60 protein-coding genes and 2 pseudogenes (1 of these 62 only partly in view) are annotated in these 56,661 nt (G+C 56.0%); 41 read left to right on the plus strand and 21 right to left on the minus strand.

Going from position 1 to position 56,661, the window contains the following annotated elements; translation table 11 throughout:
* Positions 1-393: 393 nt before the first annotated feature.
* From QP109_RS06175 to QP109_RS06190, 4 genes and pseudogenes are all read left to right on the plus strand, one after another.
* A pseudogene (locus tag QP109_RS06175) lies at positions 394-483 on the plus strand (HNH endonuclease); the annotation flags it as partial.
* 315 nt (positions 484-798) lie between these two features.
* Positions 799-1,482 carry a hypothetical protein gene (locus QP109_RS06180; protein ID WP_101628310.1) on the plus strand — a complete coding sequence of 228 codons (684 nt, stop codon included), beginning with the start codon at positions 799-801 and terminating at the stop codon, positions 1,480-1,482.
* A gap of 16 nt (positions 1,483-1,498) precedes the next feature.
* Positions 1,499-1,861 (plus strand): hypothetical protein, encoded by a 363-nt coding sequence (locus QP109_RS06185; protein ID WP_101628311.1) that lies wholly within the window; start codon positions 1,499-1,501, stop codon positions 1,859-1,861.
* Between the two features lie 30 nt (positions 1,862-1,891).
* Positions 1,892-2,792, plus strand: a pseudogene (locus QP109_RS06190) (terminase TerL endonuclease subunit); the annotation flags it as partial.
* Here the strand turns inward: QP109_RS06190 and QP109_RS06195 are convergent.
* A complete protein-coding gene (locus QP109_RS06195) occupies positions 2,762-3,481 on the minus strand; it encodes a DUF1643 domain-containing protein (RefSeq protein WP_101628312.1) in 720 nt (239 codons plus the stop codon). The pseudogene QP109_RS06190 and the gene QP109_RS06195 overlap by 31 nt on opposite strands.
* A 38-nt stretch (positions 3,482-3,519) precedes the next feature.
* Here QP109_RS06195 and QP109_RS06200 point away from each other — a divergent pair, with 38 nt between their 5' ends.
* Positions 3,520-4,122 carry a phage portal protein gene (locus tag QP109_RS06200; RefSeq protein WP_101628313.1) on the plus strand — a complete coding sequence of 201 codons (603 nt, stop codon included), beginning with the start codon at positions 3,520-3,522 and terminating at the stop codon, positions 4,120-4,122.
* 535 nt (positions 4,123-4,657) lie between these two features.
* Here QP109_RS06200 and QP109_RS06205 read toward each other — a convergent pair.
* From QP109_RS06205 to QP109_RS06215, 3 genes are all read right to left on the minus strand, one after another.
* Positions 4,658-5,044 carry a septum formation family protein gene (locus QP109_RS06205; protein ID WP_285024046.1) on the minus strand — a complete coding sequence of 129 codons (387 nt, stop codon included), beginning with the start codon at positions 5,042-5,044 and terminating at the stop codon, positions 4,658-4,660.
* 80 nt (positions 5,045-5,124) lie between these two features.
* Positions 5,125-6,186, minus strand: coding sequence for an inorganic phosphate transporter (locus tag QP109_RS06210; protein WP_285024002.1), 1,062 nt, complete (start codon positions 6,184-6,186; stop codon positions 5,125-5,127).
* 3 nt (positions 6,187-6,189) lie between these two features.
* Positions 6,190-6,822, minus strand: a complete 633-nt coding sequence (locus tag QP109_RS06215; protein ID WP_101628316.1) for a DUF47 domain-containing protein — start codon at positions 6,820-6,822, stop codon at positions 6,190-6,192.
* A 240-nt stretch (positions 6,823-7,062) separates the two neighbouring features.
* Between QP109_RS06215 and QP109_RS06220 the strand changes: the two genes are divergently transcribed.
* The 13 genes from QP109_RS06220 (at position 7,063) to QP109_RS06280 (ending at position 21,614) form a co-directional block, all read left to right on the plus strand.
* Positions 7,063-8,898: a phosphoenolpyruvate carboxykinase (GTP) gene (locus QP109_RS06220; RefSeq protein WP_285024003.1), complete on the plus strand. Its 1,836-nt coding sequence runs from the start codon at positions 7,063-7,065 to the stop codon at positions 8,896-8,898.
* Positions 8,899-9,054: 156 nt separating this feature from the next.
* Positions 9,055-10,032: an AAA family ATPase gene (locus QP109_RS06225; protein WP_502929283.1), complete on the plus strand. Its 978-nt coding sequence runs from the start codon at positions 9,055-9,057 to the stop codon at positions 10,030-10,032.
* 50 nt (positions 10,033-10,082) lie between these two features.
* Positions 10,083-10,976 carry a DUF58 domain-containing protein gene (locus QP109_RS06230; RefSeq protein ID WP_285024005.1) on the plus strand — a complete coding sequence of 298 codons (894 nt, stop codon included), beginning with the start codon at positions 10,083-10,085 and terminating at the stop codon, positions 10,974-10,976.
* Positions 10,966-11,436 carry a hypothetical protein gene (locus QP109_RS06235; RefSeq protein ID WP_285024006.1) on the plus strand — a complete coding sequence of 157 codons (471 nt, stop codon included), beginning with the start codon at positions 10,966-10,968 and terminating at the stop codon, positions 11,434-11,436. The genes QP109_RS06230 and QP109_RS06235 overlap by 11 nt, the downstream gene beginning before the upstream one ends.
* Positions 11,433-12,449, plus strand: coding sequence for a vWA domain-containing protein (locus QP109_RS06240; RefSeq protein ID WP_285024007.1), 1,017 nt, complete (start codon positions 11,433-11,435; stop codon positions 12,447-12,449). The genes QP109_RS06235 and QP109_RS06240 overlap by 4 nt, the downstream gene beginning before the upstream one ends.
* A gap of 1 nt (position 12,450) precedes the next feature.
* Positions 12,451-13,527 carry a vWA domain-containing protein gene (locus QP109_RS06245; protein WP_285024008.1) on the plus strand — a complete coding sequence of 359 codons (1,077 nt, stop codon included), beginning with the start codon at positions 12,451-12,453 and terminating at the stop codon, positions 13,525-13,527.
* Positions 13,517-14,614, plus strand: coding sequence for a hypothetical protein (locus QP109_RS06250; protein ID WP_285024009.1), 1,098 nt, complete (start codon positions 13,517-13,519; stop codon positions 14,612-14,614). The genes QP109_RS06245 and QP109_RS06250 overlap by 11 nt, the downstream gene beginning before the upstream one ends.
* A gap of 123 nt (positions 14,615-14,737) precedes the next feature.
* Positions 14,738-16,069: a phosphoribosylamine--glycine ligase gene (purD, locus tag QP109_RS06255; RefSeq protein WP_285024010.1), complete on the plus strand. Its 1,332-nt coding sequence runs from the start codon at positions 14,738-14,740 to the stop codon at positions 16,067-16,069.
* A gap of 25 nt (positions 16,070-16,094) precedes the next feature.
* Complete coding sequence (locus QP109_RS06260; RefSeq protein ID WP_101628325.1) at positions 16,095-17,006, plus strand: phosphoribosylaminoimidazolesuccinocarboxamide synthase; 912 nt, start codon at positions 16,095-16,097, stop codon at positions 17,004-17,006.
* Between the two features lie 74 nt (positions 17,007-17,080).
* Entirely contained in the window at positions 17,081-17,347 is a 267-nt protein-coding gene (purS, locus tag QP109_RS06265) for a phosphoribosylformylglycinamidine synthase subunit PurS (RefSeq protein WP_006680298.1), read from the plus strand.
* The gene (gene purQ / locus QP109_RS06270; RefSeq protein WP_101628326.1) at positions 17,344-18,051 is read left to right on the plus strand and encodes a phosphoribosylformylglycinamidine synthase subunit PurQ; all 708 of its coding nucleotides are present in this window, start codon (positions 17,344-17,346) and stop codon (positions 18,049-18,051) included. Before purS ends, purQ begins: the two co-directional genes overlap by 4 nt.
* 103 nt (positions 18,052-18,154) lie before the next feature.
* Positions 18,155-20,527, plus strand: coding sequence for a phosphoribosylformylglycinamidine synthase subunit PurL (gene purL / locus QP109_RS06275; protein WP_285024011.1), 2,373 nt, complete (start codon positions 18,155-18,157; stop codon positions 20,525-20,527).
* Positions 20,528-20,810: 283 nt separating this feature from the next.
* Positions 20,811-21,614 carry a CDP-alcohol phosphatidyltransferase family protein gene (locus QP109_RS06280; protein WP_285024012.1) on the plus strand — a complete coding sequence of 268 codons (804 nt, stop codon included), beginning with the start codon at positions 20,811-20,813 and terminating at the stop codon, positions 21,612-21,614.
* Positions 21,615-21,646: 32 nt separating this feature from the next.
* On the opposite strand, the gene QP109_RS06285 is transcribed toward QP109_RS06280, so the two are convergent.
* Positions 21,647-22,651, minus strand: a complete 1,005-nt coding sequence (locus QP109_RS06285; RefSeq protein WP_285024013.1) for a hypothetical protein — start codon at positions 22,649-22,651, stop codon at positions 21,647-21,649.
* Positions 22,652-22,812: 161 nt separating this feature from the next.
* On the opposite strand from QP109_RS06285, the gene QP109_RS06290 reads away from it, so the two are divergent.
* Positions 22,813-23,196 carry a sterol carrier family protein gene (locus QP109_RS06290; RefSeq protein WP_285024014.1) on the plus strand — a complete coding sequence of 128 codons (384 nt, stop codon included), beginning with the start codon at positions 22,813-22,815 and terminating at the stop codon, positions 23,194-23,196.
* A 100-nt stretch (positions 23,197-23,296) separates the two neighbouring features.
* On the opposite strand, the gene QP109_RS06295 is transcribed toward QP109_RS06290, so the two are convergent.
* The gene (locus QP109_RS06295) at positions 23,297-23,554 is read right to left on the minus strand and encodes a DUF4235 domain-containing protein (protein WP_101628330.1); all 258 of its coding nucleotides are present in this window, start codon (positions 23,552-23,554) and stop codon (positions 23,297-23,299) included.
* 151 nt (positions 23,555-23,705) lie between these two features.
* On the opposite strand from QP109_RS06295, the gene QP109_RS06300 reads away from it, so the two are divergent.
* Positions 23,706-24,884 carry a type 2 periplasmic-binding domain-containing protein gene (locus QP109_RS06300; RefSeq protein ID WP_285024015.1) on the plus strand — a complete coding sequence of 393 codons (1,179 nt, stop codon included), beginning with the start codon at positions 23,706-23,708 and terminating at the stop codon, positions 24,882-24,884.
* A 3-nt stretch (positions 24,885-24,887) separates the two neighbouring features.
* Here the strand turns inward: QP109_RS06300 and QP109_RS06305 are convergent, their stop codons facing one another.
* A complete protein-coding gene (locus tag QP109_RS06305; protein ID WP_285024016.1) occupies positions 24,888-26,207 on the minus strand; it encodes a DUF4921 family protein in 1,320 nt (439 codons plus the stop codon).
* Positions 26,208-26,473: 266 nt separating this feature from the next.
* A complete protein-coding gene (locus QP109_RS06310) occupies positions 26,474-26,884 on the minus strand; it encodes an ACT domain-containing protein (RefSeq protein ID WP_101628333.1) in 411 nt (136 codons plus the stop codon).
* 47 nt (positions 26,885-26,931) lie between these two features.
* Here QP109_RS06310 and QP109_RS06315 point away from each other — a divergent pair, with 47 nt between their 5' ends.
* A complete protein-coding gene (locus tag QP109_RS06315) occupies positions 26,932-27,054 on the plus strand; it encodes a hypothetical protein (protein WP_279352833.1) in 123 nt (40 codons plus the stop codon).
* Between the two features lie 9 nt (positions 27,055-27,063).
* On the opposite strand, the gene QP109_RS06320 is transcribed toward QP109_RS06315, so the two are convergent.
* Both QP109_RS06320 and QP109_RS06325 read right to left on the minus strand, forming a co-directional pair.
* Complete coding sequence (locus QP109_RS06320) at positions 27,064-27,909, minus strand: aldo/keto reductase (protein ID WP_285024018.1); 846 nt, start codon at positions 27,907-27,909, stop codon at positions 27,064-27,066.
* 114 nt (positions 27,910-28,023) lie between these two features.
* Complete coding sequence (locus QP109_RS06325) at positions 28,024-28,164, minus strand: hypothetical protein (RefSeq protein ID WP_285024019.1); 141 nt, start codon at positions 28,162-28,164, stop codon at positions 28,024-28,026.
* 128 nt (positions 28,165-28,292) lie between these two features.
* On the opposite strand from QP109_RS06325, the gene QP109_RS06330 reads away from it, so the two are divergent.
* The 4 genes from QP109_RS06330 (at position 28,293) to QP109_RS06345 (ending at position 33,099) form a co-directional block, all read left to right on the plus strand.
* A complete protein-coding gene (locus QP109_RS06330; RefSeq protein ID WP_285024020.1) occupies positions 28,293-28,949 on the plus strand; it encodes a hypothetical protein in 657 nt (218 codons plus the stop codon).
* A gap of 123 nt (positions 28,950-29,072) precedes the next feature.
* A complete protein-coding gene (locus tag QP109_RS06335; protein WP_285024021.1) occupies positions 29,073-29,669 on the plus strand; it encodes a PadR family transcriptional regulator in 597 nt (198 codons plus the stop codon).
* On the plus strand, positions 29,666-30,379 hold the full coding sequence (locus QP109_RS06340) for an ABC transporter ATP-binding protein (protein WP_270772321.1): 714 nt from the start codon (positions 29,666-29,668) through the stop codon (positions 30,377-30,379). Before QP109_RS06335 ends, QP109_RS06340 begins: the two co-directional genes overlap by 4 nt.
* Positions 30,380-30,447: 68 nt before the next feature.
* Complete coding sequence (locus QP109_RS06345; protein ID WP_285024022.1) at positions 30,448-33,099, plus strand: FtsX-like permease family protein; 2,652 nt, start codon at positions 30,448-30,450, stop codon at positions 33,097-33,099.
* A 76-nt stretch (positions 33,100-33,175) separates the two neighbouring features.
* Here QP109_RS06345 and QP109_RS06350 read toward each other — a convergent pair whose 3' ends face one another.
* Positions 33,176-33,679 carry an RNA-binding S4 domain-containing protein gene (locus QP109_RS06350; protein WP_285024023.1) on the minus strand — a complete coding sequence of 168 codons (504 nt, stop codon included), beginning with the start codon at positions 33,677-33,679 and terminating at the stop codon, positions 33,176-33,178.
* Between the two features lie 40 nt (positions 33,680-33,719).
* On the opposite strand from QP109_RS06350, the gene QP109_RS06355 reads away from it, so the two are divergent.
* Positions 33,720-33,908 (plus strand): hypothetical protein, encoded by a 189-nt coding sequence (locus QP109_RS06355; protein ID WP_285024024.1) that lies wholly within the window; start codon positions 33,720-33,722, stop codon positions 33,906-33,908.
* A 153-nt stretch (positions 33,909-34,061) separates the two neighbouring features.
* Positions 34,062-35,630: an aspartate:alanine exchanger family transporter gene (locus QP109_RS06360; protein WP_285024025.1), complete on the plus strand. Its 1,569-nt coding sequence runs from the start codon at positions 34,062-34,064 to the stop codon at positions 35,628-35,630.
* A 271-nt stretch (positions 35,631-35,901) separates the two neighbouring features.
* Here QP109_RS06360 and QP109_RS06365 read toward each other — a convergent pair whose 3' ends face one another.
* On the minus strand, positions 35,902-37,203 hold the full coding sequence (locus QP109_RS06365) for a M18 family aminopeptidase (protein ID WP_285024026.1): 1,302 nt from the start codon (positions 37,201-37,203) through the stop codon (positions 35,902-35,904).
* Positions 37,204-37,244: 41 nt separating this feature from the next.
* On the opposite strand from QP109_RS06365, the gene QP109_RS06370 reads away from it, so the two are divergent.
* The gene (locus QP109_RS06370; protein WP_350224218.1) at positions 37,245-38,084 is read left to right on the plus strand and encodes an aldo/keto reductase; all 840 of its coding nucleotides are present in this window, start codon (positions 37,245-37,247) and stop codon (positions 38,082-38,084) included.
* A 36-nt stretch (positions 38,085-38,120) separates the two neighbouring features.
* Positions 38,121-38,357 carry a hypothetical protein gene (locus tag QP109_RS06375; protein ID WP_101628344.1) on the plus strand — a complete coding sequence of 79 codons (237 nt, stop codon included), beginning with the start codon at positions 38,121-38,123 and terminating at the stop codon, positions 38,355-38,357.
* A gap of 196 nt (positions 38,358-38,553) precedes the next feature.
* Here QP109_RS06375 and QP109_RS06380 read toward each other — a convergent pair whose 3' ends face one another.
* The 3 genes from QP109_RS06380 to QP109_RS06390 all read right to left on the minus strand — a co-directional run bounded on the left by QP109_RS06380 (position 38,554) and on the right by QP109_RS06390 (position 40,487).
* Positions 38,554-39,006, minus strand: coding sequence for a GNAT family N-acetyltransferase (locus tag QP109_RS06380; RefSeq protein ID WP_101628345.1), 453 nt, complete (start codon positions 39,004-39,006; stop codon positions 38,554-38,556).
* A 450-nt stretch (positions 39,007-39,456) separates the two neighbouring features.
* Positions 39,457-39,627, minus strand: a complete 171-nt coding sequence (locus tag QP109_RS06385; RefSeq protein ID WP_165778232.1) for a hypothetical protein — start codon at positions 39,625-39,627, stop codon at positions 39,457-39,459.
* 371 nt (positions 39,628-39,998) lie between these two features.
* Positions 39,999-40,487, minus strand: coding sequence for a 2-thiouracil desulfurase family protein (locus QP109_RS06390; protein WP_101628346.1), 489 nt, complete (start codon positions 40,485-40,487; stop codon positions 39,999-40,001).
* Between the two features lie 551 nt (positions 40,488-41,038).
* Between QP109_RS06390 and hemH the strand changes: the two genes are divergently transcribed.
* Together hemH and QP109_RS06400 are read left to right on the plus strand one after the other, a co-directional pair.
* Entirely contained in the window at positions 41,039-42,031 is a 993-nt protein-coding gene (gene hemH, locus QP109_RS06395; protein ID WP_101628348.1) for a ferrochelatase, read from the plus strand.
* 68 nt (positions 42,032-42,099) lie between these two features.
* A complete protein-coding gene (locus tag QP109_RS06400) occupies positions 42,100-42,489 on the plus strand; it encodes a DNA cytosine methyltransferase (RefSeq protein WP_285024028.1) in 390 nt (129 codons plus the stop codon).
* A gap of 131 nt (positions 42,490-42,620) precedes the next feature.
* Here the strand turns inward: QP109_RS06400 and QP109_RS06405 are convergent, their stop codons facing one another.
* From QP109_RS06405 to QP109_RS06430, 6 genes are all read right to left on the minus strand, one after another.
* A complete protein-coding gene (locus QP109_RS06405) occupies positions 42,621-43,229 on the minus strand; it encodes a DUF6037 family protein (RefSeq protein ID WP_285024029.1) in 609 nt (202 codons plus the stop codon).
* Positions 43,230-43,243: 14 nt separating this feature from the next.
* Entirely contained in the window at positions 43,244-43,612 is a 369-nt protein-coding gene (locus tag QP109_RS06410; RefSeq protein WP_101628350.1) for a recombinase family protein, read from the minus strand.
* Between the two features lie 428 nt (positions 43,613-44,040).
* Positions 44,041-44,364, minus strand: a complete 324-nt coding sequence (locus tag QP109_RS06415) for a type II toxin-antitoxin system RelE/ParE family toxin (protein WP_101628351.1) — start codon at positions 44,362-44,364, stop codon at positions 44,041-44,043.
* Positions 44,364-44,750 (minus strand): type II toxin-antitoxin system RelB/DinJ family antitoxin, encoded by a 387-nt coding sequence (locus QP109_RS06420; protein ID WP_243381261.1) that lies wholly within the window; start codon positions 44,748-44,750, stop codon positions 44,364-44,366. The genes QP109_RS06415 and QP109_RS06420 overlap by 1 nt, the downstream gene beginning before the upstream one ends.
* Before the next feature lie 493 nt (positions 44,751-45,243).
* Positions 45,244-46,158, minus strand: a complete 915-nt coding sequence (locus tag QP109_RS06425) for a hypothetical protein (protein ID WP_285024030.1) — start codon at positions 46,156-46,158, stop codon at positions 45,244-45,246.
* Positions 46,159-46,326: 168 nt separating this feature from the next.
* Complete coding sequence (locus tag QP109_RS06430; protein ID WP_285024047.1) at positions 46,327-47,490, minus strand: methyltransferase domain-containing protein; 1,164 nt, start codon at positions 47,488-47,490, stop codon at positions 46,327-46,329.
* Positions 47,491-47,943: 453 nt separating this feature from the next.
* Here QP109_RS06430 and dnaK point away from each other — a divergent pair, with 453 nt between their 5' ends.
* From dnaK to QP109_RS06480, 10 genes are all read left to right on the plus strand, one after another.
* Positions 47,944-49,803 (plus strand): molecular chaperone DnaK, encoded by a 1,860-nt coding sequence (dnaK, locus tag QP109_RS06435; protein WP_101628353.1) that lies wholly within the window; start codon positions 47,944-47,946, stop codon positions 49,801-49,803.
* Complete coding sequence (locus tag QP109_RS06440) at positions 49,800-50,486, plus strand: nucleotide exchange factor GrpE (RefSeq protein WP_285024031.1); 687 nt, start codon at positions 49,800-49,802, stop codon at positions 50,484-50,486. Before dnaK ends, QP109_RS06440 begins: the two co-directional genes overlap by 4 nt.
* A 51-nt stretch (positions 50,487-50,537) precedes the next feature.
* Positions 50,538-51,551 (plus strand): DnaJ C-terminal domain-containing protein, encoded by a 1,014-nt coding sequence (locus QP109_RS06445; protein WP_285024032.1) that lies wholly within the window; start codon positions 50,538-50,540, stop codon positions 51,549-51,551.
* Between the two features lie 3 nt (positions 51,552-51,554).
* Positions 51,555-52,103, plus strand: coding sequence for a heat shock protein transcriptional repressor HspR (locus QP109_RS06450; protein ID WP_285024033.1), 549 nt, complete (start codon positions 51,555-51,557; stop codon positions 52,101-52,103).
* Positions 52,104-52,205: 102 nt separating this feature from the next.
* Entirely contained in the window at positions 52,206-53,546 is a 1,341-nt protein-coding gene (locus QP109_RS06455) for a Mur ligase family protein (protein WP_285024034.1), read from the plus strand.
* A gap of 11 nt (positions 53,547-53,557) precedes the next feature.
* Positions 53,558-54,295: a type 1 glutamine amidotransferase gene (locus tag QP109_RS06460; RefSeq protein WP_101628491.1), complete on the plus strand. Its 738-nt coding sequence runs from the start codon at positions 53,558-53,560 to the stop codon at positions 54,293-54,295.
* A gap of 120 nt (positions 54,296-54,415) precedes the next feature.
* Positions 54,416-55,306, plus strand: a complete 891-nt coding sequence (locus QP109_RS06465; protein ID WP_285024035.1) for a hypothetical protein — start codon at positions 54,416-54,418, stop codon at positions 55,304-55,306.
* Positions 55,307-55,426: 120 nt separating this feature from the next.
* On the plus strand, positions 55,427-55,597 hold the full coding sequence (locus QP109_RS06470; RefSeq protein WP_165778241.1) for a hypothetical protein: 171 nt from the start codon (positions 55,427-55,429) through the stop codon (positions 55,595-55,597).
* 212 nt (positions 55,598-55,809) lie between these two features.
* Positions 55,810-56,262, plus strand: a complete 453-nt coding sequence (locus QP109_RS06475) for a type III secretion system chaperone family protein (protein WP_101628489.1) — start codon at positions 55,810-55,812, stop codon at positions 56,260-56,262.
* Positions 56,259-56,661, plus strand: partial view of a YbjN domain-containing protein gene (locus tag QP109_RS06480; RefSeq protein ID WP_101628488.1) — the 5' portion only. The gene runs 278 nt beyond the window's last position; 403 of the gene's 681 nt are visible here — the first part of the coding sequence; its start codon is at positions 56,259-56,261; its stop codon lies beyond the right edge, outside the window. The genes QP109_RS06475 and QP109_RS06480 overlap by 4 nt, the downstream gene beginning before the upstream one ends.

Below are 56,661 nucleotides of genomic sequence, written 5' to 3' on the forward strand. Positions count from 1 at the left end.
GTGCGACGGTTTTGCGTGTTTAAGCCCGGTTGCGTCGCGTGGGGTGTAGTTGGTGCGGTCGTGGGGTTGGTTTTTGTTCCCCCGACTGCACCTGGTGCGACGGTTTTGCGTGTTTAAGCCCGGATGCGTCGCGTGGGGTGCAGGTAGTGACGCTCACCAACTGGCTTCGCTTCCTTATCGACGAGGCCGCTTCCTCCGCAATCCGATAATCGCATCTGATGGCGGAGTGAACAGCTAATGATCGGGTTAATACCCTAAATGTGTGTACGGGCTCGGCGTGTCGTGGCTGGTTTATCGTCCTGCCCAGCCTTTGCGGATGTGTAGAGAGCCGTCTTGGTAGGCCGGGTTGTAGTCGATAGCGGTGGTGTCGCCGATCAGACCGATTGGGTCGTTGGTGGTAGCCACGACTTTTCTAACCTGCGCAGCCTGTGTAAACCCTGCCACTCCAGGCAGAGCGCATTAGACGGTGACAGATGGAGGTAAGCGCCAAGGGGCTACAGTTATTAGTTCGGCGATCTTTTCGTGCTCGAATGGAGAGCTACCTCACCAGTGTTTGTTAACATTGGAAGTAGTCAGATACCTGAGACCTCCACCTGAGGAGTGTCATTATGAGAGCTTCACTTACTAAGAGTCTTGGCATTGCGGTAGTTGTAGCTAGTAGCCTTGTATTAAGTCTGCCGGGGTCGTCAGTAGCTCAAGCCTCACCAAAAAAACGACTCTTCTCCCGCCTCGACGTGTGTAACGCCTTTAGGCTCTTCGCAGTCCCAATCACACGGAGAGTACGCTGAAATCCTCAATGTGAAGCTTGAAGAGAATCGTGTCGTTACCGCATCAAACGATCAACCGCTGTCTGTTCCCCAGAAGGTCGAGGTCATTAACGGAGTGGCAGAGCATTCTTTCCCCTCAGACTTCGGATATTCATACGCGACAACAAATGACGGCGAATCACTTTTCATATCAAATGCCGCGCATGAGCTCGTTGGTCTCATTGATTCCGTATCCGCAGTTGACACGGATGGTGCGACTTGGGCTGCAACAATGAGTGTCTCCAATAACGTAGTTACCTTCTCTAGCGAGGAAAGCGGGATTCGTTATTACCGAATCGAGTACGTGGGTGCTACTGCGGCAGATGCAGACGAAAACGACTTCGGGTATCGAGCATCCCTCATCGGAGTTCCGCGAAACTATGTTTACAATCCCGAGCTTGGCTCTCTGCACGATTACTGCACTAAATCGTCCGATGAATTCCCTAATCCTTTTGGCAAGAACGCGGATTTTAGAGGGCCATGTGCACTCCATGACATGTGCTACGAGCGTAAAGGTTGCGCCTCAAGATCATGTGATGCGTCGTTGAAGAGTAATTTGAAGAACAATTGTCGCGCAACGTACTCGAATGGCCCCACTCTCGCATCATGTTTAGCAACCGCTGAAGTGTATTGGGGTGTCGTCCGCGGTGCTCATATGTTCAGTTCGTGCGAATAGCGAGTACGGGTGCGTAATGAGGTATATTCCACTCGCTACAACTGCGACAGGGATCCTGGGTGGTGTCCTGCTGTCGTGGTTTGCGTTGAGCGTTGATGCACCTTTGAATGCGGTCGACTACCTGGCGGTCTTGCCGCTAGCGTTCTATCTTTTGCTCGCTGTTGTTGGTATCGCGTGTGCTTTTAAAGTGTCAGGTGTGCGTGTCGAGAGTTTCCTCTACTCGATTTTTATGACACTTAACCTCGCCGGCATCGGCTCGTTCTACATCTTTACTGACCCCACAACGATTAACGTTTTTGGATTCCTAGCTATTGTGGTTGGACTTCTTGGCGCGCTAGTGCCTGCAGTGTTCATATTCTGTAGCACTGAGACAAACTAAGCTACAGGCTTTTAGGATACGGAGTTGACGACGTTCTACCCGGTGATCTACGGAGCCGACCCCGAGGATGACTGGCTAGACGATGCGGTGTGGCGCAAAGCCAACCCAAGCCTGGACATCACCGTCCCGATTGAGAAGGTGCGTGCGGTCGCGCACTCAGCCCGTATCAACCCTGCCGAAGAAAACAGCTTCCGCCAGTTGCGGCTCAACCAGTGGGTCAAGCAATCAATCCGGTGGATGCCGATGCATCTGTGGGACAAAGGCAGTACTCCCATCGACCTCGCCTTGCTTGAGGGCAGGGTGTGTTACGCAGGCCTAGACCTGGCCACTACCACCGACATCACCGCCCTCGTACTCGTCTTCCCACCCCGAAACGAGGCCGAGCCCTATGTGGTGGTGCCGTATTTCTGGATCCTCGAAGACAATATCGAGCTGCGGGTGAACCTGGACCACGTCCCGTATGACCAGTGGGAGCGCGAAGGCTTGCTGAACACCACCGACGGCAACGTCGTCCACTATGGCGCCATCGAGGCATTCATTGAAGAACTCGGCACCCGCTACGACATCAGAGAGATCGCCTACGAGCGGTGGGGCGCGGTGCAGATGAGCCAAAACCTCCAGGACTCCGGCTTCACCGTCGTCTCCTTCGGCCGGGGCTTCACGGACATGAGCCTAGCAAGCAAGGAGTTCATGAAACTCGCCCTCGAAGGCCGCCTGCACCACGGGGGGCAACAAAGTGCTCGCCTGGATGGTGGACAACATCCACATCCGCACCACCCCTGCCGGGAACATCAAACCCGACAAGCAGAAATCAACCGAGAAGATCGACGCCGTCGTGGCCACCATCATGGCCCTGGACCGGGCCATCAGATGCGCCGGCCACGACACCACCGCCTCCGTCTACGACGAGCGAGGACTACTCGTCTTGTGATCGTACTTGCGGCGCAGTGCTTGGAGGTTTCCAAGCACTGGACGAAATGCCTCACCCAAAGGACCAACCTGCGGCCACATACGGGGATGATAAGGGACCCTATCGCCCCTACCTACCGCCATGATCCGTGAGTCCGGCTCCTCAATCTTCTCGAGCACGGGCAGGAGCTTGCAGAATCCGCGCCAGCGCCAGTCGGAGGCATTCAAGTCCACTCCGAACGCCGGGATGACGATGTAGTCCTGCGATTCTGCCAGCATCTTGCGCAGGATTTCGACGTTTATATCCAGGATCTCGTCGTGGTATTCCTGCAGCATCGTCCATTTTTGCTCTGCGCGGTCCGGCTGCTTGTCAACGATCGGCACGAGGTTGACAAAACTCAATCTGGTCGGAGTGCCGAAGGATTTGGGGTATTCATGATTGATTCGGCAGTTCACTAAGTACGCGCAAGTTTTATCGCCGCATTCGGACTTTCCTGCGAAAACACGAGCCTCGGCTGGGTTCATGCCGATGAAGATCAGATGGGTCCCATACTGCTGATTATCTGCGGCGCTCGAAGGAAATGTCCGGGTCAGAAACCAGCGGAATTCAACTTTAGGAAACTCCTTTACGGGGGAATGGCGAAGGCAGCTCTCACCCAACTCGAAGGCTTGCCATATTTGGTCGATTCGAGGAAGGCCTGATTCAGTCATGACTGGTCACTCCAAGAGGTAATGATCGGGAGGGGAAAATGAGCCTAACATCCTGGCTGCGCGGCATTGGCGCCCGCCACACTGCCAACCACCGGCTGTCGAATCAATACTCGTTCCTGTTCGGTCCGACATCAAGTGGTCGTGCGGTGACGGAGCAGTCGGCGATGCAGATGACGGCCGTCTACTCGTGCGTGCGGATCCTGGCCGAGGCGGTCGCCGGCCTGCCGTTGCACGTGTACCGCCAGGATGCGTGCGGGTCGAAGGTCAAGGCAGTGGATCACCCGCTGTACCGGTTGCTGCATGATGAGCCGAACCCGGAGATGACCTCCTTCGTATTCTGCGAGACCCTCATGACCCACCTTTTGCTGTGGGATAACGCGTATGCACAGGTGATCCGCAACGGCCTGGGCGAGGTCATCGGCCTGTATCCGCTCATGCCGAATCGAATGAGCGTGGGCCGCGACAGCGCGGGCAGACTCTATTGCGAGTATCAGCGCACCTCCGACGAACCACCCTCCGCCCGATACGAGCGGGTGGTGCTCTCGCCGGCGGAGGTGCTGCACATTCCAGGCCTCGGGTTTGACGGGCTGGTCGGGTATTCGCCGATTGCGATGGCGAAGAACGCGATCGGCATGAAGTAGGAACAAAACCCAGGACGTTTCACTTGGAAATGTTCGATGGGTTTGCCGGTTAGCTGGGAGTAGGTGGTTTTGAGCGCGGTGGCCTTGGCGTTTTTAGCTGTTATCTGCGCGTCAATGGCGTGTTTTTCTGCGAGTGTTTTCTGGTATTTCGTGAGGCGTCTTGGGTGTAGGTGGTGGCGCGTGTCGGCGGGTTTTGTGCACCGGCTGCACCTGGTGCGACGGTTTTGCGTGTTTAAGCCTGGATGTGTCGCGTGGGGTGTAGTTGGTGCGGTCGTGGGGTTGGTTTTTGTGCACCAGCTGCACTTGGTGCGACAGTTTTGCGTGTTTAAGCCCGGATGTGTCGCGTGGGGTGTAGGTAGTGACGCTCACCAACTGGCTTCGCTTCCTCATCGACGAGGCCGCCTCCTCCGCAATCCGATTAATCGCATCTGATGGCGGAGTGAACCGCTAATGATCCGGTAAAAATACAAGGGTGGGGGCGTCTCTACGAGACGCCCCCACCCCGTATGCAGCTTCAAAGCCGAAGAAGCGAGCCCTACAAGTTCGAATCCTTCACAGACTGCGTGAGCTTCTGATCGCCCTGGGCATACACAACGCACGCAATATGACGATCTCCGTCCTTCCACGACTGTTCAGTCGGAACAAGCCACGACACATCCAACGATGACGTCACATAGTCTGACCCAACATAGTCGGTAAAAGAGGAAACGCACGCCTCTTCAGCCTGTGAGTTCAGTTCAGAATCGCCAGGGAACGCATCGTCAGCACCGTTTGGGCTTGTCTTAACAATGGCTGAAACCTCGCCCCGATGTTCCTCGGAACAGGACGTGTGATCGATCGTCACCGCCGTCTTAGTGTTCGGCAGCTGAATACAATCGCCGACCTTTAAATCAAGGACAGACGAACTCGAACACCCTGCCATTAGCGCAACGGCTGAAATAGCGAACGCGCCCGAGCCGGTGGCGCGGGCCGTTCGGCCTCGTAAATTGGTGAACACTATCGTCACATTCCAACAAGCGCGTGAACGATGAAGTACACGATCGCCGCAACCGCAGCAGCAGCTGGAAGGGTCAAGAACCAACCGACCACGATGTTGCCAGCAACACCCCAGCGGACAGCCGAGAAACGCTTCGTCGCACCCACGCCAAGGATTGCCGACGTAATCGTGTGCGTCGTAGAGATCGGAGCGTGAAGAACGAATGCGGACAGGTACAGAACGATGGCGGACACACCCTCGGCGACGAAGCCACGAGCCGGATCCAGATCGATGATCTTACGGCCGAGCGTACGCATAATGCGCCAGCCACCGGCATACGTGCCCATCGAAATCGCACCTGCGGCAGCAAGCTTGACCCACAGCGGAATCGTGATGTCACCCGTCACCGGGTCAATCACGTTGTGCGTCTCGCCGTAGCCGCCGGCGATCAGCGCCATCACAATGACGCCCATCGTTTTCTGAGCGTCCTGCAGGCCGTGGCCAAGGGCCATTGCTGCAGCTGACAGAGTCTGAAGAATACGGAAGCGACGCATCGTGCGGTGATAGGGCAGATTTTGCAACAGTCTCATCAGGCCCTTCATGAGGAAGAAGCCCAGAAGGAAGCCGATCACCGGGGACGCGAACATCGGGATGATGACGTGCTGAAGAATTCCAATCCACTTCACCTGGGTCGCTGAAGCAAGGCCAGCGCCCACCAAACCACCAATCAAGGCGTGTGATGAGGACGATGGAAGCCCAAACCACCATGTGATCAGATTCCACACAACCGCACCGACCAGAGCGCCCAGCACAATCGCCAAGCCCTCTCTCTGTTGAAGAACGTCGGACGAATTCGTGTAGTGCGAGATATCGATGATGCCCTCACCGATAGTTTTTGCGACCTCCGTGCCCAAAAGTGCGCCAATAATGTTCATGACAGCAGCCATGAGGAGAGCGGCTCGCGGGGTCAGTGCCCTGGTGGACACGGAAGTTGCGATTGCATTCGCTGCATCGTGGAAGCCGTTGGTGTAGTCAAAACCAAGAGCAATGATCACGACCAGCGAGACCAGGACCAGATTAAGATCCACGGGTCAGGACTCCTTCACCGCAATCGTTTCAACGCAGTTTGCGAGGTCTTCGAATGCGTCGGATGCCTCTTCTAGGACCTCAACAAGGTCCTTCAGCTTGATGATCGTCACCGGATCAAGGCCGGAATCGAAGATCGAAGTGAGAGCACGACGGTAGGTCGTGTCACCTTCGTTCTCAAGGCGGTTCAGCTCAACCCAGAAGTCGCGCATGTCCAGTGGGGACTTGAGGCCGGGGATCTGCTCTGCCGTCAGCGCTGCGCAGCGAGTCAAGATATCGACCTGCTCGTGTAGAAGCGAGTGTATGTAGTCCGGTAGGTCGTTCAGACCGTACATGACGTAGAGGTCGCCGGCCTCGTCGATCAGGTCCATGCAGTCGTCGAGGCACGAGGCCAAGGCGCCAAGGTCTTCACGATCGAAGGGGGTGATGAAAGTCTGGTTGATGAGGTTCAAAATGTGGTGATTAATCTCATCGCCGGAGTGTTCGACCTCGTGCAGTTGATCGCGCATTGCGACCTGTTCCTGCGGTGAGGAGTCAAGGATTGACGAAAGAATCGTCGTGCCGGAAACAAGGTTCGCGGCCTGCTGTGAATACAGGTCGAAGAAGGACGGGCCGTCAGCGGCCTTGCGAAGTCCCACGATTTTTCCTCCTGAGGATTGGGGATGCGTTCCAAAACGCACTTACAGATTAAGGCACTCGAGGCGTTCAGATGAATGAAGGAAGACGAATGGATACCGACGCGCCACGTTTGTGAAGTGTTGCACACATGCTCACGGGACTTATCGCCCGCGCATTTTCCTCCACTATCTGGGATTATGGAACACGTAGAACAGGGGCGCACCCGTCGCCCCGGAATACCGAAAGCCGCAGGAGGCAAAATGTCCGTGACTGAACAGGATGTGCGAGCAGCAGCTCCGTCCAACGCTCCAGAAGACGTTCTCGCATGGGTTGCTAAGATCGCCGCGCTGACGACGCCTGACGCCATCGAGTTCGCCGATGGTTCGCAGGAAGAGTGGGATCGCCTGACCTCTCTCATGGTTGAGACTGGCATGTTCACCAAGCTCAACGAAGAGAAGCGCCCGAACTCCTTCCTTGCTCGCTCCAAGCCCTCTGACGTTGCACGTGTCGAGTCCCGTACGTTCATCTGCTCCGAAAAGGAAGAGGACGCCGGCCCGACCAACCACTGGGCAGACCCGACCGAAATGAAGGCCATCCTCAAGGAGAAGTTCACCGGCTCCATGAAGGGCCGCACGATGTACGTGATCCCCTTCTCCATGGGCCCGCTGGGCGGTCCGATCTCGCAGCTCGGCATCGAGATCACCGACTCCCCCTACGTTGTCTGCAACATGCGCATCATGACCCGCATGGGCACGGCTGCAATGGACCTCATCGCTGAAGGTGCAACCTGGGTTCCCGCCGTTCACTCCGTGGGCGTTCCGCTCGAAGAGGGCCAGGCTGATGACAACTGGCCGTGCAATGACGAAAAGTACATCACCCACTTCCCCGAGACCAACGAAATCTGGTCCTTCGGCTCCGGCTATGGTGGCAACGCCTTGCTCGGCAAGAAGTGCTTTGCTCTCCGTATCGCTTCGACCATGGCTCGCCGCGATGGCTGGATGGCAGAACACATGCTCATCCTGCGCCTGACCCGCACCGAGACCGGCCAGCAGTTCCACGTCACAGCTGCGTTCCCATCAGCATGTGGCAAGACCAACCTCGCTATGCTCCAGCCGACCATCCCGGGTTACACCGTTGAGACCGTCGGTGACGACATCGCGTGGATGCGCCCGGGTCCGGATGGTCGCCTGTACGCAATCAACCCGGAAGCCGGCTTCTTCGGCGTTGCACCGGGCACCTCGTACGACACCAACCCGATGGCTATGGACACCATGCGCGCCAACTCCATCTTCACCAACGTCGCACTGACCGACGATGGCGATGTGTGGTGGGAAGGCATCGACGGCGAGGTCCCGGCACACCTGATCGACTGGCACGGCAACGACTGGACCCCCGAGTCCGGCGAGAAGGCTGCTCACCCGAACAGCCGCTTCACCGTCCCGGCATCGCAGTGCCCGATCATCTGCTCCGACTGGGAAGCACCTCAGGGTGTTGCCATTGATGCCATCCTCTTCGGTGGCCGTCGCGCCACCAACGTCCCGCTCGTTGCAGAACAGTACGAAGCAGCACACGGCGTCTTCATCGGCGCATCCGTTGCTTCCGAGGTCACCGCAGCAGCAACCGACGTCAAGGCCGGCTCGCTCCGTCACGACCCGTTCGCAATGCTCCCCTTCTGTGGCTACCACATGGCTGACTACTGGGGTCACTGGCTCGAGATGCAGGCAGAGCTTGGCGACAAGTTCCCGAAGGTCTACCAGGTGAACTGGTTCCGCAAGGACGAGAACGGCAAGTTCATGTGGCCGGGCTACGGTGACAATTCGCGCGTCCTCGACTGGATCGTCCGTCGTGCCGCTGGCGAGGTTGAGGCAATCGACGGTGTCACCGGTCGTTACCCGAAGTTCGAGGACTTCAACCTTGATGGTCTCGACATTGACGAGTCCGTGTGGGCCAAGCTCTTCGCGATCGATCTCGACGCATGGGCCGCTGAGATGGACGACACCGAGGAATACTTCAAGCAGTTCGGCGACAAGCTCCCCAAGGAGATCACCGAGCAACTCGCGAAGTTCCGTGAGCGTATCGCAGCAGCCCGCGCCTGATTTCAGGTAGCGCTCTAGCACACGCGATCTATACCGGTGGTCGGACCCGATGGGTCCGGCCACCGGGCTTTTATATGCAAACCGTGTTCTCGGTGGCCTGCGATAAAATTTCGGCAATACACACAATTGAGGGGGAGGCCACTGGTGGCACCAACTATTTCCGCTGAAGAGATTGAAAAGGCCGGGGAGCTTTTAGGGCGAGTCTCCGACATCTTCTCTTCGAAAGTTGTCGGCCAGCACGACCTCAAGCGTGCACTGATGGTGGGACTGCTGACTCGTGGTCACATCCTGATTGAGTCCGTACCCGGCCTAGCGAAAACGACTGCCGCCCAAACGCTTGCTTCTGCTGTCTCCGGTTCGTTCCGCCGAATCCAGTGCACACCGGACCTGATGCCTAACGACATCGTCGGTATGCAGATCTGGAACCAGGCAACCGCAGAAATGACCACTCAGCTTGGTCCTGTCCACGCAAACTTCGTGTTGATGGACGAAATCAACCGTTCCAGCGCGAAAACCCAGTCCGCGATGCTTGAAGCAATGGCGGAATATCAGACAACGATTGGTGGCGTGAACTATCCGCTTCCTCAGCCGTTCATGGTGATGGCCACCCAGAACCCGATCGAGGAAGAAGGCACGTACGTTCTTCCCGAGGCTCAGATGGACCGCTTCCTTTTGAAGCAGGTCATTACATACCCCCAGCCACGCGAAGAATTTGAGATCCTGACCCGCATTGAGTCTGGTCAGATGGCGAAACCCGCCACGGGTGACCCGATTTCGATTGAGGAGCTGGTGGGATTGCAAGACACCGTTCAGAAGGTGTTCATTCATGACACGTTGAAGGGCTACATCGTAGACCTGATGAACACGACCCGCGGTTCCGGGCCCGTTCCGTTGCCAGCGTGGGCAAATCATGTGCGTGTGGGTGCGTCTCCGCGTGGTGGTATTGCGCTGATGCGTGCCGCTCAGGCTATTGCGCTCCTTGAAGGTCGTCATTTTGTTGTTCCCGACGATGTGAAGGTCATGCGTTATGCGGTGCTCCGCCACCGCATTATCCGCACGTTCGATGCGTTGGCTGACAATGTGTCGGTTGAAGGCCTGATTGATGCTGTCTTCAACGCTGTCCCCGTTCCGTGAGCCCCGCTTCACATTATTTCGGTCGAATTCTAGGAAGCTGATACGCCGTCATGCCCGTTCGTAGTCGCGAGATCCACGCGTTGTCGTCGCGTGCGCGCTTGCCGATCATGCGCAAACTGCTGTCCATCATGGATGGGCAGCATTCCGGCGTGCGTCCGGGCCGCGGCTGGGATTTCCTTGATCTTGCCGAATATCATGCGGGCGATGACGTCCAGGATATTGATTGGGCTGCGACCGCTCGTACAGGGCAGGCGATTATTCGTCGCTATGAGTCGACGGCTAACCTGCAGGTTGTCATGCTGGTCGATACGGGACGTTCGATGGGGGCGCTTGCTCCATCAGGTGAGCCGAAGATTGATGTTGCCACCAGGGCCTGTGAGGCGATCGCATGGTTGGCGGTAGCGCGTGGCGATCAGTTGGGTGCGATTTCAGGGGATAGTGAGAAGATCACTATTTCCCCGGCGCGTTCAGGTAATGCCTATGCGGAGATGCTTCTGCGACGGATCAGGGCGACGATCACGCTTGAAACACCCGCGTCGAATGTGACGGCGCTTCTTGAGCGAGCGCTTGTTGCGATTCGTCGTAGGTCCCTGATTGTTCTGGCAACGGATTCGGTCCAGCCGGAGCCAGGCTCGCAGGCGGATGCAGTTTTAGCGAAGCTGACGCGCAAACATGCGGTGATCGTGGTGTCTGTAGATGATATGAATCCGACGGACTTGCCGAAGGGGACTCGCATTATCGATGTCGATCAGGGGCCGTTGCCGGATTTCCTGTTGGGTGACAAGCAGTTGGCCGACCAGGCGAAGTTGATCGTGTCGGCTAGGCGTCAAGAGGTCGCATCCCTACTGGATCATCGCGGTGTGATCCGAGTGTCGGTTTCGGGCTCGAAGGACGTGCCACGTGCTCTGATGAGCGCCCTCGAAAGGGGGACTCGTGTCAGGTAACATTCTGGACGGTGTTCGCGAGCCGGTCGTGTATCCCGAGTGGATGTGGGTTGCCGGTCTCATTCTGTTCCTCATCATCGTCGCGTGGATTGTGGTGTGCCTAGTCCGCTGGTGGAAGTCGGATGCGAATCGTCCGCGGGGCCTGCGTGATCTGAGCGCCGAGCAACGTCGCGCATATCGTGACAATCTTGTGCAGATTGAAGCGAATTTCTCCGCCGGAGAATGGAACGAATCCGAGGTTCACTTGGCGGTTGCGGGCTTGATGCGCGCGCTGGGGACCGAGCGGACGGGTCGCAATCTTGAGTCCGCGACGGTCGCTGAGATTCGCGCGCTTGTACCGATGTGGCCGGCGTACGTGCATCTGATGGAGCGTTGCGTCGAACCCTCGTTCTCCGGCCAACCGACGCGCGAGTGGGTGTCGACGCTTCTTGAGTCAGCGTTGAAGGTGATCGATCAGTGAGGTTCGCCTTTTTCGTTATTCTCGTTATCGGAGCCGCCCTGGTCGCGTTGGTCGTTGGGTGGAGGCGCGCGGCCTCATCCTCTATCGCGAATGATTCACGAGGCTGGGTGGCGCATTCCGGCTATATCTCTACGTTGCCCGGCTTTAAACGCCTGGTCAGGCGTAGTCGCATCATGCTTGCGGGCGCGATTGTCTTTTTGAGCTTGGGCGTTGTCGGCGTGGCATTCAGTGCCGGGGCACCCATCGATCGCGTGATCCAGGATGAGAAGACGGCGTCACGTGACATTGTTTTGTGCCTGGATACGTCCGGGTCGATGATCCCCTACGATGGGAATATCGGCGATGCTTTTTCGCGGATTGTTCAGCATTTTGCGGGCGAAAGAATCAGCTTGAACCTGTGGAATTCTCGCACTTTGGTGAAGTTCCCGCTGACGAATGACTACGACCTTGCGGTGTCTGAGCTCGACGAGATGAGCCGGATCATGAAGGAAGGCTACCTGGGTGAAAGCGCCGACGGCGTGTATGCCACGCAGGAGCTGATTGACTACACGTCAGCGACCGTTGACGAAGAAGAAGCCGCGTCGCTTGCGGGTGACGGCTTGGCGTCGTGTGTGCTGAGTTTTGACCACTCCGGCGAAGACCGTTCACGTCTGATTCTTTTTGCCACGGATAACGAGATCAACGGTCCGCAGATTTACACGCTTGCTCAGGCGTTTGATTTTGCTCATCAGCAGAACGTTCAGGTGACCACCCTGTATCCCGGCGATGGTGACCTGCTGACTACCGAGGGCGAAGAACTGAAAGAGCTGACCGAAGACAACGGCGGTGTCTTCTATGACGCCTCCGACGCTGCGAGCGTCCAAGGGATTATCCAAGAAATCGAATCTCTGCAGCGCATCGAATTGTCCGAGCACGCGAAGGTTCTTGAGATCGATAAGCCGGCTGGCGTCCTCAGCCTTGCCGCTGTTGGCATTATCGGGTTCCTTGGTCTGCTTGCAATCGGGAGGCTCTGACATGTTCTTCCGTCCCGTGTTTTCTTTGACAGCTTTCATTCTTGTGGCGATTGTTGGATTCTCGCTGGTCCTGCTTGGGTTGAAGCGAGGCACGCGCACATCGAAACGTGAAGCCGCCAGACGTGCCATGATCGTTGCTCTGTTGGTTTTTATGATGGCGGGCCCCTCCATTCCTGGCAAGGCAAGTGACGTTGGTTCGGCGGCCGAAGCGTGGATTGTCATCGACCGGACAGGATCAATGGCGGGTGAAGACTGGGATGGCGATCGGCCTCGAATCGAGGGTGCCAAACAGGACGTTCAGACCATCCTTGATGCAATGCCGGGTGCTCGCATCACGATCATGGTCTGGGATTCGAATGTCAGCACGGTTCTCCCTCTGACGACGGATCGGGATGCTGCCGACAGCTATCTGACGAACCTGCGTCAGGAGCTTTCTGACTCGTCCCACGGGTCGACGCCGAATCGTCCGGCTTCAGCTCTTTTCAGTGCGCTGCATGACGCTGAGGAACAAGATCCGGATGCAATCCGTGGGCTTTTCGTCTTCTCTGACGGGGAAAGCTCGAACGAAGACGTTTGGAGTCCCATCGACGACATGAGTACGTCTTCGTGGGGGTTGATGAGCCGATACGTCGACGGTGGTGCGATCATCGGGTACGGCACGAAAGAGGGCGGGCCGATGAAGGTGCGTCGCCTGACTGGTGACGCGCAGAAGCGGGGATACACCGAAGACTCTCAGTCGGGCGATCAAGCAAGTGAAGTGGTCGAAGACGAGTACATTCGCGATGGTTCCGAGCCGGATTCTCCGATCGCGATTACGCGCATTGACGAGGACGCCTTGAAAGACATTGCCGAGCAAACGGGGCTGACGTACATCCACTCGCCGGCAACTGCCGAGATCAAACAGGTTGCGTCGACTCTGGATGAAAACTCGCAGGTAGTGGCCACTCAGCGAGCCCAAGTGAAGGCGGCACGCTACCTGATTTGGCCGTTTGCCCTGTTCTTGGGTGGAATGCTCGCGTGGGAAACCGCGATCGTTGCAGGTAAAGCCCGAAACATGAGGAGGGCTCGTGCCATCTAAAAAGAACACCCGTAAAGCGAATAAGTATGAGGTCGCGCTTCCCTTTGGTGGGCGTACTGCCGGTGATCCTGAACGCCAGCCTGTTCCGGCAAAGCGGGAGCGAACAAAGGAAGACCTGCGCAGACTCCTTTGGTCTACTCCCCTCATTGTCGTTGCTAGCCTGATTGCGTTGTTCCTTGTGGGACTTCCCGTCTGGTCTCATCACACGCGAGGCCAGTGGCAGGCGGGCGAGTACACCCAAGCAACGGGCGAGTATTCAACGCAACGTACGTTGACGACCTACGGGCCAGAGTCATGGGTGGCGCATTACAACGTGGGCACGTCTCTTCTGAAAGACGGCAAAGCAGGCAAGGCGCTCAACGAATTGCAGATTGCTCTTGAAGGCGTCCCGAAGGCTACACAGGACGAAGAGGGGCACATTCAAGTCTTCTCTTACGAGTGTCAGGTGCGTATTAACACTGCTCTTGCGTTCGAGGTATTGGGCGATCAGGCGATGGAATCAGGCAACGGCGATGAAGCGGATCAGAATTACCAGCAGGCGGATGAAACGCTTGTCGCGTGCACGCTTGATTCCCGGCCACAAGACCCGTCGGACCCCCAGGATCAGTCCTCCGGTGGCCAAGGCGGTCAGGGCGGCGATCAAGGTCAGTCTGGCGATTCCGAGCAATCGAGTTCGTCGCAGTCCGGTTTGTCTTCGGACAACGAGGCCGACCGGCAGGGCGAAGACTCTGAGCCTGACCAGGGGTCGAGTGACGGATCTGCTAATCAGGAAGAATCTTCCCAATCTGAGCAGGCAAGTAAGGCTCGCGAGCGCTTGAAGAATAAGCGTCAGCACGCACAAGGTAAGCCAGATAAGTCGAATAATTCGCAGAGGAGCGACTCTTCGGGCCAGAGGTCTTCCGGTGGCGGTCAAGAACAGAGCCAGCAGGGTGATTCGTCGGACCAGGAGGGCGATGAAGAAACGAAGCCAAAGACCGCGGAAGAGCAACGTCGTCGAGAAATTGAACGTCGATTGCGTCGTAGCACTGACGTTGATGAGGATTCGTCTGCGACCACTCGGACCGGCGATTCGAATGGCGCATGGTAGGTCGGATCCGGCCTCGTCAATCACGAAACTGGGTGGCGCGGAAGGTGAATTCGTGGCACGTCCCATGTCGGACGGAAATGGACGCGTGTCGCGCCAGCTCACAATCATCGATAGGCTAAAGCCATGAAGGTCCTCTTGGTGGGAAATGGGGGGCGCGAGGTCGCCCTTGCCCGAAACCTGGTACGTACTGCATCTTCATCTGATCCGGTTGAACTGATTGTTCAGGCGGGTAACCCGGGGCTTGAGCCACTGGGGAAATCACTTGTATTTAATCCGCTGAATACGGATGATGTCGCTGTGCGCGCAAAGGCTCTCGGAGTGGACCTGGTTGTTGTTGGACCTGAGGCTCCTCTTGTCGCCGGCGTCGCTGACGCCGTTCGCGCTGAAGGGATACCGGTTTTTGGCCCGTCGAAGGCTGCTGCTCAACTTGAAGCATCCAAGGCATTCGCTAAAGAGATCATGGAAGCAGCTGGTGTTCCGACCGCTCGCGCTTTCACCTGCCGTACTACCGAAGAGGTCGAGACTGCGTTCAGCGAATTTGGCGCTCCCTACGTGGTGAAGGATGATGCGCTTGCCGCTGGTAAGGGTGTTGTGGTGACTGATGATCGCAATGTGGCGCTTGCTCACGCAACCACCTGCCTGAACCGTGAAGATGGCGTTGTCCTGGTTGAGGAATACCTGGATGGCCCCGAGGTTTCTCTGTTCTGTGTCAGCGATGGCACTACTGTTGTTCCGCTGGTTCCCGCTCAGGACTTCAAGCGTGTTGGCGACGGAAACTCCGGTCCGAATACGGGTGGTATGGGTGCGTACACTCCGCTTCCGTGGCTGGATGATTCGGTTGTCGACGAGGTCGTGAAGACTGTTGCTCAGCCGACCGTTGACGAGATGGGTCGTCGCGGAACCCCGTTCGTGGGCCTGCTTTACTGCGGTCTGGCAATGACGTCGAAAGGTATTCGCGTCGTCGAATTCAACGTTCGCTTCGGTGATCCTGAGACGCAGGTTGTTCTTGAACGTCTCGATTCGTCACTTGCTGACCTGCTCTACGCTGCGGCGAGGGGAACGCTTGCTCATTTGCCTGCTCCCACTTGGTCGTCGGATGCGGTGGTCACGGTTGTGATGGCGTCGAGTGGCTACCCGGACACGCCCGATACCGGACATGAAATCACAGGCATTGAGGACGCGGAAGCTGTCGACGGCGTGCATGTTATTCATGCGGGTACTCGTTTTGAGATCACATCTTCGATGGACGAGGTTGCACTGGGGTGTTGCGGGTTCGAACCCGACGAAATGCTGGTGAATTCCGGTGGGCGTGTGCTGGATGTCGTGGGACGCGGTGCAACCGTTGAAGAAGCCAGAGCCAAGGCCTACGAGGGCGTCGATTGGATCAGCTTCGCTGGTGAGCATCACCGTAAAGACATTGCAACCTGGCCGGCCGAGCTAGACGCTAAGAACTGAACTGAATAGAGACGGAGGACGCGTAATGACTGCTATGGAACTTCCAGGATGGAAACATGTGTCCTCCGGCAAGGTGCGTGACATCTACGCGCCCGCCGATCAGGAAACACCTGACCGTCTTCTTCTGGTGACGTCGGACCGCATCAGCGCCTACGACTACATTCTGCCGTCGGAAATCCCCGGCAAGGGCAAGGTGCTGAACCAGCTTGCTCTCTGGTGGATGGAACAGCTACGCGACGTGGTTGAAAACCATGTCATCACTGCTGAAACTGATGCTACAGATCCTTTGAGTGTTCCGGCTCCCCTCGTCGGTCGATCAGTGGTTGCCAAGGCTCTGAATATGATTCCGATCGAGTGCGTCGTTCGCGGATACCTGACGGGTTCCGGCTTGGTCGAATACAAAGAGTCGGGCACCGTCTGCGATATCGCTCTTCCCGAGGGTCTTGTTGAAGCCTCGCGCCTCGAAACTCCGATCTTTACTCCCGCTGCCAAGGCGGAACTGGGCGATCACGACGAGAACATTTCCTTCGGACGCGCAGCTGAAATGGTCGGCGAAGAACTCGCGTCTCGCCTGCGCGACGTTTCTATCGCCCTGTATGACGGTGCTCGCGAAATTGCTGCCGAGCGCGGTGTCATCATCGCCGACACCAAGTTTGAATTCGGGCTGGATCACGCAACAGGCAACCTGGTCCTGGGCGACGAAATCCTGACCCCCGATTCCTCGCGATTCTGGCCCGCCGACCAGTGGCAGCCCGGCCAGATCACCCCGAGCTTCGATAAACAGTACGTTCGCGACTGGCTGACCAGCGCCGAATCCGGATGGGACAAGAAGTCGGGAGAAAACCCGCCCGTCCTGCCGGAATCCGTTGTGACTGCAACTCGCGACCGTTACATCGAAGCGTTTGTTCGCCTGACCGGCGAAGAACCGACACTATAACCATCACCACCAATAAGCGGGTCAAACCCGTCACCCAACACGCGGAAATTCCGCACGCACAATAGGAGGACGCCGTGGGGCGAATCATCGTGGAAGTGATGCCGAAGCCGGAAATCTTGGATCCCCAGGGTAAGGCAGTGGGATCTGCACTTCCGAGGCTTGGAATCACAAGCTTTGCTTCTGTTCGCCAGGGCAAGTGCTTCCACCTGACGGTTGACGGCCCGGTCACCGAGGAACTTCTCGCGGATGCCCGCAAGGCCGCTGAAGAGGTTCTGTCGAATCCGATTATCGAAGATGTTGTCCGCGTCGAGGCGCTGGATGAAGGCGAGGCCACCAAGTGACTCGCATTGGTGTTGTTACCTTCCCGGGCACCTTGGATGACCGGGATGCTGTGCGCGCCGTCCGCCTTGCCGGTGGCGAGCCCGTCGCTCTTTGGCACAAGGATGCCGACCTGCACAGCGTTGACGCGGTCGTCATCCCCGGTGGCTTCTCCTACGGCGACTACCTGCGGTGTGGCGCAATTGCTGCGACTGCTCCCGTGATGGGTGAAATTGTCGAGGCAGCCGGTAAGGGTATGCCCGTTCTTGGCATCTGCAATGGCTTCCAGGTTCTCTGCGAAGCGCACCTGCTTCCCGGCGCTCTGATCCGTAACGATCATCAGAAGTTCTTCTGCCGCGACCAGGAACTGCGCGTCGAAAACGCCGATACCGCGTGGACACGTGCATTCACCGCTGGCGAGCACTTCACCGTTCCGCTGAAGAACGGTGAAGGCAACTTTCAAGCCTCCCCGGCTGAACTGGAGCGCCTCGAAGGTGAAGGCCACATCGTCTTCCGCTACATCGGCCTGAACCCGAACGGTTCCGCGAACGATATTGCTGGCGTGACAAACGCTGCGGGCAATGTCGTTGGTCTGATGCCGCACCCCGAACACGCGACCGAAGCGGGCTTTGGTCCGCTGGCCACGAAGGACGGCGTGCACGTCGGCCACGGTGGTACCGAAGGTCTGAAGATCTTCCAGTCCGCCCTGATGGGCTTGGTGGGGTAATCCGACGTGTGGCCTCGTGAATAGATACGAGGCCGCGCCCGCTGAATTTTTCACGAAACGTTCATAGACGCGAACCGAAACGTGCGTAACGAATGGAGCAGTTATGACCGCGAAGGTCGAAGCAGAGAATCCTCGGGAATTGCCGGATACGACAGAAGATGCGGCCGCAACCCCCACGAAAGATATGCCCTGGAAAGAACTGGGCCTGAAGGAAGACGAATACGCCAAGATCTGCGAGATCCTGGGTCGTCGTCCCACGAACGCTGAGCTGGCGATGTACTCCGTCATGTGGTCAGAGCACTGCAGCTACAAGTCATCGAAGAAGCACCTCGCTGAGCAGTTCGGCGAGCGCACCACCGAAGAAATGAAGCGCCACCTGTTGGTCGGCATGGGGCAGAACGCTGGCGTTGTCGACATCGGTAACGGCTGGGCGGTTACCTTTAAGGTTGAGTCGCACAACCATCCGTCGTTCGTTGAGCCTTACCAGGGTGCTGCAACCGGTGTCGGCGGTATTGTCCGCGACATTATCTCCATGGGCGCGCGCCCGGTCGCCGTCATGGATCAGCTACGCTTCGGCGCGGTTGACCACCCGGATACCCCGCGCGTCGTTCACGGTGTGGTTTCCGGCGTGGGTGGCTACGGCAACTGCCTGGGCCTGCCGAATATCGGTGGTGAAACCGAATTTGACCCGTCCTACCAGGGCAACCCGCTGGTCAACGCACTCTGCGTCGGCACCCTGCGCCACGACGACATTCACCTGGCAAACGCAACCGGTGAAGGCAACCTGGTTGTCCTCTTCGGCGCGCGCACCGGCGGTGACGGCATCGGTGGCGCATCGATTCTGGCGTCCGAAACCTTCGAAGAGGGCATGCCCGCCAAACGCCCCTCCGTGCAGGTCGGTGACCCCTTCATGGAGAAGGTCCTCATCGAATGCTGCCTCGACCTGTTCAAAGCGGACGTCGTTCAAGGTATCCAGGACCTCGGCGCCGCTGGTATTTCTTGCGCCACCTCCGAGCTGGCCTCCAATGGCGATTCTGGTATGCACGTCGACCTTGAGAACGTGCTGTTGCGTGACCCGACCCTGACCGCAGGCGAAATCCTGATGTCCGAGTCGCAGGAACGCATGATGGCGATCGTGACCCCCGAAGACAAGGAACGTTTCTTCGAGATCATCAACAAGTGGGACGTCGAGGCGTCGATCATTGGCACGCTGACCGGTGACGGTCGCCTGACCATCGACCACTTCGGACACCGTATCGTCGACGTTGACCCGAAGACCGTTGCCCATGATGGCCCGGTCTACGACCGTCCCTACGCCCGCCCGGCATGGCAAGACGAACTGCAGGCGAACACGTCCGCATCCCTGAAGCGTCCCGAAACTGGTGGAGAACTGCTCGCGGATATCAACGCGGTGATCTCCAACGTTAACCAAGCCTCTAAGGCTTGGGTCACCGACCAGTATGACCGCTACGTGCAGGGCAACACCGCTCTTGCTCAGCCCGATGATGCCGGCGTTATCCGCGTCGACGAAGAAACCGGTCTCGGCGTTGCCCTGGCCACCGACGCAAACGGCTGGTACACGAAGCTCGATCCTCGTGAAGGTGCGCTACAGGCACTCGCGGAATCCTACCGGAACGTTGCCATCGTTGGCGCCGAACCGGTTGCGATCACCGACTGCCTCAACTTCGGTAACCCCGAAGACACCGACGCCATGTGGCAGCTGGTCACCGCAATGACTGGCCTGGCCGACGGCTGCATCGAATTGGGCGTGCCCGTCACCGGCGGTAACGTGTCACTCTACAACTCGTCCGGTACCGAGAAGAACCTGCCGACCTCGTCGATTAACCCGACGCCGGTTGTGGGTATGCTCGGCATCATGAAGGACGTGACGCGTGCGAACCCGTCCGGCTTCACCGAGGAAGGCCTGGCAGTCATTCTGCTCGGCCAGACTCGAGAGGAACTCGACGGTTCCGCGTGGGCACGTATCTGCCACGATCACCTAGGCGGCCGTCCGCCGAAGGTGGATCTGAAGGCTGAAGTTGCCCTCGGCAACGTGGTCCGCGCCCTGTCCGAGGTCGATGGTCCGGATGGTCGCCCGCTGATCCGCTCGGCGCACGACCTGTCGAACGGCGGCTTGGCACAGGCTCTCGTTGATTCGGTGCTCCGCTTCGGAATCGGCGGTGCCTTCGACCTGACCGGTGCACAGGGTCAGAACGGTCTGAGCGACTTCGACATGCTCTTCTCCGAGTCGCAGGCGCGAGCGATCATCGCCGTTCCTGAAGGTGCACTTGAGGTGGTCTACGCTGCCTGCCAGGCAGAAGGCGTTGACTTCGCTCGCATCGGTACGACCGGCGGCGACATGCTGGTTCTTCACGGCTCTGATCTGCTCGCTGACTCGGGAGAGTCTGTTGGTTGGATCGCCGACCTGGATGACCTTCGCGCTCAGTCAGAAGCTGCCCTGCGAGACCGCTTCTGAAATACGACTGAACTCATACGGCCCGGGGTGGGTGCACAAACCGCACCCACCCCGGGTCTGTGTTGTATTGGTATACCGCTAATGTGGCGTTGTCCGTACTGACACCGACAGTGAGCATCGCGAGGAATGAGCGCGAAAAGAGACGAGAGTCTCGCCTTGCTCATGATTCGTTTTGGGGGTAGCCCTGATTCTTCCCTGAACACCGGCGTGATCGCTACACTTTGTCGACGTGAAGGGTGAAACTAGTTCCAGTTCATCCAAAAACGACTGACCGGAGCATGACGTGACCACTGGTATGACGAATACGGCAGATAATTCCACTCACAATGATTCTTCGTCACCTGCCCCAACCCCCACGACATGCGAATGTGGACCCGCTGGTATTCAACGAGTTATCGCAGCTTGGGCAGTTCATGGTCTGACCATGTCGGGTCTTGTCTTTGCCTGCCTCGCGGCCGTCGCGCTTGTTGAAGGTCAGATCAAACTGATGTGGCTATGGCTGGGCATCGCCATGATCGTCGACGGCGTGGATGGCACGTGTGCGCGTAAAGCCTGCGTACGCCAAGTGATCCCGTGGTTCGACGGGTCGGTTCTGGACAACATCATCGACTACATCACTTGGACGTTCCTGCCGGCAGTATTCATGTACCTTTACCTGCCGTTTGGTCCGAAATGGGTTGCGATGCTGATGGCGATCGTTGCAACCGTGTCCTCGGTATTCTGCTACGCCAACGATGGGGAAAAGTCGAGCGACAACTACTTCGTCGGCTTCCCCGCAGCCTGGAATATCGTTGCCGTGACGATGTACATTATCCAGTCGCCGGCGTGGGCGAACGTCGTGATAACGCTGGTGCTGGCGGTATTGACCTTGGTTCCCCTCTACTTCACACACCCGATGCGAGTAGAGAAGAACCGGACCTCGAACATCATCGTCACAGTCATCTGGATTGTCGTCACCTGTTTCATGGTCGCAGTCTTCCCCAATATCCCGATGTGGGCGAACATCATCTTCTGGATTTCATCCGCCTGGTTCCTCTTCACCGGGTTTGTGCGCACCTATCAGGGGCCCGCCGTTTCTGCGAAGTGACTTCAGCGCAGTGAAATCAGTCGAGAGGCGCTTTAACTCACCGAACGTGCAAGCGTGCGTTTCACGACGCGGTCGCGCCACCAGCGGAATCCTTCTAATGCGATGGCGCCAATAATCATCGCTGCGACGAACACAATCACCGTTGGTGGATAGTGACGCCCGTGCATCCAGAAATACACGTAGGGGGACACGAATGTCACGATAGTGACAATTAACCCCATGACGCGTTTAAAGAACGTGCGACCAGCAACCATCGCCAGAACGCCCCATGTGTAGGGAACAGCGGTGATCATGTCGATCGACCAGAGAACCCACACTTTCCCGTGGAACCCCGGAACAAAAGCGACCGGTAGTGCCCGCAGTGACGAGTAGACGAACACAACCAGGTACGCCAAGAACGTCGGATTGACCATCATTCGAATAGCGAATGAGCGATCACGGAAAGCCACACCAGCCTCCCGCAAGGCACGGATGGCGCTTCTCGTCGCGCGGAGAGAATCCGCGCCCGAAAGAACACGCTGCAGATACCGGCGAGTGACCTCAGACGTCTTCCACTGATTGATCAGAGCAATCGGGTTGATAGCAACCGGCAAAGATCCGTCGTCCAACGGAACGCCCGCAACTCGAACAAGCGTGGGGTCGCCGGCAAAAGAACGGAGCTTCTCTAACAGGTGCGCGGGCAAGATTCCCAGCCACAACGTCTGACGCCGTTCGACAGCTTCACGCAATCGGTGACCGAACGCGTGTCCCCAGGAGTCAAGGGAAAAGAACGAGTCTGTTACCTCGTCGACAAAATCGCCAAGGTCATCGAAGAACTGCGTACGACGTGCGCTGATTTCACCAATCCGATCAGCGCCTGACAGTTCCAGCAGAACGTCGGCATCCCAGCAGTAGCGCGAGGCCTCGGGAATATCGGCGACACTTGCGGGAATGAAGAGTCTATCGACAGCTGAAGGAGTGTACGAGGCGCATGGAGGCACATTGCCTGCTGGCTTTTCAGCGTCGCTCGCGCGCGCAACAGAGCCTGCCTGGTTCATACATCTCCTTAATAAATTGAGGAGCGAAGCTATAGCCCCGCATCATCGATGGGCACTCTATGAGCGACCTTACATGTCTAGCCTGACTGAGAGTAGCGAATAAAGATATAGGGGTCTACCCGCATTCAGCCCCGAAAATGCCGGGCGACTACGATTGCACTATGGCTAACCGGAAGATTCCAACCGATCAGGGCATGAGTGCTCTGCGCACGTGGATACGTGAGCGGGACGAAACGAAACGCCCCATCCTTTTAACGGCGGTGCGTTTCACCCTTGAGGAACTCGCGGTTTTACACCCCGGCCGTTCGGTCGAGGTGCGTGTCCCACCTGCGGGCGCGGTTCAGATTATTACGGGTACAACGCATCGTCGTGGGACGCCACCCGCAGTTGTCGAAACGACTATGCACGTGTGGTTGCAACTGGCCACAGGCATCATTACCTGGGACGAAGCAACAGGCGATGGGCGCGCTCAGGCGACCGGTGAGCGCACTGACCTGACCACGTTCTTCCCCGTTATTCCGGGGTTGAAAGCTGATCGCGACTGAGCGCTGTAACAATCACGGCTGAGCCAAGGGGGCATCAAACCCAGAGCCAAGCCCGAGTGACCACGCCGAGGCGCTCAGACTCAGCGTCTGAAAAGAACTGTCAGTCCTCAATCTGAGAAGCGCGCGGACCGTACCACTTCTTGGCACCTCGCAGAGCATAACGCTGAGCAACCGCCACGATCGCCGCCGACGTAGCGGCGAAGACAATCAGCGACACCATCGCGGCCTCGTCATCGTCTTCACGCGGAATATCGTGTCCCGTGACCAGCTTCCAGCCGAGTTCAGTGACCTTTCCTGCGGCAAGAGCAGAAAGAGCCATCGCTCCGGCGCTTGCAATCTTCCAGCCGAGATCATCCATGGGACACTCCAATTCTGTCGACAACACACCACGTGCGGTACATACCTGCTTCAATCATGCCTCACGACACGTGTGGAGTGCACCCGAGTGCCACGATTCCACACGCTAGCCGTAGACTTGGGCTGTTGGATCCAGATCCGAGGAGCTTAAAGTGAACCTGCGTCGCGTAATGCCCACATCCGCCGCAATTGTCGTGATGTGCATGACGCTTAGCGCATGCTCTTCGTCCATCGGCTCAGGAACCGACCCGTTCTCGCGCCCGATCGGCTCATCTCCAAACTCATCCGACTCCACATCCGGCCAGCAGTCCGAGAACGCCTCCACCCTTGGCGCTCCTGAACCGTCCAAAGGATCAGGCACTATCACCATCGGTGTTACCCAGGAAGAAAAACTTCCCGACTCAGTGATTGAGGCATTCCACGAAGCAACCGGCTACGACGTCGTACAACAGGTGATTGAATCCGCGTTCGCTCTCAATGGCCAACACATCGATGCAGTGCTCGGAATCGACAGGCCTGGCCTCGTGAATTCTTCAGCGCAACTGGCAACGGACGCACTCTTCTCTCTGACACCAGCCCCCGGCACCGAAGTAGCCGCAACCGCGTCGGCGTTGGCATACGGGCGCAACGACGTGTGCGTCCTCATCGACAAAGCCTGGATGAGCGTCAACGGGTATGCCCTCCCAAGTGGATTCGAAACGCTACGCAATCCCGGTGATGCGGCCTCGCTGATTGTTCCCGATCCCGCGTCATCCGACATCGGGCGCGCGTTCGTCGACGGCGTCGCCACCTCCTACGGCGAAGGATTCGGTCAGTGGGTGGGCGCACTCAAAGCCGCTTCGGTGATGATCGCAAACGACGAGGCCGCCTTAGCCGCATGGACAGGAACCTCGCTCACGGGCGGAGCTGAAGCGCAAAAAGACGCCGCAGAACTCAGTGGAGCCCAAACGGTTGTTGCCCCCGCGAAACGACTGCCCTACATGGTCGGCCCCATGCGCGAACTTGCTCGCACAACGTCGAACACGGGCATCGAATCCCAGGGCGTCGCAATGGGAAGCAGCTGTGTCACCCGATACCTGTACATTGCGCCCACCGCGCAGGCCACCCAGCTTGACGGTGTCCGCTCCCTGGCCGCGTGGCTCTTGAGCTGGGACGGGCAACACGCGCTAGCGCAGGACGGAGTCGTCTACCCGCTGGAAGAAAGCGCCGGCGAAAACACTCCGGCCAGCTGGTTTATGACCCCTCAAGACGATGCCATCACCGTCAACGAGCCGGCCTCCAACGCCACGACGTGGGCGCTCGACCAGTGGAGGAGCGCGCTCGCGGGCTGAACGTCAGTCAGCCAGCATCTGTGGGGTCACGCGACATTCCGCGCCGATCTTCATCGGGGCGATCGTGCCTGCTCCACGCATTTCCTCCAGGCGCGGGACCAAGCGGTTGACCACGTGCCACGGGTCAAGCGTGTTGAGGTAAATGCGTGTGCCACCCTCGAAACCTGCCAGCGTCGAAATGCGCCACTTGAGCAGGATCCTCCACCGCATCGGCGTACGAACCGTGGGTGGACGATGGTACCACTCTTCGTTGCAGGGAACATCGGCGCCGGTCGCAGCGTGAACCGCGTGCAACAAGTCGGACACGGCGCGAAGCTGCTCTTCGGAAGCTTCCCACGGGTTGCGCGGAGAATGCAGGGGCCAAATAGCGACGCTCGGGAAACGATGTCCGAAGCCCGCCATCGCGATCGCATGGTCGTTCTGCGCAATCAGCAGTTTGCGCGTGGCGGCGACGGTCAGAATGTCGTCGTAAATATCCGGCTGGGAGCGCAGGCGGTTCAGTTCGGCTTCCGTCTGCACCGAGAAGTCGTCAATCGCCACCAACTGCTTGTGCAGGTGGTCGAACGAGGCTCCCGCGGGCTTCAACCAATTCTGGAACGCAGCTACGTAACGAACATTCGGGTCAAGGGTGTACAGATCCGCCATCGTGCGCGTTGTGAACGCCGTGTACTGGAAGTGCTCTTCGGGAGTCATTGTGCCTGAACCAGCAAGCTGCGTTGTGTCCTTCGCGCCATCGATGTAGTGGCGTCGGGCAACGATTAGGTCGTGGCCGCCGGAGAAGAAGCCATTCGCCTGCTGCAACTTGTCAGAATCCGACATTGCGTCGATTTCAGCATCGCTGACACCGGAGGCTGACAGGCGAGCGTGCACCACGCGCATCACGTGGTCGTAGCCTTCGGAGGATGCCAAGTATTCCGCCATACGACGGTGTTCAGCTTCGCTGGGAACGTGGCCGTGGTTCAGATGCCAGTAGTTGTAGGACACGATCTCGAACAGGTTCGGGATGCGACGGAACTCAGCTGTCGTGGTGGAAAGCTGGTCAGCGGGAAGAGCGGTCAGTTCACTCCAGTTTCCGGCCTGGTCACGCACCAAACGGGACTTTTCCGGCGGAGTCTCAAGATAACGCTGATCGCAGAAAGCGCAGTGGCATCCATCCTGATCGTGATCGATGGGCATTGGATGAGCTGGGGGAACCGATAGCGGGCGGTGACCGCGTCCAGGCACGGTCCACACCTCGGTTCCTGTGAGAAGGTTCTGCTGCTTTACCGTGCCATCGGCTAAACGCACGATGGCACGGTCGGTTCGAGAGAGCTCCTTTGCCATGGGGTTAATTCTACCTGCCAAATACACGTTCTCCCAGAGTCGGTAAACGATTCCTTGCATTCGATACCGGTAGGGGTGCGATCGTGCTCAACACGCGCAATGGGGTCTGACCAGCGCAAGTAATGGTGTTGGGCCGGTGAATGGGCGGGTCCGGTGGTGAACGAGCGCGGTTGTATGGGCGGGTAGGGCCGGCCGGTAAAAAGGCAATCGGCGAGAACCTCGAAAGGTTCTCGCCGACATTAAATGGCGCACATGCTATGTGAACGTCAGGCGTTCGGTAGCCATCCGCGAGCGTTCTTACCCAGATCAGCGATCAGAGCGGCAGCTTCCTGCGCACGATCTGCCTGGACGAAGAAGTGGTCGTGACGAGCGCAAGCGATGGGATTCGCTGCAATCGAACGAGCCGATAGGATCTGTGCGATTGTCGCCGTAATACCGATTGAATCAAGGTCAGCCTGCAGACCGAGGAAGATGTGAGCGTAGCGCTTTTCGGTCGGAAGACCGGCCGCTTCGGCTTCGTCAACGGGAAGAACAGCGGTCAGCTTGTCTTCATCACGAATGACGGCGAAGGGGTGGGTACCTGCTGGGACCTCGTCAACGATGGCGAAAACGTATTCGCCGGCGTTTGTCGGATCCAGCGTGGCAAGAATTTGGTCGAGAGCATGGATTTCAGTCATGACGTAGATGCTATCGCTCAGCGCGTGTGAGTAAAAGGCATTGTCTCATGCTGGACATCCTTGAGTGTTTCATGGATCGTTTCGCGCTCGCTTCCCTCTTCTATGTGTACGTGATCGCCCGTGCTGACGGTGAACAAGCGCGGTGGGGGCTGAAGAAGAGGAGCCGGTAAAAGTGCTAGTCAGAGCCTATTCATCGTATTCGGATTCGAACCGGTGCGCCCTGCCTCGCCCTCGTCTAGGGCGTCGATGGCTGTCATGTCCGCGTCCGACAACGTGAAGGAAAAGACATCGAGGTTCTGCGCCTGACGCGATGGCGTCACCGACTTCGGGAAGATCACGTCCCCGCGTTGCAACGCCCACCGCAGTGCTACCTGAGCGGCGCTGACCCCGATCCGCGCACCAATCATGGCCAAGGTTTCGTCAAAGGGGGCGCGGCCTCGTGCCAACGGAGACCAGGCTTCCACCACCATGGAGTGATCGCGCGCGAACTGGCGCAACTCGTTGTTGGGGAGGAAGGGGTGAGCCTCCACCTGCAGGACATGCGGAGCTACCGTCGCCACGTCGAGAACTGCCTGGATATGCGCAATTTCGTAGTTCGACAGGCCGATCGCACGTGCACGACCATCAGCGTAGAACTCTTCCAGCGCACTCCACGGCAGGGCAACATTTCCGTCGTACAGCGCGGGCAAAGGCCAGTGGATGAGGAACAAATCCACGTAGTCAGTACGCAGATCCTCCAAAGTCTGAGCGAAAGTTGCGCGCGCAACGTCAGGCTCATGGTTCGGGTTGTTCAACTTCGACGTGATGAACAGCTCCTCGCGCGGGATCGTGGAATCTGCGATCGCGCGCCCAACCTCTGGTTCATTGCCGTACATCTGAGCCGTATCAATGTGGCGATACCCCAGCTCCAGCGCGTGTGACACCGCTTCATAGACACCCTCAGTCACTTTGAACGTGCCAAAACCGAACTGCGGAATAGGCGCTCCGGTCGGCAGTGTGAGCGTCGGGATGGTTGGGGTGGGCATGGTTCCTCGCTTCGTCGGGTACTTTCATCTTCCCACGATCGTGCCCCTCGCGCCCTTCCCGCGCGTTGAGTGCACGTCTGGGTAATGCAGGGCGACGAGGCTGGGCGCGCTTGTTCACGCTCCTGGCGACATGGCTAGGCGGGCACCAAGGTAAACGGCAAGTGCGGCGATGGTGGCAGCCATCTGAAGGACAAGCACTGCTGCGACTTCCCAGGCTCTGCCACGTAGATGTCGCCATGCGAGTTTGAAGAGCATGTGCCACTACTTCCAATAAAATTTCAGGTACCTGAAAAGTCTATGTCTTACGTGTCGTAGGCGCTCTATCTCAATGGGGCAGTGGGTGGCAGTTCACAGTGGCGTGCGTCCTGTTTAAAGTAAGGGGTATGGTTGAAGAAACCCCGAAAGTGTACAAGCGTACCGCCGCGTTTACTGAAGAGCAGATTGAAGCTGGTCTTTGGCTTCTGCTGGCATTGAACTCGCGGTCCAGCCTCGGTGATGAGATCCCGGGGAAAGGTTCGGCTCTTCGTGATCTTTTGGCTCCCGTCGCGCGCAAGGTCCCGCTCAGCGATGAGCAAGTGGATGAAGCGGTCTTGCTGATCGAGGCCGCCAAATGGGCGATGGAGCGCCATGAACTGCGTCCACTGTCCGTGTCGCAGTGTAATCGTGAACGCGATGCACTGCTGAAGCGCTGGAATTTAGCGTCCACGAAAGGTGCGTTGCTCTGGCCACCGTCGTCGCAGACAATTTCAGCTCGCCTTGGGGGTGGATCGTGGAGTCGGGCTACCGCTCGTCTTGGGTTTCGCGCGAATTCGCGAGGCCGAGCCCGCGGGTCTGGCAGGTTTACTTCCGAATCAATGGCCGTTGTTCTGCGCGAATTCATTGCCGAATGTGAGCGTAATCAGGTCGAACCGACACTTCAGGGGTACGGGAAATGGTCGAAGTGGCAACGTGCGACAGGCAGGGATGATGTTGCTTCTGTTGCCACTTTGCGACAGAGGTATGGGACTTGGAGTGCGATCCTCGCTTCTGTTGAACCATGAACCTATGAATAATTGCATTTCGGCAAGGTAATGAAGTGTTGATTAAACTAGAGTCCTCAGTTAAAATTCCACTCCTTTGTAGGATTATATAGACGTAGTTAGTCGGAAAGTCTGGAGTCATCAATGTCAGTACGCAAAGCGCTCCTCGCGCTCGTCTCTCAGCAGCCTGCTGGTGTGTACCGCCTCAAGCAGATGTTTGAGGATCAGACGTGCGAAGCTTGGCCGTTGAATATCGGTCAGGCCTATCAGACGATGCAACGCCTTGAACGCGATGGTTCTGTCTCTTCGCGCCAGGAAACAAACGCTGGGCGTGACTCCGAAGTCTTCGAGGTCACCGAAAAGGGTCGAGAGATCCTCAACGACTGGTGGAAGACCCCGGTTTCGCGTCAGAGCCCTGAACGCGATGAGCTCGTCATGAAGCTTGCCGTCGCAGCAACTGACCCCAGTGTTGATGTCACGGCACTTATTCAGATCCAGCGTCGTTCCTCGCTGATGGCACTGCGTGATGTTACGCGTCTGAAGTCGCTTGCCTCGGATGAAGAACTCGCATGGAAGCTGATTCTTGAGCGTCATATCTTCGACCTCGAAGCGGAACTGAACTGGCTGGATCACATTGAGTCCGGCGCCGTTTCCGAGATCGCTCGTCGCGCAGCATTCGCTCGCTTCAAGCGTCAGGAACGTCAGAAGTCTTCGAAGAACGCTACTGTCGGCGTGCGATGAGTTTGAGTTCCCATCCGGTTGCTCTTGTCGATATCTTTCACGAATACGGCACCGGCAATACGAAGGTTCAGGTGCTCGCTGGGATCAACCTACAGGTTGAGCCTGGCGAGCTTCTCGCCATCATGGGCCCTTCGGGTTCCGGTAAATCCACACTGCTTGCCATCGCTGGAGGGCTAGAGCGCCCAACGTCAGGCAAGGTTTACATTCACGGCGAGTCCTTTGCAGATATGTCGTCTGTGGAATGTGCGAGGGTTCGCCGTAAGTCGATCGGATACGTGTTCCGCGATTCAAATCTACTTCCCACCTTGACTGCGGTGGAAAACGTTGAAATGCCACTTGAACTGGATGGTTTTTCTTCCTCGAAAGCACGCGATGCTGCACTTTTTGCTCTCGAGGAAGTGGGAGCTCTTGACCTTGCTGAAAAGTTCCCGGATGACCTGAATGGTCGTGAGCAACAGCAGGTTGCAATCGCCCGCGCTTTGGTTGGTCGTCGCTCGATTATCATGGCTGACGAGCCCACTGGTTCCCTCGATTCTCACTCGGGTGAACAGATTATGCTTGCTTTGCGTCAACAGATTGATGCGGGCGCTGCAGGAATCCTGGCGACTCACGAGGCTCGTTTTGCCGCGTGGGCTGACCGTACAGTTTTCCTTCGTGATGGGAAGATGACTGATACCTCTTCGTCAGATCGGATTGAGGATCTTCTATGAGCGAAGGCGGATCCGGATTGAGTCACGGAATTCGCGCACGTGCTAATACTTGGAAGATTGTATTGCGGATGTCTAGGCGCGTAGCGGTCCGTGATCGTTGGCGTACCCTGACGTCGTTACTGATCGTTTCACTACCGATCGTGCTGGTTATTTCGTCAATCACTCTCTGGTCGATGATGTCATCATCGCGCTATTTGGCGATACAGAACTTAGGACCGAATGTTTCGACTCAAGCGCGGATTACACGCACCAGCTTTAATCCGATCGAACAGGATTATTTGGGTGAACCAGCGGGTGATGTGACTTCTACGTCCGTGGCTTCATCGTCTGTCGATGAGTTTCAACTGAATCGGTGGCTCCCCAGCGATGCTGTGATGGTCACAACGCTATCTTTCCCGTCGGTCAATGTGTCAACTGAAGACGGTTTACGCTCTGCATTGGTCACGACAGTTACAGAGACTTCGTCGTTGGATATTTTTGCTGAGAAGGATGAACAGACTCCGAAGCTTGAAAATGGGCATGCTGTTCTTACTTTAGACGTTGCTGAAGAACTGAACGTGGGCGTGGGGGACACGATTCATGTTTCAGTATCAAGCACGAGCATGAAGCCATCAATTACTGCGACGGTCATGATTGACCAAGTGACGGATCAGGAAAGAAGCATTGTTGTTGGTCTTGGAACTTTTGCATCGAGATCGCCGAGTGAACTTCAAGGAACCTCTGCTCACTACTATATCTTGAGTGAATCCCCTGTGACGTGGGACGACGTGCAGTTGCTCAATCATTCAGGCTTCGCTGTTATCTCTCGTGCTGTTCTGACAAATCTGCCTCAGAACGCTCCGCCTCCTCAATCCACGGAGTTTTCATCGGCTCAGGCATGGCTTCCATTCATCATTGTTATCGGTGTTCTTCTGGTTTTCATCGAGCTGATCCTGTTGGTCTCACCGTTATTCGCGGTCGCCCAAACGAACGGTATCCCCAGCGCGACTACGATGCTTGCCGTTGGTGCGACACGTTTTCAGCTGATTCGTTTGATGATGTCGCTGGGACTGGTTCTGGGCGTCCTGTCGGCATTCCTGTCCCTTGCAGGGGTGGGGATCATCCTTGGTATCTTCGTCCAGATTCAAGGTTTAAGTCTGTCGATGATTCCTTGTCAAGCTCTAGTCTTCTCGTTCATTTCACCGATTGTGGTGTGTCTGATCGCCTGCTACGTGCCGGCTCGTGACCTTGCGGACACGGATGCGACCACGCTGTTCTCTGGGCATACTCGTGCGCCGTCGCGTCTTGTTCGGAAGATCCCGTTCTACCCGCTTCTTCTTGTCCTTGCTATCCCGCTTTTGATGTGGGCAGCGATGACAGGGGCTCTGAGGATTCTTGCTTTCGGTCTAGCCCTGCTGATCAGTGGAATTATCGGAACCGCTCCTTACTTTGTTGCATATGACTGGCGCGGTCGACGCCATCCTTCGCTGGGTTTGCGTCTTGCGGTTCGTGATGCGGTCAGGAACGGCCAGCGCACGCTTCCAGCAATGGCCTCGTTGATGACCACCGCACTGCTGGCCACAGCGCTTCTGATCACTCTGACAAGCGCGAACGAAGCTGCGTGGAATGCGCACGCGCACCTGGGGCCGAAGGGAAGCGTCTTCGTGTCGGACGCTGATGTTACAGATACGGTTTCTCAGGTGCGAATGATTCACGATTCTGCCGCTGCAGCTGTGACGGATCGTCGCTCGGTATCGAGCGCCACCACGCTGTCAGGTCTGAAATGGGAATCCACTGATTTTGGCCCCTCCATCGTGATCGAACCGATCTCCCCTGACAAGGCATCCACAGAGTCAATGAACGACCGCGTTCCCTCGCTCGCGGAATTGGATTTGGCGTACATCGTGGACGATGGCACTTTCCTCTCCGCCTCCAACCTGATTTCCGGCGATGAGATGGTGAAGGCCGTAACGACCCTGAACTCCGGTGGCGCGATTATGCCGAAGGGTTCGTACATTTCTGAATCGGGCCAAGCGACGCTTCGTGCTCTAGATATGAGCGACACAGTTGAGGCAGCTACGCAAGGCGTGAACACGGTTCCTGAGCCCACCACGGTGTCCGAGGCCCAGATTCAAGCAATCACCTGGTCGAAGCTGAATGTGATCGTCTTGTCTCCCAAAGCTGCTCAAGTGTTGAAGGTTCCCGCCCTTCCACTGGGACAGCTTTTGATTGTTGATAAGCCCGTGTCCGTTTGGACGATGTCGGGATTTATTTCAGCAATTGAGTCGAGCGTCCCCGGTGCATCGGTGACGGTCATTCAACCTCCGTTGTCGACCATCATCATGCCCTACATCGCTACGCTGATCGCGTTGCTTGCCGCCGGCGGAACAATCGCTTTGATTGTCGTTCTTTCGGCTAACGCTATGCGTCCCGACTTCGAGACGCTGGAAGCGATTGGCGCCTCTAGGACTCTCCGTTCGCACGTTACCGCCTACCAGGGCATGGGACTCGCATTGGTCTGCTTGCCTATTTCCGTGCTGTCCGGCTTGATTGCAGGGGTGTTGACGGTTATGACGATCGCTCGTTCAGATGTATTCCCTGAGCTTGCAAACCTTCATCCTGTGATCCCGTGGTTTCAGGTGATCGTGATGTTCTTCGGTTCTCCGATTTTGGCGGCTATCGTTGCAGGCGTTGTTGCTTGGCGCCAGCAGAAGCGGGGCTCCCTGATTTCGGTGAACTAGACCGCCTACTGACTGCGGTGCTCGAACTGGGCCGGACAGTCAGCGCCCCGGCCGCAATCCCCCAAGTGACACCTCGTCAATCCCAATCAAAATCGGAAAGATGATGGTCGAGACGGGCATGTTCGTGAGAGTCACGCCCGCGTAAGCGATCCAATTCTCGGCGCTCTTTCTTCGATGGGCGACCAGTTCCACGTTCACGCTGGGCAACCGGGATGAACAATTTGGGGCGAGGGGGAGTGAGGTCCTCGTAGCAGACGCGCGCTTGAGGGGCACCAACGCGTTTTACCAGCAGTTTCGTTACCGTCAGTATCTGGTCGAAACCGTCGACTCGTAGGCGGACCTCGTCGCCCACCTTCACTTTTTGAGAGGCTTTTGCGCTGTCGCCGTTAACTTTCACGTGTCCCGCGCGGGCCGCCGAGGTTGCTTGTGACCGCGACTTGACCTTGCGGATAGCCCAGAGCCACGTGTCGACGCGAACCGAGTCTCCGGGTGCCAAAGCGCCTCGGGGAATCTCGACGGCCTTCTGCTCGCTGGTAGAGGTCGACGGGGATTCGCCCGAGGCGTCCGGTGTACTAGTCATACGGCAATCGTAGACGGTTGCCGAGGGAGCTAGGCGAGGCGTGCTCGCGCGAATGGGACACCAATCGATTTTCGAGCCAGGAGTGATCTCGCGAATCCTGACCACCTTCTATCTGGAGTCGTTTGCGCCCTCGTCGGGTGGTGGCACGAATAAGCGGATGCTCGCCCAAATGATCGAGGGGCTCATCTTCGCCTCGTCGCGACTGATTTCCACCCAGGACGACAACTAGAGCGCAACTAACGCTGGGCTTACCTCCAGCCGGTGAAGACGAGCTTTGCCGAGGGCGACAACTAGAGCGCAACTAACGCTGGGCTCACCCCAACGTGGGCAGTTCCACGCACAGAAAATGGAACTGAAAATGGAGCCTGACTAGGGTTGAAGCATGGCCTCCCTGTTGAATGCGAACCACCTGCTTACCCTCTTCCTGGTTGTTGGAGTGGGTGCTGCGCTCGGCGCAATCCGCTTCGGACCACTTCGTTTCGGCGCAGCCGGTGCACTCTTCGTCGGCCTTGCAGTCTCCGCATGGAACCCCGAACTCGGCGAAGGCATGGAAATCGTCCAGCAGATCGGCCTAGCATTCTTCGTCTACACGGTCGGCGTCTCGTCGGGCGCAGCGTTCTTTAAAGACATTCGAAAACAGACGGTGCTTCTTGGAAGCTGTGCCGTAGTCTGCATCATCGGTGCAATTACCGCGTTAATTGGTGGCGGTCTGCTTCAGCTTCCCAAGGGGCTGACACTCGGCCTATTCACCGGCGCTTTGACCGCTGCTCCTGCCCTAGATGCGGCCACCCGCGTCACCGGCGACCCGCAAGCCGCAGTCGGCTACGCCTTCGGATACCCGATCGGCGTCATCATCGGGATCATCGTTGTCACCATGACTGTCACCCGCAAATGGGTGGGCGCAAAAGACACCCCCTCCCTGGCCGGTCAGTCCTTGGAAACGATGACCGTTCGCGTTGCCAAACGCATCAACACCCGTCACGTAACCTTGTGGCGTGACCAGCAGGTTCGATTGTCCTACCTGCGTCGCGAAGGCGAAACCCGCGTTGTCGTTCCCGGTGAGGACCTGTACGAAGGGGATCTCGTCCTGGTCGTGGGCGACCCGGCAAAGATTGCAGAAGCCGCGCATCAAATCGGCGAACCTGTCGAGCATCACCTTGAAGATGACCGCTCGGACGTCGCATTTGAGCGCATCGTTGTCTCGAATCCCGAAGTTGCCGGCCAGCCGATTTCTGCGCTCAATGTAGCCACACGTTTCGGTGCTGTTGTCACGCGCGTCCGCCGAGGCGACCTTGACCTGCTTGCCCGAGATGACCTAGATCTGCAACTCGGCGATCACGTCGCCGTCGTTGTCCCGACAGATGAGCTTGATGAAATCCAGTCCTTCTTCGGAGACTCTGAAAAGCGCGTTGCGGAAGTCGACGCAATGGCGTTCGGTATCGGTCTGGTGCTGGGCATGTTGCTCGGTGCGATTCCATTCCCGATGCCATCGGGGGCCTCGTTCACCCTTGGCTCTGCCGCCGGCCCCCTGATCGTTGGCATGCTGCTGGGTGCCCTGCGTCGCACCGGGCCACTGGTATGGACACTCCCCACCTCGGCGAATATTACGATCCGCCAGATCGGCTTGCTTCTTTTCCTTGCTGGCCTCGGCTTGAATGCAGGGCCAGAACTCGCTTCACTTCTGACCAGCCCCGATGGTCCGAAGGCGGCGCTGCTCGCTGTGATATTGGTATTGGTCTGCTGCCTGGCGCAGGCTCTTGCCGGTCGATTTGCCGGCTTGTCTGCGCCTCGTAGCGCCGGTGGAGTCGCAGGTTTCCTGGGGCAACCGGCAGTCTTGCAGGCCGCAGACGCTCGCGTTCCCGATGAACGCATCGAGGCCGCCTACGCGAGCCTGTTTGCTTTCTCCATCGTCGTGAAAATCCTGTTGGTTCCGTTCATTTGGTCGATCTAACACCGACTTACTCCACCGCCAGCGCCACTGGTGTCCATCGCATGAGCTGAACGGATGTTGGGTGTGCGGTATGAGTACCCCACACAGTGTGAGATTCGGGTTGTGGGACGTGAGTCCCCGCGGCGGTCAGGCCATCACCGCCGTTGCTTCCTTCAAGGACTGAGCTCACCAGCCTTAGATCTTCTGAACCTTTGCCTAGGGGCGGGTTTTCGAAGAACTACGCATTGGCGCCCCGAGGACGATCCGCGGGGCACCAATGCCTCCGAGTAAGTCAGGCGCCCAGCCAGTAGGCCTCGAGCACCTTCGACATACCAATCAGGTCGTCAACGTGGCTCATTTCGCGAGCCGAGTGCATCGACAGGAGCCCGACGCCCACATCCACCGTCAGAATGCCCAAGCGAGTCGCCGTGATCGGGCCAATCGTGGATCCGCACGGCATCGCGTTATTCGACACGAAGTCCTGAGATGGCACGCCCGCAGCAGCACACGCACGCTTCCACAGGGCAATACCTTCTCCGTCGGTCGCATAGCGCTGATTGGCGTTGATCTTCAAGACCGGGCCTCGTCCCATCACCGGATGAGTTGCCGGGTCGTGATACTCCGCGTAGTTGGGGTGCACCGAGTGAGCGGCGTCCGCGCTGATGCACGACGAAGTGGCAAACATGCGCGCAACCCCGTCGGCGTCGCGACCCAGAGCGTAGGCGGTACGCTCCAGAACGGTCTGCAAAATCGGGCCGGCAGCACCTTCGCGAGTTGCGGAACCAATTTCCTCGTGGTTGAAACACATAAAGATTCGAACGTCGCCATCGGTGGGAGTCCCAGCCTTCGCCAGGCGCTCAAATGCAGTCAGACCAGCGTGAACGGAGGAAAGATTGTCCTGTTGACCCGCAGCGAAGAACTGGCCGGACTCGCCAAAAGTTGCCGGACCCTGCTGAGGAATCAGGATCAAATCATGTGACGCGATATCCTCGACACTCACGCCGGCATACTTCGCGACTTCAGCCATGAAGTTCGCTTCCGGGTTATCGACGGTCCACACCGGGTGCAGGTGCTTCTGCGGATCGAGCTTCAGTCCTTCCGGGTTCACGCCACGATCCAAGTGAATTGCCAGCTGTGGGATACGTGCCAGTGCACCGGTGCGCACCAGAACCTGGCGACCGTCCTTCATCGTCAATCGGCCGGCAACAGCAAGCTCACGGTCAAGCCACGAATTCCATATCATGCCACCGTAGACCTCGACGTCAATCTGGCCCCAACCATCTGCAGTCGAGGACGTCAGCGACGGCTTCACGTGGAAAACAGGGGAATCGGTGTGCGCACCAACGATACGGAAGCCGGTCTGCTCAGTGACAGAAGTCGGAACGACCCACGCTGCGACGGCGCCACCGCGAACCATAACGTGTCCGCCGGGGCTCGCGTCCCACGGCTCAGTTTCGTCCTGGCGAGTGAAACCTGCATCCACCAAGCGTTGCGCCACCAAGTCGGCGACGTGATATGGGGAAGGGGAGTCAAGCAGGAAGTGCTGATAGTCGATCGTGTGTAGGTCAATCTCAGAGTAATCGAAGTAGCCCATGGGTTAATCGTAAGCCCGACTATGCTGAGGGTATGTCTGCAATGAAGCTCTTAGACACCTACGCCCTGAACGACGGCGCCAGAATTCCCCTGATCGGCTTGGGCACGTACAACTTGCGTGGCCACGCCGGCGTCGAATCGATGGTGAACGCGGTTCATGCCGGCTATCGTCTGCTGGACTCTGCGTTCAACTACGAAAACGAGGGGGCGCTGGGCCAAGCGGTCCGCACCTGTGGTGTTTCACGCGAGGATCTGTGCCTGGTCTCAAAGCTTCCTGGTCGCCATCATCGCTACGAAGAAGCCGTTGACACGGTTGAAGAATCCCTGTTCAGTGCCGGTTTGGACTACTGGGATCTCTATCTGATTCACTGGCCGAACCCGCGTCAGGGTCTCTACGTTGAAGCCTTCCAAGCGCTTGTTGACCTGCAGAAGAAGGGCTTGATTCGATCGGTTGGCGTTTCGAACTTCCTGCCCGAACACATTGAGCGTCTGCGCGATGAAGTTGGGGTTGTTCCCGCTGTCAATCAGATCGAGCTTCATCCGTACTTCCCGCAGGCCGAAAGCCTTGAAGCTCACCGCAATCTTGGTGTTCAGACGATGTCGTGGAGTCCGCTGGCCAGAAAACTGCACGTTGTCAATGAGCCTGTTCTCACCGAGATCGGTACCGAGACTGGTAAGTCTCCCGCGCAGGTTGTTATTCGCTGGCACCTCCAGCTTGGTACTCTTCCGATCCCGAAGTCAGCAAGTAAAGAACGTCAGGCGGCAAACCTCGACGTGTTCGACTTCGAGCTTAGCGAAGACCAGATGGCGCGTATTGCCACTCTTGCACGCCCCGATGGTCGCAGTGCGAATCAAGATCCTGCTTTCTACGAAGAGTTCTAAGCCGACGCTTACAAGCGCATATGAAAAGGATGAACTATGGCACGCAAACCCGATGATCTTCGTCGGAGCTCGAACGTTAACTTTTTTGTCGCAGCTTTTTCCGCGTACTTGGTCTATGCCGTGGATTTCTGGCCTCGCTGGATTTTCCTTGCCGCTGCCATTGGTTTCGTTCTCTATGGCTTGAAACTGCGTAAGGATGCCGACCGAATGGAGACGGGCGGTGCACCAAAGGTCGTTGACTCCACGGTTTCGGACTTGGCCGATAACAGCTAGTTTTCACTCGCTCGCCGTGTGATTGATTCACGAGGTCGCCCACCGCTTCTCGCTCCTCTCTTGCATCAAGGGCAGAGTGAATACGCAGTGTGTCTCGCGGGTCCTCGCTCGCAATTCGGGCAACAAAAAGGACGAAGCTAGGTCAGCAGACCCAGCCTCGTACCCAAGAAAAAGGTGCCAACTGGTGACGTAGCGTTTACTTGTCCAGTGGGACGCGGTACACGTTCGTCTCGCGTAGCTCGAAACCGGCGCGCTGGTAGAGGCGGTTCGCGGCCTCGCGTGACGGGCGGCTAGTCAGATCGACCGTGCGTGCGCCTACTTTCTGAGCGTGGCGAAGCGCGGCCTCAACGAGGGCCTGACCGGCACCCTGGCCACGAGCAGCAGAATCGACAACGACATCCTCGACCCAGGCGCGCACACCGGTCGGGATCTCGAAGGTTGCCAGCGAGAGCATGCCGAGGATCGGGAAAGCACCAGACTCGTCCGCCTTATCGGAGCGGAAAACGAACAGGTGAATGCCGGGCTGAGAAATGAAACGCTCGCACCCAGCCGCGTCCAGTGGGGCAGCTGAACGGGACAGCTGAGGAATCAGGCGCTCCATCGCTTCGACGATTTCGGGGGACGATTCGGTGATGATCTCGATGGCCATAAGGGTCCTTTCACTTCGCGTCTTCACGCAATTCTGTCGCAATTCTACGGGCGAAGGACACCCAAGGAAACGACCGTGAGCGCCCTTCGAGTGTCACGCCGCCTTATGTCTTCCAAACCACGAGGTCAGGCGAGCAAACAGCTCGTGCTCTTTCGACTGATCCGCATGGACCTGGCCGGCGTGCCTTGCGGTCGCGAGCGGTGAAATCGGAGCGGAAGGCTAGGGAGCGAAACCTGTCTGGCCTCGTACAGGGGCTTTTGGCTCCCGACTGCACCTGGTGCGACGGTTTGGTGTGTTTTTGTGTGGATGTGTCGCGTGGGGTGTAGTTGGTCGCTCGATCCTTCCCGTCTGAGCAGTCAGGGTGTTGCACCAGGTTGATAGCGGTCGGTCGAAGGAAACAGATATCGTCCGAACTCTAAAGGGTCGAGGCGATATCTAGATGGAAGTTGGTTAGGAGGCGTGAACAAGCGCGGTCTTGCGGATCGAGGTTCCAAATGCGCTCAAAGTCGAAACCGCGTAATCGCGAGCAAAAGCAATCGTTGCGCGAGCTTCTTCGATGGAGCCGAAAACCCGCAGCGTCTGACCCGTGTAGTTCACGATGAACAGCGACGAGTTCGCCACAATCGGGTGGGGAACGTAGAGTTCCTCGAGGTAAGCGAGTTTTCGCCGGTCAGTTCAACGTCGAGTGCCGTAGTGGCCTCGTCGAGCTGCTTTTCCTTCGTCGCACCGATGATCGGCGACGTGACACCCTTCGTTGAAATAGACCTTCGAGACGATAATGACTTTGTTGCGCTGAGTGTGTTTGAGCAGGGTCGCGCCCAACCAGCGCGCCGGTTTCTTCGGAGCCGACGCTCCACCGGCGTATCGTTCCCGGCTTGCCGAAACTCATCGTTCCAATGCAAAGCTTCGAAGTTTTATGCCAGTGTTACCCAGTTGCGTGCACAACATGTGCATCTCCGATTGCGGTTCGCTTCAATTATCCGCCGAGAATCTCAGCGCTGTTCCTCGAATTCCGACACGTCCAAGACCTCGTATCCGTGGGCGCGAAGCTGGCGCGCAAACGTGCCCTCGCCGTCGATGAGAGTGCCGGTGAACGTGCCGTCGTAGATCTGGCGCGCACCGCAACTGGGGCTTCGTGATTGAAGAATGACGAGGCCGGCTCCGCTTGCCCGGAGCTTTTCTTCCGCAATCTGGGCGCCGTCATGGAATTCTTTATCCACGCTGGATCCATCCGCGGTTTGTACAACGCCGTCCACCATTTCAGCCGGCGGACGCGGGGTGGGTAGGCCTCCCATGACTTCTGGGCACACGGGAACGACATCGCGCGAGCCGAGCCACCCAATCAGGGCCTCGTTCCTGTTGTTCCCACCGTTGTACTTGCAATTCTCGCCAAGCAAACAGGCGCTCACCCCGATTGGGTGAACATCATCTGCGTCACCGGAGGTGATGCCATTCTTCGACTGGTCAGGCGTTGTCAACATCGGGAGTTTCCTTCTGCTTTCATGAACGAGACTGAGGGAACTGGCTTCTCGTTTGGATTGCCGAGAACGCGCTTACCTTCAATGAGTGCGGTGACTTGCTCGAGCGAGAGAGAATTGTGCTCGATTGCGCGTGAAGAATGGATTGTGCGGATCTGGTTGGCTCGACGAAGGTATGGATGGATTGTCTCGTGTGAGCGCGAATCGATGTGTCTGAGCTGTTCGCTGATAGGCGCCGTCAGATTCATGATTTCATCAGTGATCTGGAATGGTGGATCGTAGCGGCCCATCTGCACCCCTCCAAGAAAACTGTCGAAATTCCACTAGTTATCTTGGTTGGCACCTTAGTCGGTATCCTGGTGAGTTGAGCAAGTTAGGGCAGATTTGCGGGATGTGGTGTCGTAACGTAGTCACCGACACATGCGACGGTTCGTGCGTCATACCGGACAGGTTCGTGCGTCATACCGGACAGGTTCGTGCGTCATACCGGACAGAATTAATTCTGATGACACCTGTCAGAAAAGCGCTGTGATCCCCCTCGTTACACTTGGACTATGCGCCACAGTGATGCTCCGGCCCTCGTACTTGCCAACCTTGGAACTCCGAAAACTCCGACGACTGCGGATGTTCGCACGTATTTGCGTGAGTTCCTCAGTGACCCGCGAGTCATTGAAATGCCGAAAGCTGTCTGGCGCCCGATCCTTGAGGGAGTGATCCTGCGCGTTCGACCGGCCCAATCCGCTGCGAAATATCGGACCGTGTGGTTGGATGAAGGATCCCCGCTACTGCACTACACGACACGTCAGGCGGAACTTCTGAGCGAACAGCTTGGAATGAAAGTCGTGCCGGCAATGCGTTACGGCCAGCCAAGCCTCGGAAGCGTCCTTGATGATCTGATGACGCAGGGCTACCGAAAGATCGCGATCCTGTCGGCCTACCCGCAGTATTCGGCGACCACGATTGCGTCCGTAAATGACGCGGCCGCTACGTGGCTACTGTCGAGGCGCGAGCACCCTGAAATCCGGCTATCCCGTTCGTTCCCGACTGCGTCCACCTATATTGATGCGCTTGAAACGGCAATCCGTGAGTCTTGGCAGCGCAACGGCACTCCGGACTTTGCCGGTGGTGACCGTCTGATCCTCTCGTTCCACTCAATCCCGGTTGCCATGTCGAAGAAGGGTGATCCCTACATTGACGAATGCAAGGAAACGGCTGCGCTTCTGCGTGAGCGACTGGGACTGAATGAAGAGTCCTGCATCGCTACTTTCCAGTCTGTTTTCGGTCCTGCCGAGTGGAATGGTCCGGCGACGATCGACACGGTTGGTGAACTCGGCAAGCAGGGGACGAGGCGCGTCGATGTCATCTGCCCCGGCTTCGTTGCCGACTGTCTGGAGACCCTTGAAGAGATCGACCAGCTGAACCGCACAGCATTCACTGATGCGGGCGGATCAGAGTTCCACTACATTCCATGGGCCAATGAAGCGCAGCCCGCAATTGACGCATTGGCTGAGCAGGTGCGAAACCTGCTTGCCGGCTGGGGTGATTGAGGCCAAGCTGCGGCGTGCCGCAATTCCTGTTAGTCGTGGGGTGCATCAAGTGGAAATGGGGCATATTCGTGGCCAAGAACTGGACGTTAGCGTCATTCTTTGCGGGAGTCGGAGGGATCGACCTCGGGTTTGAAGAAACCGGCAAAGTAAAGACGATTTACGCCAATGAATTCGATCCATATGCCGCCCAAAGGTACGAACAGAACTTTGATCTCAAAGTAGATGGGCGCGATATTCACGAGGTTCTGCCCGAAGAAGTACCCGATGCCGATATCTTTGTCGGAGGTTTCCTCGTTAGGCTTTTTCAGTGGCGGGATATCGTCAAATATGGGCGAAGGAGGACAATAACGTTCAAACTGGGGATATGCGCCCAATTTCTGAGCTTGTCTCAGTGCTCAGCCAAGCCTGAGACTGATTGTAGTCAGCAACGTTCCAGCAGAATTGCAACCTCGGCGTGAGATTGTTAGGCTATTTTTTAATTCATACCCTCATCGAATAATATTATGTTGAATTCTATGGTTTTATAATAATCTTATGTTTTCAATCCTTCATTTCTGATTAGACTATTTTGACGATGCCACTCTAACAGCTATCGTTTTGAAAAATTCTTAAGTATCGTTGCATCATCATTCTCTTTTTCTACTTCTTTCGAATAACAGAAGCTTATACTTTCATCATCTTTAAAAAATTTAAATAGCTCACCTCTAAGTAATTTTGTTTTATCTGAATTGAATTCACTTCGCTTTTTCCCTTTAGGATTTCTACGTACCATTGTGCAATATATTTTTTCAGGGTCTTCTGAATCGCTTACGCTTAGTGAGCGAACCATAGCTTGTTTTTCAATGTCAGAAATATTTACTTTAATGTTTGCTGGAATCGAGTCTCCCAGTTGGTTAGAAAATTGATTTATTATATCCCCCAGGTTATCACTATACTCAATGCCAAAATATTCTCTTAATGTCTTTGCGTCAATAAGCAACCTATTACTGTTAGCTTCAACTTCCAATACATCGCTTAAGTCATTTTCCTTCATAAATTCAAGTTTTACAAGAGCATACTCACTAATTCTCTTTACACTTCCAACAAATCTTTTTACCAAGACAATATAGTTAATACTTTTATATCGAAATGTGAAGGTGCAAATTGTCCACCCTTTATTCTTCATATCTTCTTTTAATAGTTTTAAGTTTCCAAGCATACTTCTATCTCCCTTTACCAACGCTTCTTCGAGCTGTATTTCTTAGTCTTTCTGTGTAGTTTTCCATCTTCTCCATGTTCCATATTACTGCGAGCTGCCACCTCTATCTCAACTGCTTCAAACGTTTCTTTGGAAATAATGCCTGCATGATGATCTGTATTCAAATACTGACAATCCGCATTTCCCGGAACAGCAATCGCTACATCACCTGTATATTTACGCCTAGTCAAAGTGCTCTCAACAGCCCGTTTAGTCCAAAGGTCTTTCCCCTTGGGAGACTTAACACCTCTACTTTTTAAGCTTCTAATAATACCGCCGATATTCAATCCTTTTAAATACCGGTCAAAAATATCTCTTACCACTTGCGCTTGGTCTTCATCAATATTATTAGACTAATAAATTCTAGATTTTCTCACCATGATAATTAGCCTAAACCTTATTTTCCCACTTCACACCCTGGGTGCAAAGTGGGTGCACCTTTTAACGTTAACACTCTGTGCACTCGACCCTAGAGTGTTGATATCTTCCCTCAAACAGCCAAACTGCGCTCAAAACCACGCCAAGCCAGCCTAAAAGTCGCCACTCACTAAACCTTTTAACGATAGCCCTCAATAAGCCTTGCTACACAAAGGCAGACTTGCACCCACCTAATCAGCCTTTGACATCAATACAACACTCTCAACATGGATTGAGAGAACTCCGAGTATATCTACACTTTTTTGAGTGCACACTATGGATAGTGGGTGCAGCTTTTAACGATAGGAAAAGCTATCGTTAAAAGGCTTAAGATTGGCTTGATAACGCGTTTACATTACAATTGTTCCAGTTGCGTAGCCTGATCTCTTCTCGCGTAAATAACCGCGACTATTTGGACTTCTCTTTTATTCTCATCAACCCAAAAGTAAACGTAATAATTTTTTACGTGTATTTTTCTAAAACCAAGCTCACCCCACGGCTGCTCATCTATACACTTCGCACGATAAGGCATTGTCTGTAAAGATGTCATTTTAGCTTTTAGCAGATCAAGCATTCTTTTAGCTATTTCCGGCTCTTTTAGCTCCGTTGCGATATATTCTCGAATAAGTGCAAGATGCTCTTTCGCCTGACGAGTAACTTTTATCTTATACTCATCCATTAAAGACCTCGTTCAAGCTCTTCAAAAACATCATCTATCGGATAACTATCACCGCGAACCGCCTGATCGTAACCTTTAGCCATCAACGCGTTAAACGTTTTCTCATCCATATCATCTTGTGCCGGAAGCGACTTCGGAATAGTAAGCGAAAACGGAATACCCTTATTAAGAATGATTTGACGATAAAACATGTCAATAGCAGTAGCCCTAGGAATTCCAATAGTTTCCAGAATCTGCTCCGCCTGCTGCTTAATATTTTCTTGTATTCTCACATTCACATTCGCTGTTTTAGTAACTGCCATATCAATCAACCTCCATACACAAATCATAAAATACCGTGTCGCATATTGCAACACATTTGTGCGAATGGAATTTTCGACTGTCATACACGATTTTTAGTTCGCATTACTGCATCAGATAGCACGATCAAGCGCCGTAATGGTGGGAAGCTCCGCTTATTTTCTCGTTTGAGTTTGAACACAAAATAGCAGCTACGACTATGCCAGATCCTCTTCCGTATCAAAAATTTCTGACTGCACACTCAACGACATCCGCGTCCGCGTCGACCTGGCAGACAACATCAAACCCGACACACAAAAAGCATCGAGAAAATCGCAAGGAATCAGCCTAAAGCCGCCGCATACTAAACCTTAACGATAGGAAAAGCAATCTTTTTCACTACAAGCTCCCGCCAGTAGCTCTGACAATTCCCAACCAGCCCATCTTTTCATGGGTAGTCAAGGCCATAAGTGAATTATTAAAACTATTTCCAAGAGCAACTAAACCAATCACATGAACAGACTAGCAAAAGTATTGGTACAAATTTTACAGGTTTAGCTCATAGAAACTTATAGTTTACTAATCTCGATAAACTGAGATTTATTGACTACAAATAATGTTTTTTAAATTATTGCAGAATTCAATTAAATGCTCTTTTAAATCTGACACTGAATACTTCTCCTCTATATCTGTCTTTAAATTTAAGTAAGTAATTTCATTCCCGCAAATAGAAGGGCTCTCAATATCGTGTGCTAGAGAATTTCTCAAATCTATCCAATTTTGACTTGGAGCTTTATTATTATACAGTTTTTTAAACAATTTATTTTTACCTTCATTATTACCACGTAAAATTCTATCAACTTCAGCTTGAAGTATTTCTTTACCAAACTCTGATACCTCATTGTCTTGAGGTATTTTTTCCACTAGTACACTCTTAAACATACTCTCTGTAATAATAAGTGAAGATAATACTAACGACTTTTTTGTCAATACGTCTGCATTAGATGCAATCTTATCGAAAATGTCATTTATTGTTTCTTCATATTCTTCAACTTTTATTGGATATTTTCTATAATAACCATAGTCAAATTCGGAAAAATCTTTTTGCCAATATCTTAAATGTTCAGGAAGCTCATATTCATAGTCTATTCCTGATGGTACGCCATAATAGTCGAAAATATTTGATATAATATCGTCAGAAACTTCACTAGTCCTCGATATAAATTTTATTAATATGTCGGATAATATTTCGCTTTTTTCTTCTATTAAAAAACCATCTTTAAGAAAATTCTTACAAATATCAGAGTTTTGAAAAACGTCTTGCGATACAAATTCAATATATTCATATAATGTAAGAGTTTTGTCCCAAGGCAATTCGACACCAAAAAAGTCTAACAGCTCATCTTCATTCTTGTGCCTAAATCTATTCCAATCGACATAATTACCAAAAATAAAATCGTCATTGCCTACCTCAATTTCCGTTTCAATCTCCCAGTCTCTCGGATCAAACAGCATCGCACTTTCCTTTCTTAAATGAAATTCAAATTTGCCGATTTACTCTTCTTCATCAATACTATTGACACGGTCTATAAAAATATCCAAAACGTTGCTACAACCCTTTCAAAATATTTATAACGATAGCCCTCAATAAGCCTTGCTACACAAAGGCAGGCTTGCACCCACCTAATCAGCCCTTGACATCAATACGACAACCTCGGCGTGATCCGTGTGCGGGAACATGTCGAATACACGCGCTTCGAGGCCGCGATAGTTCGGCATTTCCGTCAAGTCGCGTGCGAGCGTTTTTGGGTTACACGACGAGTAGATGACTCGCGGGATTCCAGATTCGTTAATCCACGAGGCCAATTCTGAGCCGATCCCTCGACGTGGTGGGTTAATAACCAACGCGTCTGGTCGGCTTTCTGCGGGCTGGCGAGTAGCCCAAGTCGTCGCGTCTTCTGCAATGAACAGGGCGTCCGCGCGCCCCAGCTTCAATTGGCGAGCACCTTGAATTGCCGACGCTATAGCTTGATCCGATACTTCCACGCCTGTCACGGGAGTAATGCCGGCTGATGCCAAGTGAAGAGCGAAGCCTCCGACCCCGCAGTAAAGATCCCAGGCTGAGCGAGGTTGGTCGGCCTCGTTGTCCGAAACTGCCCATTCGGTGACCTGGCGGTACAACTCTCCGGCCACGTCCGTATTTGTCTGCGTGAAAGAACGAGGTCCGAGCGCAAGCTGAACATCACCGACCTCCATCTTCAGTGTGCGACGCTTGGTCAGAATGATCTCGTCGGGACCCTCGACGATTGCTTCGTGTGTGGGGTGAATGTTTGCGGTGACGACCTTAAGATTTGGCACCAAGTCAAACAAGGAGGGGAGCGCCGCGCGAATATCGGAGACGCGGTCGCGCGTGCGAAGCACGAAGCGGCACATCAGAGCATTGTCCGCGCCGACGGTGAGTAGCACATACTTCAACTCGCCACTCTTCGTGGGTACGTCATACGGCGTCAGGTTCAGTTGGCGAATAAAGCGCTTCAACCCCGGCGTCGCACGGTTAATTGCAGAATGCTGAATTGGGCAATCCGGCAGGTCAACACCCCTGCGATCACGTCCCAAAATACCAAGAGTCGGCCGGCGCCTCGTACCACCGACGACCAACTTTGCGCTCGTGCGAAAGCCGGTCGGCGACGAGGCAACAGGGGGAAGCCATGCAATATCGGTGGCTCCGGCAACGTCGGCTAACTCGTCGCGAACACACGTTTCCTTCGTGGCAAGCTGGTCGCCGTAAGGAACCTCAATATTCGTGCACGAGTGGCAACGACCCGTATTCCAGTGCTGACAGAGAATGTCGCTTGTGGAACGCGGGGAAAGCCTGAGCTGGATCGAAGACACAAGGGCCGCCTATTCGCTGTAAGAGGGAGCGTCGGGTACGTCTCAGTATTCTCTCACTCCCAGGGAGATAAGACGGAAGTGGTGGTACTGCCGCAGGCACGATGTGTTTGTCGGGTAACAGGGTAGTTCCTAGTTTTGAATTGTGTAGCAAGAGTGGATTCGAGGATCTCGAACGTTGCTTCCGGGCCGGTCCAGAGGGTGAAGTCAAATATGCTCTTGATCTGCATAAACGTGTGAAAATTGAGTTTTGGTGACTCAACTTTTCATTTTCCTCTTGCGCAGTGAAGTTCAGGTGTATAAAGTTGAGCCTGTCGGACTCAAGTAGGCGCCTCGCGCGTATGGCAGTCCAAGAAAACTTCAGATGCAGTCACCCGCGAAGCTGGGTGGCTGAACGAAAGGAACACATACATGGCACGTGCAGTAGGCATTGACCTCGGTACCACCAACTCCGCAATCGCTGTCCTCGAAGGCGGCGAACCCACAATCATTGCGAACGCAGAAGGCATGCGCACCACGCCTTCCGTCGTCGCATTCTCCAAGTCTGGCGAGGTCCTCGTCGGCGAAATCGCAAAGCGTCAGGCTGTGACCAACGTTGACCGTACGATCTCTTCGGTCAAGCGTCATATGGGCACCGACTGGAGCGTCGAAATTGACGACAAGAAGTACACCGCTCAGGAAATCTCCGCGCGCATTCTCTCCAAGCTGAAGGCTGACGCGGAAGCATTCCTTGGCGAGCCTGTCACTGATGCCGTCATCACCGTCCCCGCATACTTCAACGACGCTGAGCGTCAGGCAACAAAGGACGCAGGCCAGATCGCAGGCCTCAACGTCCAGCGCATCGTTAACGAGCCCACCGCGGCAGCACTTGCGTACGGCCTGGAAAAGGGCAAGGAAGACGAACTCATCCTGGTCTTCGACCTCGGTGGTGGCACTTTCGATGTCTCCCTGCTCGAAATCGGCAAGGACGATGACGGCTTCTCGACCATTCAGGTTCGCGCAACCTCCGGCGACAACCGCCTCGGTGGCGACGATTGGGATCAGCGCATCGTCAACTGGCTGATCGATCAGGTCAAGGCGAAGACTGGCGCGGACCTGTCCAAGGACGCCGTCGCTCTGCAGCGTCTGAAGGAAACCGCTGAGCAGGCCAAGAAGGAACTCTCCAGCGCAACCTCGACCAACATCTCCCTGCAGTACCTGTCGATGACCGCAGACGGTCCGATCCACCTGGACGAGTCCCTGACCCGCGCAAAGTTCGAGGAAATGACCTCGGACCTGCTCGACCGTACGAAGAAGCCGTTCCACGACGTCATTGCCGAAGCTGGAATCTCTGTCAACGACATTGACCACGTGGTTCTGGTCGGTGGCTCCACCCGTATGCCTGCCGTTTCCGACGTGGTCAAGCAGCTGACCGGTGGGCGTGAACCGAACAAGGGTGTGAACCCTGATGAGGTCGTCGCCGTTGGTGCGGCTCTCCAGGCCGGCGTCATCCAGGGCGACCGCAAGGACGTCCTACTGATCGATGTGACCCCGCTGAGCCTCGGCATCGAGACCAAGGGTGGCATCATGACGAAGCTGATCGATCGCAACACCGCAATCCCGACCAAGGCGTCCGAGGTCTTCTCGACCGCCGAAGACGGTCAGCCGTCCGTGCTCATTCAGGTCTACCAGGGTGAGCGTGAGTTCGCCCGTGACAACAAGCTACTCGGCACCTTCGAGCTGTCCGGTATTGCTCCGGCTCCGCGTGGCATTCCGCAGATTGAGGTCACCTTCGACATCGACGCCAACGGTATCGTCCACGTTTCCGCGAAGGACCGTGGCACCGGCAAGGAACAGTCCGTCACCATCACCGGTGGCTCCGCTCTTCCGAAGGAAGACATCGACCGTATGGTGAAGGAAGCTGAAGAGCACGCAGCCGAAGACAAGAAGCGCCGTGAAGACGCCGACACTCGTAACCAGGCTGAGCAGGTCGTTTACTCGATTGAGAAGCTTCTCAAGGACAACGGCGAAACCGTCACCGAGGCGACTCGCACCGCGGTTCAGGCTGACGTTGATGCCGTCAAGGAAGCGCTCAAGGGTGAGGACACCGAGGCCGTGAAGTCGGCTCTCGAGAAGCTCAACGCTTCCGCGATGAAGATCGGCGAAGAGGTCTACGCGGCTCAGCAGGCCGAGCAGGCGCAGGGCGACACCGAGGCTCCGGCCAGCGACGCCCCCGCAACTGATGACGACGTTATTGATGCTGAAATCGTGGACGAGGACGACACCAAGTGAGCGAAACTGAGAATCAGGGCTTCCAGTCCGGTCCCCAGGATCACAGCGATGCCAAGGCCAACGACCAGGCATCGCAGGCGCCGGTCGCACCGAGCTCGGACGAACAGTTCGCAGCCGGCGCGGCCACGTCCGCATCAACCGGGGAAACTGCAGGTGAAGCCACCGCGCAGCCTGCTGACGAGGCACTGACTGACATGAGTGCCTTCGAGGAACACGTTGAAGACTCGGACCTCGCAAACGCACTCGAGAAAATCGCTGACCTCGAAGACCAGCTGGCACGTGCGCACGCTGACCTGTACAACCTGAATCAGGAGTACTCGAACTACGTGCGCAGGGCGAAGGAAGCGGCTTCGGGCCACCGTGAATCCGGCCAGACCGAAGTTATTGAAGCGCTTATTAGCGTTCTCGATGACATCGATGCGGCCCGCACTCACGGGGAGCTCGAAGATGGCCCCTTTGCTGCGATCGCAACGAAGCTGGAAAGCGTTCTGGCCTCGCGCTTCAATCTGGAACGCTACGGCGCTACGGGTGAAGAATTTGATCCTGCTCAGCACGAGGCCCTGCTTGCCAACGTGAACCCTAAGGTTCAAGTAGCAACCATCGCCCAGATCCTCCAGCCCGGCTATCGTCGCGATGAAAAGATTCTACGTGCTGCGAAGGTCATGGTGGACAACCCTGAATAAACCACATACCCGTATCCGCCCACACTCAAAGAATGATGGAGGTGAGTGACAGTGAGCGGACAAGATTGGCTTGAAAAAGACTTCTATAAGACGCTGGGCGTAGCAAAAGATGCCGACCAAACAGCGATTAAGAAGGCCTACCGCAAGCTTGCTCGCCAGTATCACCCCGACCAGAATCCGGGTGATGAAAAGGCGGAAACAAAGTTCAAGGAAATCGGCGAAGCCTACGCGGTGCTGTCTGACGAGGAACAGCGTAAGCAATACGACGCGATCCGTGCCATGGGGGGAGGAGCTCGCTTTTCCGCAGGTGGCCCGGGTAGTGCCGGCTTCACAGATGCGTTCTCGTCGATGTTCGGTGGTCAAGGCACTAGCTTCAATTTCTCAACTTCCGGTTCGGGAGTCAATATCGAGGATCTCCTCGGAATGTTCGGTGGAGTGGCCGGTGGCTTCAATGCCGGTGGTCCTCAGCCGAACTATGGGGCTGGTGCCCGCTTTGGTAACACCCCGCCACGTCCAAGGAAAGGCGCCGACCGAATCGCGTCGACGTCGATCACTTTCCGTGAGTCGCTCAAGGGAGCAACGCTCACCATGAAAGTTGACGGGAAGAAGAACACCGTTCGTATTCCCGCAGGTATTAAAGAAGGTCAGAAAGTTCGCCTTCGTGGCAAAGGAATGCCCGGGGAAAACGGTGGCCAATCCGGCGACCTTCAGGTGACGATCCACGTTGAACCCCATCCGGTATTCACCCGGGATGGCGACAATCTGCGCGTGAGAGTTCCCGTGACGTTCGCCGAAGCAGCCTTGGGTACGAAGATCGACGTTCCACTGATCGATGGGAATACCGTGACTGTGAAGGTGCCCGCTGGAACTCAATCAGGCGCGGTCCTACGCGTGCGCAAACGCGGTGTTGAAACCGGCAAGCACACGGGTGACCTGCTGATCGAGATCATGGTTGCCGTTCCTGACCACCTGACCACGGAACAGAAAGATGCCGTGAAGGCACTTGCTGACTCTTTTGACCACCAGGACGTGCGAGCCACCCTGATGGAGAAGGCGAAGGAGTGACCGATGGCCAGGCGATGTTCTTCCGATTCTGATGACGCATTGACGTTCGTTATTTCAGTGGCGGCTGAGCTTGCGGGCATGCACCCGCAGACTCTTCGTCAATACGATCGCCTCGGTTTGGTGACGCCCGCGCGCACAAAGGGCAGAGGGCGTCGCTACTCGCAACGCGACGTTCAACGTCTGCGCGATGTACAGAGGATGAGCCAGGATGAAGGCATCAATCTTGCTGGAATCCAGCGGATCCTTGAACTTGAACGCCGAGTGGAAAGTCTCGAAGCTGAACGCGTTGCGTTACGCCAGCAGATCGAAGAACTTGAAGCTCGTCGAGATCGAGTCTTCGCCGCGTCCGTAAACGGCGTGGTGTCGCCGATGCGTCGCGGTGAGCGCCCGTGGGTTAATCCTTCTGTTCGCGGTGGGCAAGGGAGGGAAATCTCTATCTGGCGTCCAATCCGTACGGCAAGCCCGTACCCGGAACGCACAATCCGGGCTGTTATCGAAGCAGGACCTTCGGGCGTCAGGGTGATCGACGGGACGATTTCAGTCGTCGATTAACCGCCACAACCTCTGCATCTTCGGGGCGAGCGTTGACAATAGTCACGCTCGCCCCGAAGTGTATTCGCGCAGATAGTTTTGCACTCGCGTTAGGGTTACCTCATGAGTTCTCACGATTCGTCAGCGCACCGACTGTCGATGCGCGCTCAACTTGCATTGGGTGCGGGCACGCTTGCCCGCACGGCCTCGCGAATTCTGGGACGAGGATCAGGCGGAATGATCGGCGGTGAAGTCGCCAGCCGTATCTACCCGAATATTCTGTCGGAACTTGCAGTCCCGATGAACTCCGTGATCGTGTCCGGGACGAACGGCAAGTCAACGACCAACCGATTCATTCGCGCGGCCCTTGAAACAGCAGGTCAGGTTGCCTCGAACGTGAATGGCGACAACATGGGCTCGGGAATTATCACCGCGCTGATGACCGCGCCGACCGCGCCACACGCCGCCCTCGAAGTTGATGAGATGCACGTGCCCGCCGTTGCAGCGCACGTTTCGCCCAAAGTTTTTGTCTTCCTCAATCTGTCTCGCGATCAGCTGGATCGCGTCGGTGAAATTGGTTCGGTTGAACGCCGTCTGCGTCAGGCAGTTGAAGAAAACCCTGATTCCCTTGTTGTTGCGAACTGTGATGATCCGCTGATCGTGTCGGCAGCCTGCGAAGCGCGAAACGTTGTCTGGGTTGCCGCGGGCGCCGGATGGGGAGACGACTCCGTGGCCTATCCGCGCGGTGGCAGGGTTGTTCGTGACTCCGATTCGTGGCATCTCATTGAAGCTTTCCTCGGCGAAGAACTCCCCGAACTTCGCCAGCGTCCCACGCCAGACTGGACAATCGGCAACATCGATTTGATGCCGGAAGGAGCAAGCGGGCCCTCGGCAATTCTGTACGGACCAAACGACGTTCGCGTTCCTTTGCACCTGCAGCTCCCGGGGCGCGCAAACCTTGGCAACGCTGCCCAGGCGGTAGCGGCCGCGGTCGCGTTGGGGATTGATCCGCAGGTGGCCGCCAACGCGATCGGTCAAGTGCGTCAGGTTGCCGGACGGTATTCCATTCATGACGTTGATGGGCGTCGCGCTCGCATCATGTTGGCGAAGAATCCGGCAGGCTGGCAAGAAGCGATGACGATGGTTGACCCGCGTGTCAAACAGGTCGTGATTGCAGTCAACGGCCAGGTTCCGGACGGGCAGGATCTCTCGTGGCTCTGGGATGTCGACTTCTCCGTGTTGTCCGCGTCCGACGATCGTCGCATTGTCGCGTGCGGTGAACGAGGCGCCGACTTGGCCGTCCGCCTTGAATACGCGGGAATTCACTGCGATCTTGCGCCACTACCCATGGACGCCTTGAAGCTCCTTGAGCCCGGCAAGGTTGAAATGTTGCTGAACTACACGGCTCTTCGAGACTTTAAAGTAATCCTTGATGCTCGCCAGAAATCAGCAACCAGACGATAGGAGGGTGGACGATGAGTGAATCAACCCTGCGAATCGGGGTCTTGTTTCCCGACGTGCTGGGCACCTACGGAGATACGGGCAATGCCCTGATTCTGGCAGAGCGCGCCCGCCGTCGAGGTATCGATGCGGAACTAGTGACAGTGTCTTTGAACGAAGACATCCCAGCAGAACTGGATCTTTACACTCTCGGCGGTGGCGAAGACACTGCGCAGTCACTGGCGGCTCAGAAATTCCGCGACGACTCGGGCTTGCTTCACGCCTTGGACGCCGGCAAGCCACTTCTTGCCATCTGCGCCTCATTGCAGGTTTTGGGGCACTGGTATCGCGATGCGCGCGACGAGCGAGTCGAAGGCCTCGGCGTTCTTGATGTCACCACGGATCCGCAGGGGCATCGTGCAATTGGCGAGCTTGTCTGTGAACCCCTTCTTGAAGGACTGACCCAGCCAATGAGCGGTTTTGAAAACCACGGTGGTGGGACGGTTCTTGGGCCCAACGCGCGTCCGCTTGGTCGCGTCATTGCGGGCGTTGGCAACGGAACTCCCGAAGGGATGACACCGGAGCCTATTGCCTACGATGGTGTCGTTCAAGGATCCGTTATTGCTACCTATATGCATGGACCCGTTTTAGCTCGAAATCCTGAGCTTGCCGACTTGCTTCTTACTCGCGCTACAGGGCTTGAACTGGCGCCACTTGATGTTCCAGGCGTCGAAGCTCTGCGCGCTGAACGTTTGGATTTTGCGCGCCGCTGATCAGCGTGCTTTGCGCTGTTCTCTACGGAAAATCAGGGTTTGATCGGGGTTGCTCCCCAAAGACAGGGCGCTTCTTCACCGATACGATGGATAAGAATTGACTATCGATCTGGAGGATTGATGACCCCTGAAATGAACACCGATCCGACTGGTAGCCAGCCGAATGGTGGTTTCGCGACCGGTTTCAACGGACAAGCCCCTCAGGCTTCATCCCAAACACCGTGGCCTCAGTACGGCGAGGTCTCCGGTTCATCGAATCCAACCTACGGTTCTTACGCGGGTGGGACGTTCAATGATGGTGGCGCGGGCTACCCGCAGGGTGCGCAAGCGCAGTGGAATTCTGATGCACCTCAGTACCCGGGTCAGCCGATGAATCAGCCGATGGGACAGCCCTATGGCGGCCAACAGGCTGGTGGCCCCAACGTTGCTGGAATGCCGATGCCGGGTGTGCCTCAGAAGCTTCCTAGCCGTGCCGGTTCGATCATCATGATGGTCGTTGGCTTGCTGATGATGTTTATCGTTGCCCCGATTTCCCTGTTGGTGGGCGCTCTGGCTGGTCTCGATCTTGACGGTGTTATTGCTGGAACGAATGAGATCCGCTCTGGCGACACAATCACCATCGGTGACGGCGGATCGCTGATGGTGACGGCCTCACGTTCGGATCCTTCGGCTTACGCGGGCACCCTCTACTCGTGTAAGGTCACCTCGGTTGAAACGGACACCGAATATAAGATGACGACGAGCACAACGGACACTTTCTACATTGATGGTCTGACGCCCGGAAATTACGTCGTTGAATGTGAGGGTGAAACCACTAGATTGATGGCAATTTCTGGTGTTACCGCCGACGATTTGGTGGGGGCTGGAATGTCGGGAGTTGCTTGGGCGACGGGAATCGGAATTCTTGGTCTGATCCTACTGATTGCCGGCATCATCTGGCTGGTGGTGACGAATCGTAAGCGTTCGCAAATCCGCGCCACTCAGATAGGTTCGCCATATCAGTGGCAGTGATGTCCTGACAGTGTCTTTCGTGTGAGGGCGAGGCTGGTAGTGATACCGCCTCGCCCTCACACGCACCCTGGGTGTTTTCCTCAGCGTCGACGAGATTCTTCCTGGTTCGCTTCTTCCTGAGTGGCAGGGATGATCCTCTTCACTGAAAACTGCGAGGGTGTTCGTGTTCCTTTTCCGGGACTGTCAATCGTCGAGCTAAGCGGGCGCATGGCGCTGTTTTGGGCTTTAAGTGAAGAAGTCGGCAACATTCATATCAAGATTCTGACATGGACCATGTACACACCAGATTGACGCTAAATGCAAGATGATTTCTACATGGTTTCTTCTAGACTGGGAACAATGATGGGTCGGCAACGATGCCGTGGCACGTGATTGCCTGTGATGACTGCTCATTCCTGAATGGGGAACGGTCCAGCGCAAGTGTCGACCTCGTGAAACAATGCGCTTCTTAGCGTTATTGGTAGAGATAAACGGTGGTTTCGTTAAAAAGGGGAAGGGAAAGCATGAGTCACATTGAGCCAAACAGCGCAGATCGATTGAAGATTCCTATCCCGGTAACTCAAGACCGCCTGAAGGATCTTTTCAATCAACGTAGCTGGACGTGGTTCGTTGATAATGAAGGCGATTTGGGTGGTCGCTGGAATGGCTACACCTTTTATTTTTTGTTGACTGGAACGAACCAAGAGATTCTCCATATCCTGGGTGGCTGGGGTAACCCCATCAATCCAGACCGTCTACCAGAGGCACGTGCTTTTATTGCCGACTGGCATAGGAAGCACCTCTGGCCGAAAGTCTGCTTGACCCTTAACGATCAGGGAGTCGTCAATATTCGAGTAGAGAACACTGTTGACTGGGAGTCTGGCGCAACGGACGAACAGCTCTACCAGCAGATCGATTGTGCGCTTGGCACGGGCATGCAATTTTTTGAAGAACTGAACGAGGAGCTGTCGTTATGAGCGGAATCTTTGATCGAATTAAGAAGATCTTGAATGCCCAAGTAGCAGATGAAGTGCGAAAGGATGCTTTTTCCAAAGATGGCGTCGTCCTAGATGTAGATGCAGATCTGCAAGAACTTCACTCCCTCCAGGTTCTCAGTGAAGAGGCCAACGGGGAAGACCAAGGTGGGGTAGCTTCTTCGGCAGATGATGTGCAGGATCGTTCGGACCAGCCCGATCAGCTGGATCTGACTCGTCCAGTCACCCTTGAACGTATCGGGTTCTTTTTCGACTCACAGGGTTGGAATTGGGGGATCGACGACGACGGTGACTTTGTGACAGGTTTCGATTCGAGTCAGTACGTGTTCCGGCTCACCGGCAAGAAGAACGAAATCTTCACAATTCTTGCCTTTCGAAGCA

The sequence above is a fragment of the Pauljensenia sp. UMB9872 genome (assembly GCF_030212665.1).
Classification (GTDB): Bacteria; Actinomycetota; Actinomycetes; order Actinomycetales; family Actinomycetaceae; genus Pauljensenia; species Pauljensenia turicensis_B.

What these genes read in the sequence shown, in the direction of transcription:
- QP109_RS06315 (WP_279352833.1), top strand. Translation starts at nt 26,932, where the DNA reads ATGCTGGACATCCTTGAGTGTTTCATGGATCGTTTCGCGCTCGCTTCC.
- QP109_RS06425 (WP_285024030.1), bottom strand. Translation starts at nt 46,158, where the DNA reads ATGCTGTTTGATCCGAGAGACTGGGAGATTGAAACGGAAATTGAGGTA.
- QP109_RS06230 (WP_285024005.1), top strand. Translation starts at nt 10,083, where the DNA reads ATGCCCGTTCGTAGTCGCGAGATCCACGCGTTGTCGTCGCGTGCGCGC.
- QP109_RS06450 (WP_285024033.1), top strand. Translation starts at nt 51,555, where the DNA reads ATGGCCAGGCGATGTTCTTCCGATTCTGATGACGCATTGACGTTCGTT.
- QP109_RS06185 (WP_101628311.1), top strand. Translation starts at nt 1,499, where the DNA reads ATGAGGTATATTCCACTCGCTACAACTGCGACAGGGATCCTGGGTGGT.
- QP109_RS06335 (WP_285024021.1), top strand. Translation starts at nt 29,073, where the DNA reads ATGTCAGTACGCAAAGCGCTCCTCGCGCTCGTCTCTCAGCAGCCTGCT.
- dnaK (WP_101628353.1), top strand. Translation starts at nt 47,944, where the DNA reads ATGGCACGTGCAGTAGGCATTGACCTCGGTACCACCAACTCCGCAATC.
- hemH (WP_101628348.1), top strand. Translation starts at nt 41,039, where the DNA reads ATGCGCCACAGTGATGCTCCGGCCCTCGTACTTGCCAACCTTGGAACT.
- QP109_RS06310 (WP_101628333.1), bottom strand. Translation starts at nt 26,884, where the DNA reads ATGACTGAAATCCATGCTCTCGACCAAATTCTTGCCACGCTGGATCCG.
- QP109_RS06475 (WP_101628489.1), top strand. Translation starts at nt 55,810, where the DNA reads ATGAGTCACATTGAGCCAAACAGCGCAGATCGATTGAAGATTCCTATC.
- QP109_RS06245 (WP_285024008.1), top strand. Translation starts at nt 12,451, where the DNA reads ATGTTCTTCCGTCCCGTGTTTTCTTTGACAGCTTTCATTCTTGTGGCG.
- QP109_RS06330 (WP_285024020.1), top strand. Translation starts at nt 28,293, where the DNA reads ATGGTTGAAGAAACCCCGAAAGTGTACAAGCGTACCGCCGCGTTTACT.
- purL (WP_285024011.1), top strand. Translation starts at nt 18,155, where the DNA reads ATGACCGCGAAGGTCGAAGCAGAGAATCCTCGGGAATTGCCGGATACG.
- QP109_RS06455 (WP_285024034.1), top strand. Translation starts at nt 52,206, where the DNA reads ATGAGTTCTCACGATTCGTCAGCGCACCGACTGTCGATGCGCGCTCAA.
- QP109_RS06325 (WP_285024019.1), bottom strand. Translation starts at nt 28,164, where the DNA reads ATGCTCTTCAAACTCGCATGGCGACATCTACGTGGCAGAGCCTGGGAA.
- QP109_RS06345 (WP_285024022.1), top strand. Translation starts at nt 30,448, where the DNA reads ATGTCTAGGCGCGTAGCGGTCCGTGATCGTTGGCGTACCCTGACGTCG.
- QP109_RS06220 (WP_285024003.1), top strand. Translation starts at nt 7,063, where the DNA reads ATGTCCGTGACTGAACAGGATGTGCGAGCAGCAGCTCCGTCCAACGCT.
- QP109_RS06380 (WP_101628345.1), bottom strand. Translation starts at nt 39,006, where the DNA reads ATGGCCATCGAGATCATCACCGAATCGTCCCCCGAAATCGTCGAAGCG.
- QP109_RS06295 (WP_101628330.1), bottom strand. Translation starts at nt 23,554, where the DNA reads ATGGATGATCTCGGCTGGAAGATTGCAAGCGCCGGAGCGATGGCTCTT.
- QP109_RS06405 (WP_285024029.1), bottom strand. Translation starts at nt 43,229, where the DNA reads ATGCTTGGAAACTTAAAACTATTAAAAGAAGATATGAAGAATAAAGGG.
- QP109_RS06290 (WP_285024014.1), top strand. Translation starts at nt 22,813, where the DNA reads ATGGCTAACCGGAAGATTCCAACCGATCAGGGCATGAGTGCTCTGCGC.
- QP109_RS06320 (WP_285024018.1), bottom strand. Translation starts at nt 27,909, where the DNA reads ATGCCCACCCCAACCATCCCGACGCTCACACTGCCGACCGGAGCGCCT.
- QP109_RS06370 (WP_350224218.1), top strand. Translation starts at nt 37,245, where the DNA reads ATGAAGCTCTTAGACACCTACGCCCTGAACGACGGCGCCAGAATTCCC.
- QP109_RS06350 (WP_285024023.1), bottom strand. Translation starts at nt 33,679, where the DNA reads ATGACTAGTACACCGGACGCCTCGGGCGAATCCCCGTCGACCTCTACC.
- QP109_RS06390 (WP_101628346.1), bottom strand. Translation starts at nt 40,487, where the DNA reads ATGTTGACAACGCCTGACCAGTCGAAGAATGGCATCACCTCCGGTGAC.
- QP109_RS06365 (WP_285024026.1), bottom strand. Translation starts at nt 37,203, where the DNA reads ATGGGCTACTTCGATTACTCTGAGATTGACCTACACACGATCGACTAT.
- QP109_RS06305 (WP_285024016.1), bottom strand. Translation starts at nt 26,207, where the DNA reads ATGGCAAAGGAGCTCTCTCGAACCGACCGTGCCATCGTGCGTTTAGCC.
- purD (WP_285024010.1), top strand. Translation starts at nt 14,738, where the DNA reads ATGAAGGTCCTCTTGGTGGGAAATGGGGGGCGCGAGGTCGCCCTTGCC.
- QP109_RS06420 (WP_243381261.1), bottom strand. Translation starts at nt 44,750, where the DNA reads ATGACAGTCGAAAATTCCATTCGCACAAATGTGTTGCAATATGCGACA.
- QP109_RS06340 (WP_270772321.1), top strand. Translation starts at nt 29,666, where the DNA reads ATGAGTTTGAGTTCCCATCCGGTTGCTCTTGTCGATATCTTTCACGAA.
- QP109_RS06360 (WP_285024025.1), top strand. Translation starts at nt 34,062, where the DNA reads ATGGCCTCCCTGTTGAATGCGAACCACCTGCTTACCCTCTTCCTGGTT.
- QP109_RS06465 (WP_285024035.1), top strand. Translation starts at nt 54,416, where the DNA reads ATGACCCCTGAAATGAACACCGATCCGACTGGTAGCCAGCCGAATGGT.
- QP109_RS06460 (WP_101628491.1), top strand. Translation starts at nt 53,558, where the DNA reads ATGAGTGAATCAACCCTGCGAATCGGGGTCTTGTTTCCCGACGTGCTG.
- QP109_RS06260 (WP_101628325.1), top strand. Translation starts at nt 16,095, where the DNA reads ATGACTGCTATGGAACTTCCAGGATGGAAACATGTGTCCTCCGGCAAG.
- QP109_RS06205 (WP_285024046.1), bottom strand. Translation starts at nt 5,044, where the DNA reads ATGGCAGGGTGTTCGAGTTCGTCTGTCCTTGATTTAAAGGTCGGCGAT.
- QP109_RS06195 (WP_101628312.1), bottom strand. Translation starts at nt 3,481, where the DNA reads ATGACTGAATCAGGCCTTCCTCGAATCGACCAAATATGGCAAGCCTTC.
- QP109_RS06415 (WP_101628351.1), bottom strand. Translation starts at nt 44,364, where the DNA reads ATGGATGAGTATAAGATAAAAGTTACTCGTCAGGCGAAAGAGCATCTT.
- QP109_RS06375 (WP_101628344.1), top strand. Translation starts at nt 38,121, where the DNA reads ATGGCACGCAAACCCGATGATCTTCGTCGGAGCTCGAACGTTAACTTT.
- QP109_RS06285 (WP_285024013.1), bottom strand. Translation starts at nt 22,651, where the DNA reads ATGAACCAGGCAGGCTCTGTTGCGCGCGCGAGCGACGCTGAAAAGCCA.
- QP109_RS06200 (WP_101628313.1), top strand. Translation starts at nt 3,520, where the DNA reads ATGAGCCTAACATCCTGGCTGCGCGGCATTGGCGCCCGCCACACTGCC.